The 57,671-nt window shown below is 54.6% G+C and carries 52 protein-coding genes and 2 tRNA genes (1 of these 54 running past the window's edge); 32 read left to right on the top strand and 22 right to left on the bottom strand.

The features are described from left to right. The 15 genes from F5984_RS00270 to F5984_RS00200 all read left to right on the top strand — a co-directional run. Window positions 1-791, top strand: partial view of a glycosyl hydrolase gene (locus F5984_RS00270; RefSeq protein ID WP_152121727.1) — the end only. The gene continues 3,241 nt to the left of window position 1, outside the view; the window shows 791 of its 4,032 coding nt (coding positions 3,242-4,032); its start codon lies beyond the left edge, outside the window; the stop codon is at window positions 789-791. Between the two features lie 9 nt (window positions 792-800). Next, complete coding sequence (locus F5984_RS00265) at window positions 801-1,679, top strand: alpha/beta hydrolase (protein WP_152121725.1); 879 nt, start codon at window positions 801-803, stop codon at window positions 1,677-1,679. A gap of 259 nt (window positions 1,680-1,938) precedes the next feature. Next, window positions 1,939-2,832 (top strand): alpha/beta hydrolase, encoded by an 894-nt coding sequence (locus F5984_RS00260; protein WP_152121724.1) that lies wholly within the window; start codon window positions 1,939-1,941, stop codon window positions 2,830-2,832. Window positions 2,833-2,840: 8 nt separating this feature from the next. Next, window positions 2,841-4,397 carry a carboxylesterase/lipase family protein gene (locus F5984_RS00255; RefSeq protein ID WP_152121722.1) on the top strand — a complete coding sequence of 519 codons (1,557 nt, stop codon included), beginning with the start codon at window positions 2,841-2,843 and terminating at the stop codon, window positions 4,395-4,397. Between the two features lie 34 nt (window positions 4,398-4,431). Next, window positions 4,432-6,057: a carboxylesterase/lipase family protein gene (locus F5984_RS00250; RefSeq protein WP_152121720.1), complete on the top strand. Its 1,626-nt coding sequence runs from the start codon at window positions 4,432-4,434 to the stop codon at window positions 6,055-6,057. Between the two features lie 354 nt (window positions 6,058-6,411). Continuing rightward, window positions 6,412-7,245 carry a 4,5-DOPA-extradiol-dioxygenase gene (gene ygiD / locus F5984_RS00245; protein ID WP_152123096.1) on the top strand — a complete coding sequence of 278 codons (834 nt, stop codon included), beginning with the start codon at window positions 6,412-6,414 and terminating at the stop codon, window positions 7,243-7,245. Window positions 7,246-7,256: 11 nt separating this feature from the next. Continuing rightward, window positions 7,257-8,180 (top strand): pirin family protein, encoded by a 924-nt coding sequence (locus F5984_RS00240; protein WP_152121718.1) that lies wholly within the window; start codon window positions 7,257-7,259, stop codon window positions 8,178-8,180. Window positions 8,181-8,359: 179 nt separating this feature from the next. Continuing rightward, window positions 8,360-8,557, top strand: coding sequence for a cysteine-rich CWC family protein (locus F5984_RS00235; RefSeq protein WP_152121716.1), 198 nt, complete (start codon window positions 8,360-8,362; stop codon window positions 8,555-8,557). Between the two features lie 276 nt (window positions 8,558-8,833). Further along, a complete protein-coding gene (locus F5984_RS00230; RefSeq protein ID WP_152121714.1) occupies window positions 8,834-9,364 on the top strand; it encodes a hypothetical protein in 531 nt (176 codons plus the stop codon). Between the two features lie 90 nt (window positions 9,365-9,454). Continuing rightward, on the top strand, window positions 9,455-10,708 hold the full coding sequence (locus F5984_RS00225) for an aminotransferase class V-fold PLP-dependent enzyme (protein WP_152123095.1): 1,254 nt from the start codon (window positions 9,455-9,457) through the stop codon (window positions 10,706-10,708). A gap of 230 nt (window positions 10,709-10,938) precedes the next feature. Beyond that, on the top strand, window positions 10,939-11,607 hold the full coding sequence (locus F5984_RS00220; RefSeq protein ID WP_152121712.1) for a CBS domain-containing protein: 669 nt from the start codon (window positions 10,939-10,941) through the stop codon (window positions 11,605-11,607). Window positions 11,608-11,677: 70 nt separating this feature from the next. Then, window positions 11,678-12,553: an NAD kinase gene (locus tag F5984_RS00215; protein WP_019988138.1), complete on the top strand. Its 876-nt coding sequence runs from the start codon at window positions 11,678-11,680 to the stop codon at window positions 12,551-12,553. Between the two features lie 152 nt (window positions 12,554-12,705). Continuing rightward, the gene (locus F5984_RS00210; RefSeq protein WP_185155374.1) at window positions 12,706-13,689 is read left to right on the top strand and encodes a DUF6089 family protein; all 984 of its coding nucleotides are present in this window, start codon (window positions 12,706-12,708) and stop codon (window positions 13,687-13,689) included. A 57-nt stretch (window positions 13,690-13,746) separates the two neighbouring features. Further along, on the top strand, window positions 13,747-14,430 hold the full coding sequence (gene porG / locus F5984_RS00205) for a type IX secretion system protein PorG (RefSeq protein WP_317163074.1): 684 nt from the start codon (window positions 13,747-13,749) through the stop codon (window positions 14,428-14,430). Between the two features lie 187 nt (window positions 14,431-14,617). Beyond that, a complete protein-coding gene (locus F5984_RS00200) occupies window positions 14,618-15,439 on the top strand; it encodes a M23 family metallopeptidase (RefSeq protein WP_185155417.1) in 822 nt (273 codons plus the stop codon). 101 nt (window positions 15,440-15,540) lie between these two features. Here F5984_RS00200 and F5984_RS00195 read toward each other — a convergent pair whose 3' ends face one another. The 6 genes from F5984_RS00195 to F5984_RS00170 all read right to left on the bottom strand — a co-directional run bounded on the left by F5984_RS00195 (window position 15,541) and on the right by F5984_RS00170 (window position 21,833). Further along, entirely contained in the window at window positions 15,541-15,744 is a 204-nt protein-coding gene (locus F5984_RS00195) for a hypothetical protein (protein WP_019988142.1), read from the bottom strand. A gap of 79 nt (window positions 15,745-15,823) precedes the next feature. Then, complete coding sequence (locus tag F5984_RS00190) at window positions 15,824-17,269, bottom strand: CCA tRNA nucleotidyltransferase (RefSeq protein WP_152121707.1); 1,446 nt, start codon at window positions 17,267-17,269, stop codon at window positions 15,824-15,826. Between the two features lie 20 nt (window positions 17,270-17,289). Further along, window positions 17,290-17,820 carry an L-threonylcarbamoyladenylate synthase gene (locus F5984_RS00185; protein ID WP_246168739.1) on the bottom strand — a complete coding sequence of 177 codons (531 nt, stop codon included), beginning with the start codon at window positions 17,818-17,820 and terminating at the stop codon, window positions 17,290-17,292. A 71-nt stretch (window positions 17,821-17,891) separates the two neighbouring features. Then, the gene (locus F5984_RS00180) at window positions 17,892-18,524 is read right to left on the bottom strand and encodes a leucine-rich repeat domain-containing protein (protein WP_152121703.1); all 633 of its coding nucleotides are present in this window, start codon (window positions 18,522-18,524) and stop codon (window positions 17,892-17,894) included. Window positions 18,525-18,689: 165 nt separating this feature from the next. Next, entirely contained in the window at window positions 18,690-20,231 is a 1,542-nt protein-coding gene (locus F5984_RS00175) for a YifB family Mg chelatase-like AAA ATPase (protein WP_152121701.1), read from the bottom strand. 78 nt (window positions 20,232-20,309) lie between these two features. After that, a complete protein-coding gene (locus F5984_RS00170; RefSeq protein ID WP_394367371.1) occupies window positions 20,310-21,833 on the bottom strand; it encodes a M20/M25/M40 family metallo-hydrolase in 1,524 nt (507 codons plus the stop codon). Between the two features lie 112 nt (window positions 21,834-21,945). Between F5984_RS00170 and F5984_RS00165 the strand changes: the two genes are divergently transcribed. Then, window positions 21,946-22,554, top strand: a complete 609-nt coding sequence (locus F5984_RS00165; RefSeq protein ID WP_152121697.1) for an inorganic pyrophosphatase — start codon at window positions 21,946-21,948, stop codon at window positions 22,552-22,554. A gap of 76 nt (window positions 22,555-22,630) precedes the next feature. Here the strand turns inward: F5984_RS00165 and F5984_RS00160 are convergent, their stop codons facing one another. From F5984_RS00160 to F5984_RS00150, 3 genes are all read right to left on the bottom strand, one after another. Continuing rightward, window positions 22,631-23,014 carry a LytR/AlgR family response regulator transcription factor gene (locus F5984_RS00160; RefSeq protein ID WP_152121694.1) on the bottom strand — a complete coding sequence of 128 codons (384 nt, stop codon included), beginning with the start codon at window positions 23,012-23,014 and terminating at the stop codon, window positions 22,631-22,633. A gap of 45 nt (window positions 23,015-23,059) precedes the next feature. Further along, complete coding sequence (locus F5984_RS00155; RefSeq protein WP_246168738.1) at window positions 23,060-24,730, bottom strand: capsule assembly Wzi family protein; 1,671 nt, start codon at window positions 24,728-24,730, stop codon at window positions 23,060-23,062. Window positions 24,731-24,910: 180 nt separating this feature from the next. After that, window positions 24,911-25,180 (bottom strand): hypothetical protein, encoded by a 270-nt coding sequence (locus tag F5984_RS00150; protein WP_152121692.1) that lies wholly within the window; start codon window positions 25,178-25,180, stop codon window positions 24,911-24,913. 350 nt (window positions 25,181-25,530) lie between these two features. On the opposite strand from F5984_RS00150, the gene F5984_RS00145 reads away from it, so the two are divergent. The 5 genes from F5984_RS00145 to F5984_RS00125 all read left to right on the top strand — a co-directional run bounded on the left by F5984_RS00145 (window position 25,531) and on the right by F5984_RS00125 (window position 31,575). Then, the gene (locus tag F5984_RS00145; protein ID WP_152121690.1) at window positions 25,531-26,103 is read left to right on the top strand and encodes a DUF3828 domain-containing protein; all 573 of its coding nucleotides are present in this window, start codon (window positions 25,531-25,533) and stop codon (window positions 26,101-26,103) included. Window positions 26,104-26,294: 191 nt separating this feature from the next. Beyond that, window positions 26,295-28,061: a signal peptide peptidase SppA gene (sppA, locus tag F5984_RS00140; RefSeq protein WP_152121688.1), complete on the top strand. Its 1,767-nt coding sequence runs from the start codon at window positions 26,295-26,297 to the stop codon at window positions 28,059-28,061. 95 nt (window positions 28,062-28,156) lie between these two features. Beyond that, a complete protein-coding gene (locus tag F5984_RS00135) occupies window positions 28,157-29,371 on the top strand; it encodes a helix-turn-helix domain-containing protein (protein WP_152121687.1) in 1,215 nt (404 codons plus the stop codon). Between the two features lie 65 nt (window positions 29,372-29,436). Next, entirely contained in the window at window positions 29,437-30,615 is a 1,179-nt protein-coding gene (locus F5984_RS00130; RefSeq protein WP_152121685.1) for an acyltransferase family protein, read from the top strand. 12 nt (window positions 30,616-30,627) lie between these two features. Continuing rightward, window positions 30,628-31,575 (top strand): D-2-hydroxyacid dehydrogenase, encoded by a 948-nt coding sequence (locus tag F5984_RS00125; RefSeq protein ID WP_152121683.1) that lies wholly within the window; start codon window positions 30,628-30,630, stop codon window positions 31,573-31,575. A gap of 57 nt (window positions 31,576-31,632) precedes the next feature. On the opposite strand, the gene F5984_RS00120 is transcribed toward F5984_RS00125, so the two are convergent. From F5984_RS00120 to F5984_RS00100, 5 genes are all read right to left on the bottom strand, one after another. Continuing rightward, window positions 31,633-32,511, bottom strand: a complete 879-nt coding sequence (locus F5984_RS00120) for a MerR family transcriptional regulator (protein ID WP_019988159.1) — start codon at window positions 32,509-32,511, stop codon at window positions 31,633-31,635. Between the two features lie 197 nt (window positions 32,512-32,708). Beyond that, the gene (locus tag F5984_RS00115; RefSeq protein ID WP_185155373.1) at window positions 32,709-33,311 is read right to left on the bottom strand and encodes a carotenoid biosynthesis protein; all 603 of its coding nucleotides are present in this window, start codon (window positions 33,309-33,311) and stop codon (window positions 32,709-32,711) included. Window positions 33,312-33,446: 135 nt separating this feature from the next. Continuing rightward, window positions 33,447-33,522: transfer RNA gene (locus tag F5984_RS00110), tRNA-His, on the bottom strand. 157 nt (window positions 33,523-33,679) lie between these two features. After that, entirely contained in the window at window positions 33,680-35,668 is a 1,989-nt protein-coding gene (locus F5984_RS00105) for a c-type cytochrome (protein WP_152121679.1), read from the bottom strand. Between the two features lie 6 nt (window positions 35,669-35,674). Beyond that, window positions 35,675-37,558, bottom strand: coding sequence for a 3-keto-disaccharide hydrolase (locus F5984_RS00100; RefSeq protein ID WP_152121678.1), 1,884 nt, complete (start codon window positions 37,556-37,558; stop codon window positions 35,675-35,677). Window positions 37,559-37,706: 148 nt separating this feature from the next. Between F5984_RS00100 and F5984_RS00095 the strand changes: the two genes are divergently transcribed. The 3 genes from F5984_RS00095 (at window position 37,707) to F5984_RS00085 (ending at window position 40,115) form a co-directional block, all read left to right on the top strand. After that, window positions 37,707-38,471, top strand: a complete 765-nt coding sequence (locus F5984_RS00095) for a 3-keto-disaccharide hydrolase (RefSeq protein ID WP_152121677.1) — start codon at window positions 37,707-37,709, stop codon at window positions 38,469-38,471. Between the two features lie 179 nt (window positions 38,472-38,650). After that, the gene (locus F5984_RS00090; protein WP_394367370.1) at window positions 38,651-39,577 is read left to right on the top strand and encodes a ChaN family lipoprotein; all 927 of its coding nucleotides are present in this window, start codon (window positions 38,651-38,653) and stop codon (window positions 39,575-39,577) included. Between the two features lie 136 nt (window positions 39,578-39,713). After that, window positions 39,714-40,115 carry a response regulator gene (locus F5984_RS00085; protein ID WP_152121675.1) on the top strand — a complete coding sequence of 134 codons (402 nt, stop codon included), beginning with the start codon at window positions 39,714-39,716 and terminating at the stop codon, window positions 40,113-40,115. 99 nt (window positions 40,116-40,214) lie between these two features. Here the strand turns inward: F5984_RS00085 and F5984_RS00080 are convergent, their stop codons facing one another. From F5984_RS00080 to F5984_RS00070, 3 genes are all read right to left on the bottom strand, one after another. Then, a complete protein-coding gene (locus F5984_RS00080; RefSeq protein ID WP_246168736.1) occupies window positions 40,215-41,762 on the bottom strand; it encodes a DUF4394 domain-containing protein in 1,548 nt (515 codons plus the stop codon). A gap of 181 nt (window positions 41,763-41,943) precedes the next feature. Next, a complete protein-coding gene (locus F5984_RS00075; protein ID WP_152121671.1) occupies window positions 41,944-42,939 on the bottom strand; it encodes a c-type cytochrome in 996 nt (331 codons plus the stop codon). A 388-nt stretch (window positions 42,940-43,327) separates the two neighbouring features. Next, window positions 43,328-44,407, bottom strand: coding sequence for a hypothetical protein (locus F5984_RS00070; RefSeq protein ID WP_394367381.1), 1,080 nt, complete (start codon window positions 44,405-44,407; stop codon window positions 43,328-43,330). Between the two features lie 243 nt (window positions 44,408-44,650). Between F5984_RS00070 and F5984_RS00065 the strand changes: the two genes are divergently transcribed. Next, the gene (locus tag F5984_RS00065) at window positions 44,651-45,379 is read left to right on the top strand and encodes an OmpA family protein (RefSeq protein WP_152121669.1); all 729 of its coding nucleotides are present in this window, start codon (window positions 44,651-44,653) and stop codon (window positions 45,377-45,379) included. A gap of 3 nt (window positions 45,380-45,382) precedes the next feature. Here the strand turns inward: F5984_RS00065 and F5984_RS00060 are convergent, their stop codons facing one another. From F5984_RS00060 to F5984_RS00050, 3 genes are all read right to left on the bottom strand, one after another. Beyond that, on the bottom strand, window positions 45,383-46,288 hold the full coding sequence (locus F5984_RS00060) for a DMT family transporter (protein WP_152121667.1): 906 nt from the start codon (window positions 46,286-46,288) through the stop codon (window positions 45,383-45,385). Window positions 46,289-46,293: 5 nt separating this feature from the next. Continuing rightward, the gene (nadE, locus tag F5984_RS00055) at window positions 46,294-48,423 is read right to left on the bottom strand and encodes an NAD(+) synthase (protein ID WP_152121665.1); all 2,130 of its coding nucleotides are present in this window, start codon (window positions 48,421-48,423) and stop codon (window positions 46,294-46,296) included. Between the two features lie 115 nt (window positions 48,424-48,538). Beyond that, complete coding sequence (locus F5984_RS00050) at window positions 48,539-49,240, bottom strand: HAD family hydrolase (RefSeq protein WP_152121664.1); 702 nt, start codon at window positions 49,238-49,240, stop codon at window positions 48,539-48,541. A gap of 199 nt (window positions 49,241-49,439) precedes the next feature. Between F5984_RS00050 and rpoN the strand changes: the two genes are divergently transcribed. From rpoN to F5984_RS00025, 5 genes are all read left to right on the top strand, one after another. Next, window positions 49,440-50,894: an RNA polymerase factor sigma-54 gene (rpoN, locus tag F5984_RS00045; protein WP_152121662.1), complete on the top strand. Its 1,455-nt coding sequence runs from the start codon at window positions 49,440-49,442 to the stop codon at window positions 50,892-50,894. A 133-nt stretch (window positions 50,895-51,027) separates the two neighbouring features. Continuing rightward, window positions 51,028-51,615: a hypothetical protein gene (locus tag F5984_RS00040; RefSeq protein ID WP_152121660.1), complete on the top strand. Its 588-nt coding sequence runs from the start codon at window positions 51,028-51,030 to the stop codon at window positions 51,613-51,615. A 93-nt stretch (window positions 51,616-51,708) separates the two neighbouring features. Beyond that, window positions 51,709-52,500 (top strand): enoyl-CoA hydratase/isomerase family protein, encoded by a 792-nt coding sequence (locus F5984_RS00035; protein WP_152121658.1) that lies wholly within the window; start codon window positions 51,709-51,711, stop codon window positions 52,498-52,500. Window positions 52,501-52,572: 72 nt separating this feature from the next. Further along, window positions 52,573-52,646, top strand: a tRNA-Arg gene (locus F5984_RS00030). Window positions 52,647-52,824: 178 nt separating this feature from the next. After that, a complete protein-coding gene (locus tag F5984_RS00025) occupies window positions 52,825-54,036 on the top strand; it encodes a PQQ-dependent sugar dehydrogenase (protein ID WP_152121656.1) in 1,212 nt (403 codons plus the stop codon). A gap of 71 nt (window positions 54,037-54,107) precedes the next feature. On the opposite strand, the gene F5984_RS00020 is transcribed toward F5984_RS00025, so the two are convergent. Beyond that, window positions 54,108-54,461 carry an MmcQ/YjbR family DNA-binding protein gene (locus F5984_RS00020; RefSeq protein ID WP_152121654.1) on the bottom strand — a complete coding sequence of 118 codons (354 nt, stop codon included), beginning with the start codon at window positions 54,459-54,461 and terminating at the stop codon, window positions 54,108-54,110. A 149-nt stretch (window positions 54,462-54,610) separates the two neighbouring features. Here F5984_RS00020 and F5984_RS00015 point away from each other — a divergent pair, with 149 nt between their 5' ends. Beyond that, complete coding sequence (locus F5984_RS00015; protein WP_152121652.1) at window positions 54,611-55,174, top strand: hypothetical protein; 564 nt, start codon at window positions 54,611-54,613, stop codon at window positions 55,172-55,174. 8 nt (window positions 55,175-55,182) lie between these two features. Here the strand turns inward: F5984_RS00015 and F5984_RS00010 are convergent, their stop codons facing one another. After that, a complete protein-coding gene (locus F5984_RS00010) occupies window positions 55,183-56,703 on the bottom strand; it encodes a GH3 family domain-containing protein (protein ID WP_152121650.1) in 1,521 nt (506 codons plus the stop codon). A gap of 124 nt (window positions 56,704-56,827) precedes the next feature. Between F5984_RS00010 and F5984_RS00005 the strand changes: the two genes are divergently transcribed. Further along, window positions 56,828-57,364: a hypothetical protein gene (locus F5984_RS00005; RefSeq protein WP_152121648.1), complete on the top strand. Its 537-nt coding sequence runs from the start codon at window positions 56,828-56,830 to the stop codon at window positions 57,362-57,364. Window positions 57,365-57,671: the final 307 nt, after the last annotated feature.

Below are 57,671 nucleotides of genomic sequence, written 5' to 3'. Positions count from 1 at the left end.
CCGCAGCCCTCGCGCCCGAACGCATCGCACAGGCTGCGGCTGGCGTACCGCCCCTCCCGTCAGAAAGGCGGCTCATCGACATAGCCACAACCGAAAAAGCCGGACTGCTAATCTGGCAAAATGGTCGGTATACCCTCCGTGACAGTGACGGTCGCGGCACAGCACTCAATGTATCAGGGCTACCCAAACCAATTGAGCTGACGGCCCCGTGGACGGTGGCTTTTCAGGCCAATCGGGGGGCACCGGCCCAGATTACCCTGCCCCAGCTGATGTCGTTGCACCGGCATTCGGAGCCGGGTGTGCGGTACTTTTCGGGGACGGCCACGTATAGCCAAACGTTCAATGTGCCGGGAGCAAGCCTGGCCGCTAACCGCCGGGTGATACTCGATTTAGGACGGGTCGAAGTGATCGCCGAAGTGCGCGTGAACGGCAAAGAGCTCGGTACGCTCTGGAAACGACCGTATCAACTCGACATTACGGAAGCCCTGAAAGCAGGGGCCAATACGCTCGATGTTAGGGTGACCAACGGCTGGCCCAATCGGCTCATTGGCGACGCTCAATTACCCGATGCCGACACCTTTACGGCCGGAGCCGGGGCGGGCGGGTTTGCCAGTCTCTCGAACGGGGCTATCCAGGCCTTACCCGACTGGTACAAGCAAGGCAAGCCCAAACCCACCGACGGCCGCGTGACCTTTACAACCTGGAAACATTACGATAAAAATGCCCCCCTGCTCGAAGCGGGCCTGATTGGGCCGGTGCGGCTACACGTAGGTGCATGGGTGGCTATCTAAGCAGAAACTATGAAAAAGTCTATTACCTTACTCGCGCTTCTGTGCCTGCCCCTGCTGGGCTGGTGCGCGCAGGCCGACACACTCGACGTTCCGAGTGCGGCTATGAAACGGCCCATGCGGGCGGCCGTAGTATTGCCCGAATCGTACAAATCGGCAGCCAGGAGCAAAACCGCTTTCCCGGTGCTGTACCTGTTGCACGGGGGTGGAGGCCAATTCAGCGACTGGCTTAAGCAAACACCCGACAAAATGGCCGTGCACCGGCTGGCCGATCAGTACAACCTCATCATTGTGATGCCCGAAGGCGACCGGCTGGGTGGTTATCTCGACAGTCAGGTCCAAAAAGACAACCTCTTTGAAACCTACGTCTCGAAAGAAGTGGTCGAGAAAATTGACAACACCTACCGCACCATCCGCGACCGCAAAGGCCGGGTCATTACGGGCCTGAGCATGGGCGGGCATGGTGCGTTGTACCTGGCTACCCGGCACCCAGAGTTGTACTGCGCGGCCGGTAGCATGAGCGGTGCCCTCGACCTGAACTACAAAAACTGGCGCATTAACCCAGAGTTTGAAAAGGCCGTGGAAAGCGGCTTCAGCCGGATTCTGGGGCCGCTGGGCGCTTCGCCCGACCTGTACGCGGCCAACTCGGTGGTGAATATGGTAGACCGGATGAAGGCAAACGGCCAGAAACTGATCATCGACTGTGGTGTCGACGATTTTCTGATTGAGCCCAACCGCGAGCTACACCGTCGGCTGGTGTACGCCAAAGTGGAGCACGACTACACCGAACGGCCCGGTGGTCATACCTGGGATTACTGGCAAAACTCATTGCCTTACCACGTCTTGTTTTTCAGCAACATCCTCCGCGCCAACGGTACGCTGCTGCCCTGAGCTCGTTTATCGTTTTTTGTTTTGGGTCTCTGTACTGGACATTAAATGTTGGATAGTAGACGTTAGACATCCCTACAGAATGGTAGTAAGTCTAACGTCCAGTGTCTGAAGTCCGAAGGTCCAGTACTGAAGTTTTGGGTTTATGGTGACCAGCGCTCCGATGGAGGGTTTTGGTAGAAGCCCCAACAAACCGAAAACATGACCTATTGATCTGCAAAAAACTCCTTCACAAAAACCAAAAACAATACACCAAGAACCCATGAAAAAACCAATTGCCAAACTATTACTCCTGACCTTGACCTTCCTACTGGCGGGGTCGGCATGGGCGGCCAAAGTAGATACCATTGATGTGCCAAGTGCCAGCATGAACCGCACATTGCGGGCGGCTGTGGTGCTGCCCGACCGGTACGTGAAAGCCAAAAAACGTGACGCCCGGCCCTTTCCGGTCCTATACCTGCTGCATGGTGGCTCGGGCAGTTTCCGTGACTGGCTCACCAAAACACCCGACAAAACCCTGCTCCACCGGCTCGCCGACCAATACAACCTCATCATTGTCACGCCCGACGGCGACCCCACGAGCTATTATTTCGACAGTCCACTCGTCAAGTCGAGTCAGTTTGAGACGTTCATCGCAAAAGAGCTGGTCGAGAAGATTGACAACAGCTACCGCACCGTGCGCGACAAAAAAGGCCGCGTGATTGCGGGCCTGAGCATGGGCGGGCACGGTGCCCTGTTCATATCGAGCCGCCACCCCGAGCTGTACGCGGCCGCCGGGAGCATGAGCGGAGTCATGAACATCAACACGGCCACCTGGAAAGTGCCGGCCGAGTTTGCCAAATCGCGGGCCGACAACCTGGCCCGGCTGCTGGGACCACCCCAACCGGGCGACTCCCCCTACCCCGGCTACACGATGGTTACGCTGGCCGACCGGCTCAAAGCCAACAAGCTACCCCTGATGCTTGATATTGGGGTCGATGATTTTCTGATTGAAGGTAACCGCGACCTGCACCGCCAACTGGTAGCCAACCAAACCCCGCACGACTACCTCGAACGGCCCGGCGCCCATACCTGGGAGTACTGGGACAACGCCCTGCCCTATCAGGTTCTGTTCTTCAGCAAAATCCTAAACGCCAACGGGGTGCTTATTCCCTAATCAGACCGATGAAAAAATCATTCATGCTCCTGCTCGGAAGCCTGCTTGTGGTAGCGGCTGCGCTGGCGTTCCGGCCTGCCCTCCGCGATACGGACCCCGTTGCCATAACCGGTGGCCGGATTTCGGGCACGCACAGCACTCAGGGCGATGTTCAGATTTTCCGGGGCATTCCGTTTGCGGCCCCGCCCGTGGGGAATCTGCGCTGGAAAGCCCCGCAGCCCGTACAACCCTGGACGGGTGTGCGCCGGTGCGACACCTTCGGGCCGAGTCCCGTGCAGGGCGTACCGGCCCCGTTTGGCCCGTGGAGTGCCGAGTACCTGATTCCGAAAGAACCCATAGGCGAGGATTGCCTCTACCTGAATGTCTGGACACAACGCCGGTCGGGCCCGAAACAGCCGGTGCTGGTGTGGGTGTATGGCGGGGGGTTCAACAGCGGGGGTAGTGGGGTACCGATTTACGACGGCGAAGCGATGGCCCGCAAAGGCATCGTCTTTGTGAGCTTCAACTACCGGGTAGGCTCGCTCGGCTTTTTTGCCCACCCCGAACTCACCCGCGAGTCGGGCCGGGGGGCATCGGGCAACTACGGCCTGATGGATCAGGTAGCGGCCCTGCGGTGGGTAAACCAAAACATTGCTCAGTTTGGGGGCGACCCCAACAATGTTACCATCGCGGGCCAATCGGCCGGGTCGATGAGTGTAAACTGTTTGGTAGCCACTCCGCTGGCGAAAGGGCTTTTCCAGAAAGCGATTGCCCAAAGTGGGGCCAACATGGCTGCGCCCGGCCCTTCTTTACAACAGGCCGAAGAAAGTGGAGTGAAACTGGCTCAGGCCCTCGGAGCCACCACCCTGGCCGACCTGCGGGCGTTGCCAGCGAGTCAGATTATCCAGAAGGCAGCAGGCACTCGCGGGCCCATTGTAGACGGGTACGTGCTTCCCCAACCGATTCCGGCCATTTTTGCCGCCCGCCAGCAAAACGATGTGGTCCTGCTGACCGGCTGGAATGAAGACGAAGGGATGCGGTTTGGGCCACCCCAGACAGCCGAAGCGTACCGGAAGCAGATTGAGCAACAGCAGGGCCCTAACGCGGCCGATTTTCTGCAGCACTACCCCGCCAACACCGACGCGGAAGCGGCTACCTCGCAGATGCGGGTATCGCGGGATATGATTTTCGGGGCGCAAAACTACGCCTGGGCTAACCTGCAAAGCAGACAGGGAAAGCCCGTGTTTGTGTACCGGTTCCGACGGAAAGTACCCGCTACGGGTGAGTACGCCCACTATGGCGCGTTTCATACCGGCGAGGTGGCCTACGCCTACGATAATCTGCGGTTTATCGACAAAAGCCTGCGCCCCCTGCAACCAGCCGACGACGAACTGGCCCGTCAAATGTCGGCGTACTGGGCCAACTTTATCCGTACCGGCAACCCCAACGGCACGGGCCTGCCCACGTGGCCCGCGTACTCGGTAGGGTCGAAACAGGTGCTGATGCTCGATACCCAAATTGGTGCCCATCCCCTGCCCGACAGTGCCGCGCTCGATTTCCTGTTTAAAACCATGAGTCGCCCCTAAAACAGTTCAGAATTCACGTACAAACCCAATTCCTATGCAGTTCTCCAAAACCCTTTTGTGGCTGGCCGCGCTGGCTACGCCCTTGCTCACTACGGCGCAAGCCCCTAAAACCACTACGCCCGTTGTAGCGGGTAAAGACGTAGCCGTGGTATCGACCGAGTCGGGCAAGGTGCGCGGTTATGTTCACAACGGCACCTACACGTTCAAGGGCATTCCGTACGCCAAAGCAGAGCGGTTTATGGCCCCTACCAAACCCGATACCTGGACAGGCGTGCGCTCGTCTACAACGTACGGGCCGGTTTGCCCCATCGACCCCACCACCACGGTCAATGATGAAATTGAGTTCTCGTTTCAGCACAACTGGGGCTACATGAACGAAAACTGCCTGAGCCTGAACGTTTGGTCGCCCCAACTGACGGCGGCCAAAGCGCCCCGGCCGGTACTGGTGTGGTTCCACGGCGGTGGGTTCTCGGCCGGATCGTCGGTAGAGTTGCCGTCGTACGATGGTGAAAATCTGGCCAAAAAAGGCGATGTGGTCGTCGTGACGGTCAATCACCGGCTCAACCTACTGGGTTTTCTGGACCTTTCGTCGTTTGGCGACAAATACAAAAACTCCGCCAACACCGGTATGCTCGACCTGCTGGCATCGTTGCAATGGGTGAAACAAAACATTGCTCAGTTTGGGGGCGACCCGAACAACGTCACCATCTTCGGGCAATCGGGCGGGGGTGGCAAAGTGACTACGCTCATGAACGCACCGTCGGCCAAAGGGCTGTTTCACAAAGCGATTGTGCAAAGCGGCAGCTACCTGAGCAGTTTCACGAGCCGGGCATTGGCCCAGAAAGTAGGAGCCGCCATGCTCGACGAGCTGAAGCTGCAACCTTCGCAGGTCGATTCGCTGCAAACGATGTCGTATGAGCGTCTGAGTGCAGCCAGCAAGCGCGCCCTGCGCAAGGTCAACGAAAGCCTCAAACCGGAGGAGCGTTCGGGCTTTGGGCTGGGCTGGGGGCCGGTACTGGATGGCTTGTTCCTCCCCTACCAACCAAGCGATGCAGCCGCCCGCGAACTGGCTAAAACCATTCCGCTGCTGGTGGGTTCGACCAAAACCGAGTTTGGCCCGTTTAACCCCGCTAACCGCGAAACTGACCTGAACAACGCCAAAGCAAGCCTGCAAAAGCGGATGGGCGACAAAACCGATGCCTATATGGCCGCCGTTCGGAAAGCGTACCCCGAAACCGCCAAAGCCTCGGATTACCTTGACGTGGACATCAATTTCCGGGCGGGTGCCATCCGGCAGGCCAACCAAAAAGCCGTGGCCGATGCCGCGCCCGTGTATATGTACCTGTTTAGCTGGGCTTCGCCCGTTAACGACGGCATGTACAAATCGATGCACTGCATGGAACTGCCGTTTGTATTCGACAACATCAGCCGGTGCGAAGAAATGACGGGCGGAGGCAAAGAGGCTCATCTGCTCGCCGACCGCATGAGTCGGGCTTGGGTGGCCTTTGCGCGTACCGGCAACCCCAACCACAAGGGTTTGCCCAACTGGCCCGCGTACAACCCGCAAACCGGAGCTACCATGCTGTTCGACAATACGTGTCAGGTGAAAAACAACCCCGACAAAGAGCTGCTCGAACTGGCCCTGGGCAAACCGTTGTAAGCGCGTTCGGCCAGGAATTGGCACGCGGATGACACCGATTGAGCTGATATACGCGGATTAATAAAGGGAATGCATACATCGACCCGATGCGCATTATCCGCGTTCTATCACGTCATAGTACATAAGTGAATGAACAATGTAAAATGAACAATTGTACTACCTACTGACAATCGGCCATTTCATCATACATTTTACATTATTCATTTTACTTTTAATTCTGCTCTACTTGGTTGCGTTTGAATTAGTCCTTAACAGCGTAGCCCCGAACCAGTTGGCGGGGCTACGCTGTTGTGTTTGTAGACCACCATGAAACGTACACACTTTCTGCAAACGCTCCTGACCGGAGCCCTTGGTATGAACACCTTATCGGCTTTCGAGCAATTTACCGATACACTGCCCGAAGGCGAAACCCTGATGCCCGTCTTGTTTGTGGGCCACGGGTCGCCCATGAACGGGATTGAAGACAACGATTTCAGCCGACGCTGGAAACAGATGGCAACCGAGATTCCGACTCCGAAGGCGGTGCTGGTGGTGTCGGCCCACTGGTTTACGCGGGGCACCAAAATCACGGCGATGGACAAACCCCAGACCATTCATGATTTTGGGGGTTTCCCGCAGGCCTTGTTCGATGTGCAGTACCCCGCCCCCGGCAACCCCGCACTGGCGAAGGAGACGGCCGCCCTCATCCGGTCGACACCCGTAGAGCTGAGTCACGACTGGGGCCTCGACCACGGCACCTGGACCATTGTGCGGCATATGTACCCACAAGCCACTATTCCGGTGCTTCAATTGAGCATTGATTTCACCAAAGGGCCGCAGTACCACTACGACCTGGCCCGCGAGCTGTACGCGCTCCGCCGAAAAGGCGTGCTTATTATGGGCAGCGGCAATATGGTGCATAACCTCCGTATGGTGGCCTGGGACAAACTGAACGAACCAAGCTACGGTTACGACTGGGCCATCAGCCTCAACGATACGTTTAAGCAACTCATCAGCCAAAACGACGTAAAGCCCCTGATCAATTACAGCAGCCTCGGCCGCGAAGGAGCCCTCGCTATTCCAACGCCTGAACATTACCTGCCCCTGTTGTACACGCTCGGCCTCCGGACGGGCAAAGACGCCGTATCGTTTTTCAATGACCGGGCCGTGGGTGGTTCACTCACCATGACATCGGTCCGAATTGGTTAACTACACACCCTATGCTCGATCAGATCATCGACGCCCGCGCGGCCTCACTTGGCAACGGATTTAGTGTCCGGCGGATTCTGCCCTACCGGCTCCGGCGGATGCTCGGGCCGTTTATTTTCATGGATCATGCCGGGCCGGTAAACATCATGCCCGACCGGGTGGCCGACATGGACGTGCTGCCACACCCGCACATCGGCCTCTCTACGGTCAGCTACCTGTTCGATGGGCAGGTGACCCACCGCGATAGCCTTGGGGTACAGCAGGTGATCCGGCCGGGCGAGGTGAACTGGATGACGGCCGGCAGCGGCATTGCCCATTCTGAGCGATTCGAAGACCCCGCCATGCTGGCCGGGGGCAAGCTGGAGATGATTCAGACGTGGGTAGCCTTGCCCGAAGCCGACGAAGAACGTGCGCCCACTTTTGAAAACTATCAACCTGATATTCTGCCCGTGTTTACGGACAAGGGTATCTGGATGCGCCTGATTGCGGGCGACGCCTTTGGGCTCACCAACACCGTAAAAACGCACTCGCCCCTGTTTTATGCCCATGTGGTGTTAGAGGCCGGTACGCGGTTCGGGTTGCCACGCGGTCATGCCGAACGGGGGGCGTATGTGGCCAAAGGGAGCGTGGAGGTCAATGGACATCGGTACGGCGTGGGTCAGTTGCTGGTGTTTACGCCCGGCATCGACCCGGTACTGGTGGCCCACGAAACCTGCACGCTTATGCTGCTTGGCGGAGAGCCGCTGGGTGAGCGATTTATCTGGTGGAACTTCGTATCGTCGCGCCGGGACCGGATTGAGCAAGCCAAAGCTGACTGGGAAGCGGGCCGCATTGCGTTGCCTCCCAACGACAACGCCGAATTTATTCCGCTCCCGCACGACAACTCCCGGCCGGCCGGGGCTCCGCACACCCCCCCACCGCCCCCGCTCTCGTAAGTAACCGGCCCGCGCCAGGCAAAAAGAAAGCCTGACTCCAGCAGAGTCAGGCTTTGCCAGTTGTGTATAGCCTTACTTATCCATGAATAGGCACGCTGGTGGGCCGCATTGTTTCGCTATCAGCCCCACCGAGTGAGGCTACGGTATATCTTTACCCCATCCAACAATCTTTCAGACCCATGCCCGCTGACGAACCAACCCGCTGCCCACGTTGCCACCGGCCGTTTGCATGCCGGGCCGCCACCATCCATAACTGCCAATGCGCGGCTGTGCCTCTCACCCCTGCCCAACGGACCTACATTGCCGCCCGTTACGAAGGGTGCCTCTGCGCCGATTGCCTGCGGGCGCTTGCCGAAACTGACCGAGAGGCAAGTTAGATTGCTGCCCCCCGAAAACTCCCGTCCATCCGCCAGGCTAAAACAGGTCGATGGTGGTCCGGCATTGAATCTTTATACACAGTACATTAACGTGAATTATTGAAAATGGCTGTCGAAGCCCTCCGCGTCAGCAACTATCTACAAACCAATTACTTGTAAAGCCTTTATCCATAACTCATATTACGTCACTATTCAACAAACTATTGAAAACGTATACATTGCATTTTTATTGGCGAAATGAATCTCACCCCTCACACCCCAAGACTTTACGTTATAATGAGAGTCAAAGCGCTACTGATCGTTTTGTTTGTGTACCCGATTCAGCATATCGTTTTGGCTCAGCAAACCATACCAACCCGCTTTTGGGTCAGTCCGGGCTTAGGTAAAGCAACCTATGCCAGTGGGATGCTAGCCGTTGGTTTTGAGCCCCAGAATTCACAGAGTGCTCTTGTGGGGCGCTACGTAGTCGATGCAGAGTTTATACCAGCCGTTGAACCGGGTATTAAAACGCAGGAGTTAGGGTTGCTGTACGGCCGACGGGTCCGCAAATTCTTATTCGCAGCAGGGCTATCGTACATCAAAGGGAACTTCCGGGGGCAGTATCTGTACACCGACCCTGACCCACTGATGGGCACTGGTCGAGTCCACGAATATGTAGGCTACAAAACGATAGGCATTCCGGCCGAAATACGCTACATGGCGTCGTTAAAGCAGATTGGCATTGGTCTGACTGCGTTTGGAAATCTAAACGACAAACGTTCGTTTGGCGGGCTAAACCTCTCCTTATACTTCGGTAAAATGAAGTAGTGCAACGCCCTGACACGGCCTTGCCCATTCTGCCTAAATTCCGTTATTTACAGCCGTTTCCGTAGCCCCATGCCTACGGAAACGGCACGTATGACCAAGCGCGACTTTCTCCGTTCCTTCACGGGCCTTGCGGCTCTGCCCTTTACCCCCCTCCATAGCCTACTCCAAACCATAGAGGGGCTCCCGGCCGACACTGTAGCCCGCGAAGAAGCCTTCTGGGAAAGCCTACGGTCACATTTTACCGTCACCAATGACTTTATCCACCTCGAAAACGGCTACTACATCCTGGCCGCCAACGAGGTGATGGATGCCTTGGTGAGCCACGCCCGCACGGTGAACCGGGTTTCGTCGTACTACATGCGCACCCGGCAGTTCGACGATAAACTGGCCGTGCGGAAACAGTTGGCCGAGGTGGTGGGCTGCTCGTCGGACGAACTGATTATCACCCGCAACACCACCGAGTCGCTCGATACCGTGATTTCGGGTATCGACTGGAAACGGGGCGACGAGGCCGTGATGGCCGTGCAGGACTACGGTGCCATGCTCGATATGTTTGCCCAGCAGGCCCGGCGGTACGGCATTGTGAACCGGGAAGTGGAGCTACCTAACCACCCGCAATCCGACGACAAGCTGGTGCGCCTGTACGAAAAGGCGATCACGCCCAAAACCCGGCTGCTGATGCTCTGTCACATTGTGAATATTACGGGTCAGATACTCCCCGTTCGGAAAATTGCCGATATGGCCCACCGGCACGGCGTAGAGGTCATGGTCGACGGGGCACATGCCGTTGGGCATTTCGATTTTCGGCTACCCGACCTCGGCTGCGACTACTACGGCAGCAGCCTGCACAAGTGGCTCGGTTGCCCGCTTGGGGCCGGTATGCTCTACGTTCGGCGCGACAAGGTGAAAGGGTTGTGGCCTATGTTTGGCGATGCGGGTTTTGCCGACGATGACATCCGAAAACTAAACCATACCGGCACCCACCCCGTACATACCGACCTCGCTCTGGCCGATGCCATTCGGTTTCATCAGATGATTGGGATTGCCCGCAAGGAAGCCCGACTGCGCTACCTGCAAGCGTACTGGACCTCGAAGGTGCGATCGGTACCCAACGTCATCGTCAACACCCCCGCCGACCCGGCCCGGATGTGCGGCATTGCCAACGTGGGTATTCGCGGCATGAAACCCACCGACCTCGCCAAAACCCTGTTCGACCGATACCGAATCTGGACGGTGGGCATTGAGCGAGCTAATGTGCAGGGGGTTCGCGTGACGCCACACCTGTACACCACAACCGCCGAGCTGGATACGCTCGTGAAAGCCCTGCGCGAATTGGCCGCCTGACATACGGTGGGCTACCCGTACGACGTTGAATAAACAAGACTGGTCGGGCCATTCAACGATGTAACTTCGGTATGCATTACACCGGATAGCATTCAATCAGGCCTTACCAAAATCCTACGTTTCGGCAACGACTGTGTGGGTCTGCTAACTTTTACAATAACCTTTTGGAAACTCTGACGACTTTTTCTTAGTTTTCCCTCATACAGTTTTTCCAGCTGTTTCTGCCCTTTATGCTTGCTGCTGAATTGATCGATACCATGCTGCCAGCGCTGAAGCCTGCCGACACCGTCGGGGAGGCTCTGAATTGGATGCAGGAACACCGCATCGGCCAGATGGTGCTGACCGATCAGACGGAGTACAAAGGTCTGCTGTCGGAAGATGTGCTGATGGACGTGGCCGACGAAGACCGCCCGCTCTCGGAAGTGATGCGGTTGTTTGAGCAAGTGTACGTCTACGAAACCCAGCACGCCCTTGAGCTGCTGAGCGTAGCCCTTGAGCACCGGCTCGAAGTATTGGCCGTGCTCAACGACGCCAAGGAGTTTATGGGTACGGTATCGGTCAACGAACTACTCAAGAACTTCGCCAACGAGCTGGGCATGACCGAGGCCGGGGCCATTCTGATTCTGAGCATCGACGAGCGCGACTATTCACTGGCTGAAATTAGCCGCCTGATTGAGTCGAACAACACGAAAGTAATCAGCAGCTATTTTAGCAGCGCGGCTTACGGCATGCCCGACAAGTCGCGACTTACATTGAAATTGAACCGGCGCGATATTGGCCCGGTTGTTTCGACCCTCGAACGCTTCGGCTACAACATCGAAGCGGCTTTTGCCAATGCCCCCATCGAAAGTATTGATCAGGAGCGGCTCGATTTGCTGCTGCGCTACCTTAATACGTAGTTTAGAGTTCTCGGTTTAGAGTTCCGGTTTCCCGTTGGGGTTCAAAACCGAGTACTGAAAACGTTTTTTCATGAAAATTGCCATTCACGGGCGTAATTTCAGCGTACAAACAAAGCCGTACGTGCAGGCCATGTTCGACGATCTGGTCGAGCGACAGGCAGAAGTACAAATTTCGCACGGCTACCACGAGTTTCTCAATTTTGCGGGCGTTGCCCACCCTTTCCAGTCCACCTACCGCACGCCCGAAGAGCTTTTTGATGCCGATTTTATGCTCAGCCTCGGGGGCGATGGTACGCTGCTGGAGGCTGTTGCCCACGTAGGTGCCCGCCAAACCCCGATTGTCGGGATCAACATTGGGCGGCTGGGGTTTCTGGCAACGGTGGCCCCTACGGCCATCAAGTATATGCTCCACGCCATTGTAAACGGGCAGTTCACGATTGATGAACGCTCGCTGGTGAGCCTGCAAACCGACAAGGATATTTTTGAGGGTATCCCCTTCGCCCTGAACGATTTCACGATTACCCGCACCGAAATGTCGTCGATGATTACGGTGCATACCTACCTCGACGGGCAGTTTCTAAACTCCTACTGGGCCGACGGGCTCATTATATCAACCCCCACGGGATCAACGGGTTACTCGCTCAGTTGCGGAGGACCGGTGCTGTTGCCGCACACAAATAACTTCATTATCACTCCCATCAGCCCGCACAACCTGAACGTGCGCCCCATGGTCGTGATGGACTCCTGCCAGCTTTCGTTTGAGGTTTCGAGCCGGAGTGGCAATTTCCTGGTCGCCCTCGACTCGCGCTCGCGCACGGTCGATGCTTCGACCCGCCTGAGTGTGCAGAAAGCCGACTTTTCGGCTCGGCTTGTCAAGCTCAATGACGACAATTTCCTCAACACTCTGCGCAGTAAACTCAACTGGGGCTTCGATATTCGGAATTGAAGGAGTGAGCAACTCCTCACTACTCACTCCTACCTCCTTATCCCTTTGGCATAATTTTCGTGCGAGATTTTCAATAAAATTCAGTTCATAGCCGTTTCGGAAATAGTCGACTTCGGTCGATAATCAGTTCGTAGTGGTTTTATCCTCAATATATGAAGCGTATACACGCATTGACCTCGGGTATTTTGTCGGCGTTGTTAGTGAGCGCGGGCATTCAGGAGAGTATGGCGCAACGCCGACCGAATACCCAATTTGCCCCGTACTCTGAAGTCGGCGTAGGCGTAGGTACGTCCAGCTATTACGGCGATTTGGCCGGCTACCGGGCTGCGCCCAAAGCTACGTTTATCATGCTTCGCTGGAATGCCGGCCTGCACTACACCCGGCACTTTACGCCCCGCATTGCCGCCCGGGCTGGCTTCACCTGGGCACGAATTGCCGGTGATGATTACACGTTTAATAAAGGCAATGGAGGTGGCCCGGTGCAGTACGTCCGGAACCTGCACTTCCGCAACGACCTGAAAGAGTTTGCTCTGACGGGGATTTATAAATTCCGCCCGGACGGCCGCAACTCAAACCAACGCGCCAAGGTATCGCCCTACGTATTTGCCGGGTTAGCCCTGATAGCCCACAGCCCTGAAGCCCGCACCCCCGTGGGTTACGACGACCCTAACACACCCGAGGCAGATGATAGCCGCGTTTGGGTCAAACTGCAACCGCTGGGCACCGAGGGACAGGGACAACCTAACTACCCTAAGCCATATTCCCTTGTGACGCTGGCTATACCCGTTGGGTTTGGGGTACGCTACAAGTACAACGACGATTTTACGATTGCGGCTGAAGTGGGTTACCGCTACGCCTTCTCCGACTATCTGGACGACGTAGGTGGCCCCTATGCCGCAACCGGCACCTTATCGGGCCTGTCGGCAGCCATGGCCGACCGCCGGGCCGAACAGTTTGCCGCCCGCAAAAACAAAGACCGCGACCCCAAACTGTCGGATCTGACCCTGAACGACCCCAATGCGTTTACAACCACAACCCGGGGAGCCAAAGGCATTTTGTCGGATGGGTACCTGCTCACGCAAATTCAGCTCATCTATACCATTCCGGGTAAAATCAAGTGCCCACCGATTCGGTAACGTCATTTATAGTTTTGCGTTCATTGTTTTTTGTGAAGAGGTCGACTCTCAATCTGCATGCCTGCTTGCCTGAATAGTAAACACACAGCCCGACTAACCACGGTCGGGCTTTTTATGGGGCTCCTGCTGATGGCCCTTGCTACCCATGCCCAACAGGTTGAACTGGGCGGGGGGCTGGGCGGGATGCTCTACAAAGGCGATCTGGCGCCGAGTCTGAATCCACGTTTTTACCGGCCCGCCGGCAACCTGTTTTTCCGGTACAATTTCACGCGGTCGTTTTCCATGCGGGCTGGTATTGCCATGGGCGGTATCAAGGCCGAAGACCGGGTCAGCAGCGATCCCTTTCAGCAAGCCCGCAACCGCTCGTTTCGGACCCGCATTGGAGAGACTACCGTAGATATGGAATACTTTTTCCGTGACTTCAAAATGCTGCGCCGGGTTAAAAACTGGTCGCCGTACGTGTTTGGTGGAATAGGCTATATGTCGTACAGCCCCCGCAACGAGGGCGGCCCCCGGGTAATGTACCCCTTGGGCGTTGGTCTGAAATACGAGATCAAACGGCCCTGGAGCATTGGGTTCGAGTTTGGCACCCGGTTCACCCGCAACGACGACCTCGACGGGCTGGGCAAAGCCGCCGGTGCACCCCGTCTGGCATCGGGGAACCCCGCCCTCAACGACAGCTACACCTACACGGCCATCACCCTCAGTTACACGTTTTACAAGATTACGTGCCCCGAGTAGAGCCGCAACATATTGCGGCTCACAGGCGTCAGCAAAACGGGCGGCTCACAAGCATCAGCAAAACGGGCCCGTAATCGCGAGCTTAACCTACCGCCCGTGAGCCGCAACATATTGCGGCTCTACTTTTTCCGTACTTTTGCCCTTCATTCAAGTAATCTGTTCGGTGAAAGTTCGTTTAGGTGATCTTATGCGGTTTTGGGGCGTTGTGACAGCAGTTGTTTTGGGAGGGGTGAACGTGGCATCGTCACAAGCGGTAACCAGTGCTCCGGCCGAAGCTACCCTATACAGCTATTGCACGCAATTTCAGGGTCTCTACGTCGAGATTCGGCAGCAAACGGTCACTCCATCCGAAGCACGACTTCGGTTCAGCCAGATTATGAACGGGTTGAAGGCCCGGTTTGCGGGCAATGGGGCCTCGGCCGGGGCTATTATGGGTGCCGATACCCTGACACCCGCCGACAGTGTGTCGCTCGACAGTCTGCAACGCTCGGGCAATTATTTTGTGTTTCCGTTGCGGGGTTATGGCCCCAGCGCCATTGGCGGAACGCACGGCGAAGGCTATCGGGGCAAAGGATTTGATCTGTTCGATTATAACGTGCGGGGTAGCCACCCGGCTCAGGATATTTTTATTCGCGATACGAATCAGGATTGCCTCGACGACCGCTCACGCCAACCCGTTGATATTCTGGCTATGACAAGCGGGCTGGTATTGGCCATTGAAACCGGCTGGCAACCCGGCAGCGAATACCGGGGTGGCAATTGGATCTGGGTGTACGACCCGGTAATGCACGGCCTATTTTATTACGCCCACAACAATGTGGTTGATGTTACGCCCGGCCAATGGGTACAGGCAGGGCAAAAGCTAGCCACCATGGGGCGATCGGGGTACAATGCTTACAAAACCCGCTCACCCACGCACCTCCACCTGATGTACCTGCACTTGTTGCCCGACGGTCTGCCCGTTCCCCGCAACACCTATAGCTGGCTTCTGACAGCCCGAAGACAATGACTTATTAGCGATGAGTGATAAAATGATGAGTGATGAGTTTGCGGACGCCAGAGTATGGTTTTGTGTCAGCAGGCTCATCACTCATCGTTTATTACTCTTTACTACGACTCCCGAACCAGACTCACCCCCGACAGGAAGAAAATCATTCCCACAATAAAGGGAGCGGCCGATTCACCTTTGCTGATGCTCATACCCAGCACGGGCTTCCCGTCAGACAAAAAGGCCACACAGGCAAACAAAACAACTACAGTGCCGATAATGGTCAGGGCCGCGCCGAAAAAACGACGAAATTGATTGTTATTCATTGGTATAGCTCCAGATAGATAGTAAATGTTTGAGTTGTTGGTGATTGAGATCCTCCAACTCTTAACTTTTTAATTTTTGTCAGCTCACTTTTTCCAGCCCTCGCTTACGGCCTTCTTCGAGTAAAAACGGCATGGCCCCTTCGAGTGTATTAGGTACCGTACCCTCGATGATGGCCTCCCGAACGGCCATTTTCAACTCGCCAATGGCCGGTGATGGCTTCAGCCCGAATGTTTCCATAATGAGCTCACCGGTAATTACAGGCTGAAAACTGCGTAGTTTATCCCGTTCTTCCAAATCGTGCAGTTTGCGCTCCACCTTATCGAAGTTACGCAGGTGTTTTTGCACCTTCTCGTAATTCTTGGAGGTGATGTCGGCCCGGCACAAGGCCATCAGCCCGTCAAGGTCTTCTCCCGCATCCACCAGCAACCGGCGCAGGGCCGAGTCGGTAATAGTTTCTTTGACCAGCGCAATGGGGCGTAGGTGCAGCCGAACGAGCTTCTGCACGTACTTCATTTTTTCGTTGAGTGGTAGCTTGAGCTTCCTGAAGATTCCCGGCACCATGCGCGCACCGAGGTCTTCGTGCCCGTGAAACGTCCAGCCCACCCGGTTATCAAACCGTTTGGTAGCCGGCTTGGCAATATCGTGAAGTACGGCCGCCCAACGGAGCCAAAGTTCGGTTTCGGGATCAGGGGCAGCCTTGGCCGGATTGGTCCGGTTGGCTACGTTATCCAGCACCTGAAGCGTATGGTAAAAGTTGTCTTTATGCCCTTTACCATCCACAAACTCGGCCCCCCGCAGCAAAACAAACTCCGGGAAAATAAGGTCGAGCAGGCCCGCGTGGTACAACAGCTTGAAGCCGTACGACGGCGTGGGAGCCATGATAATCTTGTTCAGTTCGTCGGCAATGCGTTCGGCCGAGACAATACCCATCCGGTCTTTCATGCGCGTGATGGCATCAAACGTGTCGGGCTCAATATCAAAGTTCAACTGAGCCGCAAACCGGATAGCTCGCATCATGCGCAGGGGGTCGTCGGAAAATGTAATGTCGGGGCCAAGGGGTGTCCGAATCACCTTACGTCGGAGGTCTTTCAAGCCCTCGAATGGGTCGATAAGCTCACCATAGTTGGCCCGGTTGAGACCAATACCCATCGCGTTGATCGTGAAGTCGCGCCGATTCTGATCATCCTCGAGCGAGCCGTCCTCCACAATCGGCTTGCGCGAATCGGCCCGGTACGATTCGCGCCGGGCACCCACAAATTCAACTTCCAGGCCATCGGCCGTTTTGAGCATGGCCGTGCCGAAACTCTGAAACACGTTGACCGGTACGCCCAATGCCGAGCCTACCGCACGGGCCAGCTCAACGCCACTACCAATGCACACCACGTCGATGTCTTTGGAAGGCCGTTTCAGCACAAGGTCACGCACGTAGCCGCCAATTACATAGGCCGGTACACCCAGGGAGTCGGCCTGTTGAACAATCAGTTCAAAAATAGGATTTGTATGGAGTGTCTCCGAGAAATTCATAAGCAATGACTGATCAGCGGTTAGCGCCGGATAAACTCGACCTCACCGTTGAATCCGAGCCGCATGATCTGCGGTTTCTGAATGGTCGACACCACCTGCCCCATGCCCCCCTCAATGGCAGCCTGCGCTTGCGCCGGTAGTGTGTTTGTTTCGAAAGGAAGTGTCAGAAGCCCTTTTCCGTAGCCCCCAAGAAACCGCTGAATATCGGCATTGAGCGAGCGCCGGATAGCAATCTCGGGCGATTTTTCGAGCAACACAGGAGCCACGTTTTTGCCCTGCTCATACAAGACGGTCAGAGGCTTTCGGGCAAACTCGACCAGATCGAACGCGATTTCGGGCATTCTGACCACGTACATTCCTACCTGCTCGGTGGTTTGTGTCAGAATTGTTGGCAGATACGGCGTACCCAGCTCAAACTGAAGCTGAAGCAATTGGGCGACGGCCGCGTCGTTTTGCGGGTCAGCGGCAACGGAAAAGCCCGTTTCGTCGGCCAGGCCAATGAGTTTACCCTGCCGGAGCAGATGCGTGAGTTCGCGGGGTGATTGTATCATACGGTTGTAAACCCGCAAAGATACGGTCAAGTTTCCAAATGGGTCGTGTAACTTTTCCGTCTCGCTATGCTTTACATATGCAGACCGAACTGTGTTTCCTGTTTATAAAACCACGATGCCAGCTCAAAATCGTTTTGTTTGATAGCCAGATTCTTCTGTAGCCGAAAATGGTTTTTCTGTTCTTCGTACACCACCAGTCGTGGTATTTCAGGCGTGGTTGTAATCGGGTTATGCCGAATATCCAGCAACTCTAGCTTGGGCAAATGGCTTAGCGAAGCCGGTACGCTACTTAGTAGATTGTTACGGGCAATCAGCTTCCGAAGGTTCACCAAATCACCGAGTGTATCGGGTAGATAGTCAAGTTGATTGTACCCCAGGTCGAGCACTTCGAGTGACTTTAATTGCCCAATTCGGGCGTCCAGACTGCGTAACTGCCGGGGAATTTTCAGCTCGTTTTGCAGATCCTCCTCCTGTTTTTTCAACTCCTCAGCCAATTCAGCCGAACCAGGTGCAGGTACCTTCTCAAGCAAGCTAATAATCCCCTGATGGCTTTGCAGGCCAAAACCACGTACCGACAACACCCGTAAATGGGGCAGATCAAAAACCGCGTCAGGCAGCTCCGTCAGATGTAGATTATCGAGTGTAAGGGTGTCTGTATGCCCGTTGGCTACAGCCTCAATGCGTAGTAAAATTCGGTAATCCATTGCGTATTTGTTGGGTTTGATTACCTATCAATTTACGCATTTTAGCCTACAAAACCGCCCAAAATCTCGCTTTTTGTCGGTGCTTTGGCCAATTAGTACCTACACTTAACTACCCGATTGAGCCATGCTCTGAGTACTATGCAATGTGCATTTTATGGCGGGCCATCATCCAGCCCAGTTTTCCCGATCCAGGCTACGGTACTGAATGGCTTCGGCCAGATGCTCAATTTTGATTTCTTCGGAGCCCGCCAGATCGGCAATCGTGCGCGATACTTTCAGAATCCGGTCGTAGGCCCGCGCCGAAAGGCCCAGCCGTTCCATCGCCGTTTTGAGCAGCATCCGACCTGCATCGTTGATCACACAAATACTTTTGACCAGTTGCGAGGGCATCATGGCGTTGCAGTACACGCCCTCATCGTCGGCAAACCGTTTGGTTTGGGTTTCGCGGGCGCGAATGACCCGCTCCCGAATAGCCTCGCTCGTTTCGGCCGGGCGGTTAGCCGTCATTTGGTCGAACGAAACGGGCGTTACCTCCACGTGCAGATCAATTCGGTCGAGCAGGGGGCCGCTTACTTTATTCAGATACCGTTGCACCACGCCGGGGCCACACACGCACTCTTTTTCGGGGTGATTGTAGTAGCCACAGGGGCAAGGGTTCATACTGGCGATGAGCATAAAGTTGGCCGGAAACTCAACCGCCCAGCGCGCCCGTGAGATGCTCACCCGACGCTCTTCGAGTGGTTGGCGCATCACCTCCAGGGCCGTCCGTTTGAACTCGGGCAGCTCATCGAGAAACAGGACGCCATTGTGCGCCAAGGATATTTCGCCGGGCTGCGGAAAACTCCCTCCACCTACCAGAGCCGCATCGGAAATAGTATGATGCGGAGCTCGGTACGGCCGGGTTGAGATCAATGAAGCCTTGTTGCCCAGCTTACCAGCCACCGAATGAATCTTTGTCGTCTCCAGAGCCTCCTGTAAAGTCAAAGGGGGCAAAATGGTTGGCAACCGCTTGGCTAACATAGTTTTACCAGCTCCCGGCGGGCCAATCATAATCACATTATGCCCACCGGCAGCGGCAATTTCCATAGCCCGTTTGATGTTTTCCTGCCCCTGCACGTGCGAGAAATCAACCTCGTAGCTGTTGAGCGTATTGTAAAACAGGTCGCGGGTATCGGTTACGAGGGGTTTGATGTCTTTTTTGCCTTCGAAAAACTCGACGGCCTCGAGCATCGTTTCCACCCCGATAATATCAATGTTATTGACAATAGCGGCCTCGTGCGCATTTTCCATGGGCAGCACAAATCCTTTATACCCTTGCTTGCGGGCCTCAATCGCAATGGGTAACACACCCTTGATGGGCCGCAGCCGCCCATCGAGCGAGAGCTCGCCCATAATTACGTAATCGGTCAGGTTTTTCTCCGTTGTGATTTGCTCGGATGCCTGCAACACGCAGAGGGCAATGGGCAGATCGTAGGCCGAGCCCTCTTTGCGCACATCGGCCGGGGCCAGGTTGACCACCACTTTTTGCCGGGGCATTTTGAACCCCGACGATTTGAGCGAGGCCTCAACCCGGTGCTCACTTTCCTTCACGGCACTGTCGGGCAGGCCCACGAGGTTAAAACCTAACCCCTGCGCCACCACGACTTCGATGGTAATCAGACTCGCATTGACGCCGTAAACAGCCGCGCCAAAGGTTTTGGAAAGCATAGTTTCGTATCAGTTACGGTTTGGCCGGAAACAAGACGAGTGGGGGCATGACCTTTTACCGACCATGCCCCCACCCGACTATTCTTTCCAGCGCCATTCATTAGCAATCTGCAAGGGCGTTCGTAAGCCCTGCGCAATAAGAAAATCGCGGGTTTTGGTATCGTCGAAACGACGGGTCGGAATGGCGTCGGCGTCGGCCAGGGCGTACAGCACCATAGCTGAATAACGAACGGTATTCTGCATCTGATCGCGGTTGACGAGGTTAATCCGGTCGCAGTTGGCGTGGTAACAATCGAGCACCTCTTTGGTCAGATGCCCGTTCATGCCCACAATGGGCACACCCTCAACCATAAACGGCTGATGGTCAGAGTGCAACCCGGCCTGATTGGTCATCTGGTTCTGAAAAGCGGGCTCCACCTGCTGAATAGTTTCGCCCACAGCCTTGAAAAACGACAGCATATCGTCGCGTCCGAAGGCATTGATACCGGTCGGGTCGTTGGTCATGTCGAGGTTCATCACGTACCGGACGTTATCGAGTTGGCCGCGCCGTTTGAGGTCTTCGGCCATAGCGCGCGAGCCAAGCAGGCCCTGCTCTTCGCCCATAAACATAACAAACTCAATGGTGCGCCGGGGTTTCAGTTTCAGCTTGCGAAACGTACGGGCAATATCGAGCACCGAAAACGACCCAATGCCGTTGTCGATGGCTCCGGTGGCCAGATCCCACGAATCCAGGTGGCCGCCAATCACGATTTTCTCGTTCGGGAAGTCGCTACCAGGCAACGTAGCCACCACGTTGCGGGCTTTGATTTTCCGGCTCACGTTGGTCATATCGATTACCGCATGAAGCCGGTCTTTGGCTTCTTCGGCCATCCACTGCCGGAGGGCCATTCCGCTTTCGTACGAGATACAAACCGCCGGAATCGGGATGAGTTTCCCCGTCACCGAGGCCGTTCCGGTGAGCAGCACATTGCCTGGCACCAGATTGACCATGATTACCCCGATGGCTCCGTACTGAATAGCGAGGGCGGTTTTTTCGGAGCGGTGCAGGTTCCGGGCCCCTTTGGCCCCACTCAGGCCGATGTTGATGAGGGCTACCTTGCCTTTGATTTTGTCTTTGAGGGCAACAAAATCACCTTCAAGGCCATTACCAACATCCACAATTTCGCCCCGGATGTGGGCTTCTACGGGCGAGTGCGCTAGCGAAACCACTTTCACATCCCGGAAATTATCGCTCTTGTTGGGTACAACGGCCAAGGTGACAGTGTCGCGCATCCACGACTCTACCTCGAAGGGTTCGTAGCGCACTTCCTTAAATCCGTACGACCGCAGCAGCTCGTAGGCGTACTGCTCGGCTCGGGCACCGTTGGGGCTGCCGGTCAGGCGGTGCCCGATTTGGTTGCTGGCATCGGCAAGGGTCTCGTAGGCCCGGCCGTTTTTCAGAATGTCGCTGTTGATCCGGCCAAACACTTTAGCCACCGATGGGCGAAGCGAAACCGAATTGCGAGCGGGTGTGGGGTCCATCGTGAAAGCCGCCGACAGGGTGACCGTTCCGGCAACAATCAGAAAAAAAACGAACGAATGGGGGTAAAATTTTCTGTGCATAGACGACACAACGGTCATTTTCTCCTAAAAATACAAAAACTACATTCTTTATGCAAAGACAATAACGGATTAGAAAACGTTTAAAGAGGAAGTGTAAATAGTTTATTTTTGTATGAAGCAAAGCTATAAGGCCCATCCCTGGCATGGTATTCCAGTGGGCGAGAAAGCCCCTGAGATCGTCACGGCCTTCATTGAAATTGTACCAACGGATACAGTTAAGTACGAAATCGATAAAGAAACCGGTTACCTCAAAATCGATCGTCCGCAACAATACTCCAACGTGATTCCGGCCCTGTACGGATTCATTCCACAGACCTATTGCGGAGAGCACATTGCCAAACTGGCCTCTGAAAAAGCCGGTCGCACCGTTGAGAAAGGCGATGGCGACCCCATCGACATCTGCGTGCTGACCGAGCGCGAAATTACCCACGGCGACATCATCCTGCAAGCCATCCCGATTGGTGGGTTCCGCCTGATCGATAAGGGCGAAGCCGACGACAAAATCATTGCCGTACTGAAGGGTGATGCCATGTATGGCCAGTACGACGACCTGACCGACCTGCCGCCCGCCGTTACCAAGCGGTTGCAGCACTACTTCCTGACCTACAAGAACCTGCCCGGCGAAAAAGCGCATACCGAAATTACCAACGTCTACGGCCGCGAAGAGGCTCAGCAGGTAATTGAGGCTTCGCTGAAAGATTATGCCGAGCTCGCCATCTAAACAGCAAAGGTGTTTGAATGCAAAAGCCGCCGACTGGTCCAGTCGGCGGCTTTTTTTGAGGGGTTAGATAATCCGGTCAGGCCATTTGAGGTTGCCGAAACAACGCCATCACCCCGTCGAGCCGACGCCGGGCCACCGATAGCTCAACCCCGCCCGTGAGCCGAACAGAGCCCGTATGGTGGCCGGGCAGGGTATGAATGTCCTGCACATGGCCGGGGTTGACCATCGAGGATTTATGAATGCGGGTTAGCTGCGGCAGTATTCCTTCCATTACTTTGAGGGTTTGGCTGATCATAATCTGGCGGCCATTGACCAGGTGAATCCGGCAGTAGTTACCGTCGCCCTGTACCCAGACGATCTGATCGACAGTGAGCCGGTTTTTGTAGCCCGGAATCCGTAAGTAAGCCGATTGGTCTTTGCCAGCCAGCATGGGTTTCTGAAGGGGTGATGAGCACAGCATGATTTCTCTGATTTTCGTTCGTTGAGTTAAATGAATCCTACCTGTTTAGCGCGATAAAGCTGACCACGTTTTGCGCCAGCCAACGTAAGCACCGACCTGATTGGGGTGTCGGAGCAGCTTCCCCTGATCGTAACCGACCGATACCAGCAGCGTAGAGCCCGCAGCCCCACGCAGTGTACGAGTCACCGAAACTAAGCCCGATACCTGATTTGTATTGGCCGGAAAGGCGGCCGGGAACGTACCGTAATTTCGGCTGAACGTTACCTTGGTCTGGTAGCCCCACCACCGGCTCAGGTTACCCGATAAGCCCGTGTGTAAGGCCCAAACCCGGTAGTTATTGATCCCGAACCGCCCACTGATGAGTTGGTTATCGAGCGTGTAACCCGAAAACGGAATCGAAGGCAAGTCAGGGTTCGTGTCGGATGTTTGGCTGATGAGGGGCGTGCCAATGGTCCGGCCCTGATACGACCAGCCCTCGGGGTACTGCCCATTAATAAAGTACTGCTCCGGCTCGCCCCCAAGGTAACGCCCGAACTGGTACACGCCCTGATTACCCGAGTTAAACAGCTCCAGAACAGCCTCATTCAGCAATGCGCGGGGGCGCTTACTCACATAACGCAACCCGTAGAGACCGTCTTCGATATTGCGGAAATTATACAGCTTACGACCCAGATCGTAAAAGTGCTGCTGATAATGAAACAGCGAACCATGCGGCAACTGAAGCTCCAGCCCCACCTCGGCCGAGCCCCGGTGATCGCCCACCCGGTTCTGGTCAAATGTGGTAAACTTAGCCCGGTTCTTGAGGGCATCAGTTTTGAGGGGTAGCACCACGTTCATGTACGCCACAAAGCTGTCGGCCAATTGTCCTTCAAACGAACTCGTAGGGTCGCGCTCCAGAAACCGCGCATACCCGCCCCATTGGGCCTGATGCGTGAAGGCGCCATACACCCGAAACAAGGACCGTGGCTTGCCCAGTCGTACGTAAATGGCTTTCTGGTGCAGGTACGAATCGCGAACGTACTCGCCCCGGCCAAACCACCCGTGCGAAAACGACCCTTTCACCGACACCCAGCCATTGGTAAAACCAAGTGGCCAATATTCAGGAATAGCCAGTTCGACGCGCGGAATGGGCAGGGTATTACCCGACCAGATAAACGACCCCGATGAGAGTCGACTATCGGCCAGCCCCACTACCTGTTTCCGCCGACCTGCCCAGAGCTCAAGCACACCCACCCGGACTTTACCGTACGCTTCGGCCACGAGCAACCGACTCTCGGCCGCGCCCTGCCCGACCACTTGCACACCATACCCCCAGTCGAGTTTCCGGCGCTGAGGACTTTGCGGGTACCGATAGTCCGACTGGGCCGTACCGATGAGCAAACCCGCCGGGCCTGTTTTCGGAATAATCCCAAACTGATTGGTCTGAAGCCAGTACGGAATCTGATCGGTTGAGGAAGCCAGTACACCCGCTTCGGCCTGCAACAGGTGTGCCCGCACCGGAATGGTGTCAGGTTTGGCCGGCAGGTCGTCGTCGGTTGTAGTTGTGGGACGTGGCAACCCGAGCCCACTATCCTGCAGTTGGCCTGTGTTGCCCGCCGACAATTGATTGATAGACTGCGCCTGTGCAGAAAAGCCCAACGTACCGCACAGCATGAGCGATTGCACGCCCGACCGTACTGCCCCCCTCAGCCGGAAGCTTAAATAAGGTGAATGCATACGAGTAGAGACCGAAGCCTCAGTCTTAATAGCGAATGGAAAAAGAAAGTGGCCTATAAACAGGGTATGCCTATAGATATGGATACTAAACGGGGTCAGACAGGCAGAGAGCGGGTCTAACGGCGTGCTTTATACGAACAGAGAGTAAGACGGCCCGGCGAAGAGCACGGGCAGGGAGCGTCAATGTCGACGGTCCTCATTCATCCGTCTAAAAATGGGGGAAGAGGTCGGACTCCCCGTATCGATCAGGGTCCGTTTTCGTTTTAATAGGAAATCTCCGGCTTTAGCCAGGTAAGCAGTGGCGGCAAAGGTGTAAATAACGTATTTCGCGGCCGACAACTCCTCACCTGGCAAAATCTCAAGATCGAGATAAATCAGGGCTTTTTGGAGGGCGGCAACCAGGAGGAGGGCAGCGCTCAGCACAGCAGCTCCAAGGAGGCCTTCTTTCATATGGATTAACTAACGTTGAGAGGTGTAAAGTTTGAGTACTTTTCTGTATCTAACAATATACACATGTCGGCTCGGTAAGGATAGTTAGCCAATGGGAAGCCCGTTCTCTATTCAACTTACGCTATACAATTGTCTTTGAACTGGCAAAAAATGCTTATTCAGACGTATAGAGGGGAATCTGCTGAGCAACAGAGCAACAAATGAAAGCAATAGCATTCATACAAGAAAACATAGACAAGTTAGGCAACGGTCCCGGCTAGAACAGGGCCATGCCGATGCCCCGCACCGTACCCCAGAACGGGCAATCCCTAAAAAAAGGCTATCTTTCAGCCAGTTAAACCCACTTCCTCATGGTAAACCCGTTTACCCACCTTGTTTTGGTTGGCTCAATGGCTTTGCTGGGCTGCACTACCCATCAGGCCCAGCAAGAAGCTTCTGCCCAAACCAGGCCAGCCCCGCAAACTGCGGTAGCCGTACACCAAACCGCTCTGACGGCTACAACCTCCGAAAACACCCCCGACGCCCTCATCCGGGCACTGTACCAGACTCACAAAGCGGGCAAGAGTCCTTTTTTTCAGAATAAAGATCGCGCCCTGATTGACCGCTTCTTTGTGAAAGAAATGGCCGACCTGATCTGGGACGATGCTGTGCTATCCGCCCAAACCGGCGACGTGGGCCTGCTCTCGGCCGATCCGCTGTACAATGCGCAGGATATGGATATTAAAAACTTTGTGATTCATCAGCCTGAAGTTGACGGCGACGGGGCCGAGGTGCTGGTTACGTTTACCAACTTCGGTGAAAAACAGGAGCTTACTTACCTACTCGAAAAAGAAAACGGCCAATGGCGCATTGGCGACCTTTTCTACGGCGATGGCAGCCAACTCTTTCAGATGCTCAGCGGCCGCGCCGAAGAAACACCCTGATAGTCATCTATTCCTCATAAGTAAGCGCCCGCACCTGAGCAGCAACGGGTGCGGGCGGGTTTCCACTCCCGGCCGCTTCTCGGCCATTAATCCCCAAATAGGCGCACTCAACATTTTTCGCCCGTTGGGGTGCAAATCGCTGCGTAAGTTTGTTTATTGTAAGTACTCTGATACGAATCGATTTTTCATTCATGCGCCAATTTTTGAAATACGTACTCGCCACTATCGTCGGCCTGTTGCTTTTTAGCTTAGTCGGATTTCTGCTGCTGATCGGCATGAGCGCGGCTTTGTCGTCGGGCAATAAAACCATTGTCAAGTCAAACTCGGTGCTACGGCTCAACCTCGATAGCCCCATTCGGGAGCAAAGCGTCGATAATCCGTTCGATGGCATCGGTGGTCCCTTCAATTCGGAAGGTGATGTGATCGGCCTGATCGACATTCGGGAGGCTCTGGAAAAAGCCAAAACCGACGACGACATCAAGGGCATTTACCTCGAATCGCAATATCCGCAGGCTGGCTGGGCCACCGTCGAAGAAATTCGGAACGCCCTGATCGACTTCAAAAAGTCGAAAAAGTTTGTGTATGCCTATAGCGAGGTGATGACCGAGAAAGGCTATTATCTGGCCTCGGTAGCCGACAAAATCTACATCAATCCAGCCGGAGCCATCGAATGGAACGGACTGGATGCCGAACTGACCTTCTTTAAAGGCACCCTCGACAAACTGGGCATCAAGCCCGAAGTGTTCAAAGTGGGCGACTTTAAAAGCGCCGTGGAGCCATTTACCCGCGAAAATATGAGCGACCCCAACCGCTTGCAGGTGAAGTCGTTCCTGTCGTCGATCAACAACCACATGGTAGCCAACATTGCCATGAGCCGGGGCCTCCGTGCCGACTCCCTGCAACGCTTTGCCGATAACCTGACCATTCAGACCCCCGGCGATGCTCTGAAACGCAAACTGATTACGAACGTGGGCTACCAGGACGAAGTAGAAGACCTGATTCGGAAGCAAATTGGCGTGGCCGACCGCAAGAAAATTGACTATATCTCGCTGGGGAAATACAACGATGCGGTGCCTTCTGAGGACGACGAAAACTCAAGTAAAAATCGGATTGCCGTCATTATTGCTTCGGGCGATATCAACTCGGGTAAAAGCGACGACAACGCCATTGGTTCGGAGACGGTAGCCGAAGAACTCCGCAAGGCACGGCTCGACGATAAAGTGAAGGCCATTGTGATCCGGGTAAACTCGGGCGGTGGTAGCGCCCTGGCTTCGGATGTAATGCAGCGCGAGGTGGAACTGGCCCGCAAAGTGAAGCCCGTGATCGGCTCCATGTCCGACTATGCGGCCTCGGGGGGTTATTACATGCTGATGGGGTGCACCAAAATTCTGGCTCAGCCCAACACCATTACGGGCTCTATCGGGGTGTTCTCGCTGCTATTCAATACCGAGAATTTCTTCAAGGACAAGCTGGGCGTAACCTACGACCGGGTGCTGACCAACACCAACGCTGACTTCCCTTCGCTCACGCACGAGATGTCGCCGTTCCAGAAACAGACGCTGCAACAAAGCACCGAACGAATTTACCGCACCTTCACGGGCAAAGTAGCCACTGGCCGCAAACTGCCAATTGATAGCGTTCGGGCTATTGCCAGCGGTCGGGTCTGGACGGGTACGCAGGCTAAAGCAAATGGGCTGGTCGACGAGCTGGGTGGCTTGGAAGACGCCATTAAGCTGGCCGCCAAAACCGCCAAGCTCGACAGCGACGACTATAAAATTAAGTACGTACCGCGTAAGAAAGACTTCGTAGAAAAGCTGCTCAGCTCAATGAACGACGAAGAACAGGCGCAGTTTAACGCGCAACTGGGCGAGTTGGCCCCATACGTGACGTACCTCCGCAAACTGAAAACGATGGAAGGGGTTCAGGCCCGTCTGCCGTTCGAGATGGAGATTCGATAAAGTAGGTTAAATTGATTTTCGCGAAAGGGTCGGCGGGTTCGTCGGCCCTTTTTTTCGAACTTTAGGGACAAATCGTTTAGTCTCTCAGGCAACCCATGCAAACCCTCCCCTTACATTTCGACCTGTATGCCCTCGTCATTTTGCTGGGTATAGCACAGGCCCTGTTTCTGGGAGTGTTTTTTCTGACGGGTCACCGGCGGCAGTCGGTATCCAATCTGTGTTTGGGGCTGCTCATGCTGGCCACGGCCGCCATGCAGACCGAGATGTGGCTCGAATACACCAATTACATGTTCCGAACGCTGCCCCTGATCGACTCGGCCGAGCCGTTCAACTTCATTATCGGGCCGCTTTTTTACTTCTTCGTGTTTGGGCGGCTCCACAGCCAACTACCCCAGCGCTGGGGCTGGCACCTGATTCCGTTCGCAGTATGGCTTGTCAATGCCGTGACCTGGCTCTACCAGCCCGAGACATTTTTTTACAATTCGTACATCAGCGCCTGGCATCCCGAACTCCCTTACGTACCGTCGGAACCTTACCAAACTGACGATTTCACGGGCCTGCGCAACTATATCAACGAGCTTACTCTGCTGAGTTGCCTCGTCTACTCAGCCCTGTCGATTCGGGTTGTTTACCGAGCGTATCAGACCCGGTACGGCTCTATCTGGAGCCCCGACGCCGACCCTTCGCTCCGTACACTTCGGAGCCTGGTGGTACTCAACAGCCTGTTTCCACTCCTGATTGTCATCACCAAAACCCGGTTCCCCGAAGACCTCGGCGACCATATTCTGGCCAGTTATCTTACCCTGATCATTTACGTGACCAGTTTTCTGGTCATGCGCGGCTCCGACTTCTTCCGCGACCATCAGGCACCGCTGGTCCCTATGCCCGAAACGTTGCCTACCGCGCCCGAGCCCCCGGTCGAAAGCCGAAAAAAATACGAAAAATCGGCCCTTACCAACGAGCAGAAGGAAGCCATTCTGGCCCGGCTCACGCACCTTACCCAAACACAAAAGCCGTATCTGGACAATGACCTGTCACTGTCGAAACTGGCCGAGCGGCTGGGCACATCGCCCCATTACGTTTCGCAGGTTCTTAACGATCAGCTGGGGCAAACCTTTTTCGACTGGCTGGCTACCCATCGGATTGCCGAGGCCCAGCGGCTCCTGAACCACCCCGACACGAGCCACCTGAAAATCGACGAGATTGCCGAGCGGGTGGGGTACAATGCGCCCTCCGCCTTTCATACGGCTTTTAAGCGGATTACGGGCCAAACGCCGGCTTCGTTCCGGTCGGCACGAACTTCGTCATGATCGGAACATAGTACATCTGGCCGGGTAAGAGGCCACTTTTGGGGCATCTAATCCGACAGACGTTTATGCAACCCGACGTACAAGCCCCGCCCCGCGAAACCTTCGCCCCCACCCGCCGGTATGACCTCGACTGGCTCCGTATCATCGCCATTGTTATTCTGTTGTTTTACCATACCGGCATGATTTACGTGTCGTGGGGCTGGCACATCAAAAGCAGCGCGCACAGCGCGCCCATAGAAGAGGTGATGCGTTGGCTGCACCGCTGGCGTATGCCCCTCCTGTTTTTCATCTCGGGGGCGGGCACCTTCTTCGCCCTGCAACGCCGGTCGTACGGAGCCTACGCCGGGGAGCGATTCCGTCGACTGTTTGTCCCGCTTGTGTTCGGCATGTTTGTGATTGTCCCCCCGCAGATTTACATCGAGTGGCTGTTTCGGCAGCGGTTCAGTGGTAGCTACACCGATTTTTATCCCGAAGTGTTCCGGTTTCAACCCTACGAAGACGGCGGCACTGGCGGAGCTTTCAGCTGGCATCATTTGTGGTTTATTGCGTACCTGTTTTTGTATTCGGTGGTGAGTATTCCGGTTTTTCGGTGGTTGAAAACCGAGCGCGGCCAACGCTTCACCAACTGGGTAGGTCGGCTCATTGCGCGGCCGGGCGGAGCCCTGTGGGGTGTTGTTCCGCTGCTACTAAACGACCTCGCGCTGGGGGGCTTCTTTCCTGATGAGACGCACGCCCTCATCGACGACTGGGCCTATTTCATGAAAAATCTGCTTTTGTTCTGGGGTGGCTTTCTCCTGATTAGTCGCCGGGCATTCTGGCAAACGATCGCCAACGACCGGCATATTTTTGGGGTGGCTACGCTCGTTTGTACAGTCATTCTCTATACAGTACGGGCGTATGTGGGCGAGCAAACCCTCGAAGAATCGGCCCTGTTGCGCACCTTGTTTAGCTTTAATTCACTTGGGCTCACCTGGTTTTCGGTACTGGCTACGGTAGCCTACGGATACCGGTACCTCAACACCAATCACCCCGTGTTGCCCCACCTCACCGAGGCTGTTTATCCGTTTTATATTCTGCACCAAACCATTATTGTTTTGATCGGATATTGGGCGTTGCAAACCACTCTGGGCGTTTACGATGGCTTTCTGGTGATTAGCTTTGCATCGCTGCTGATGTCGGTGGGGTTGTATTGGTTCCTTATCCGCCCCTTCCGAATCACGCGGCTTTTGTTTGGCCTGAAATAACTCCCCTCCCCGATGACCATAGTGTATCTGGATGCCTACACCCTCAACCCCGGCGACCTCGACTGGGCTCCGCTCCACGCATTAGGCAATGTGCAACTCTACGACCGCACCGCTCCCGAGCAGCTCCTCGAACGGGCTCACCATGCCGACGTGATCCTGGTCAATAAAATCCGGATGAACCGCGAGTTGCTGAGTCAGTTACCAAACCTGCGCTACATTGGCGTAACCGCCACTGGCTTCGACATTATTGATGTGGCGGCCGCCCGCGAGCTGGGTATCACCGTAACCAACGTGCGCGGCTACAGCACCTATTCGGTGGCGCAACTCACCTTCGCGCTGCTCCTCGAACTCACCCTGCACGTGGGTCGGCACAACGACAGCGTACACGCGGGCGACTGGGTACGCTGCCCCGATTTCTCGTACGCCAAAAGCCCTCTGATTGAGTTGGCGGGCAAAACGCTGGGCCTTGTGGGCTACGGTGATATTGGCCGGAAAGTAGCCGACATTGGCCGGGCGATGGGTATGAATATCCTCGTGAATAAGCGCCACCCCGACGCGGGCGATGGCGTGCAGTACGTTGACATTCCAACCTTGTTTGCTCAGAGCGATGTAGTGTCACTGCACTGCCCGGCTACACCGGAAAACAAGGGATTTGTAAACGCCGAGTTGCTGAAACAAATGAAGCCGTCGGCGTTTTTGCTCAACACGAGCCGGGGTGCCCTTGTCAACGAGGCCGACTTGGCCGAAGCCCTTAACACGGGCGTGTTGGCAGGAGCCGGTATCGATGTGCTGTCGGTAGAGCCACCCTCGGCCGATAATCCCCTACTCACGGCCCAGAACTGCATCATCACTCCGCATATTGCCTGGGCCAGTTTTGAAGCGCGCACCCGGTTGCTTCAGCTTACTATTGAGAATATAAAAGCCTTTGCCGCCGGCTCACCCACCAACGTGGTGAACTAGCAAAAACGAAAAACCCGCCTTCTGAGCGGGTTTTTCGTTTTTGTGGTTCGCGGGGGCTTACGTACTCGCCAACCGAATCAGATCTTCAATGTTATTGATAATCGTAGCCCGGTCGCCGGTTTCGATGTCCTGCCCTACTACCTGATAACCCGTCAGCAAAATATGGCTTTCGGGGAAGGTGTCGATGAGCCGGTTCACAAACGGCTGCACATCGCTGTTCGACGGTACCGAGGTAATCGCCGTGAACACATAATCAGGCTTGTGCACATTATAGGCAAACACCAGCTCATTAAAAGGCAGCGTCTGCCCCAGATAAATCACCTTGTTATAGCGCGCCCGAATAATGTAGTTGGCAAACAACAGACTGATCTCGTGTAGCTCGCCTTCGGGCAGGAACAGGAGATATTTTTTGCCGTCGGGACGCTGCTTACTCACCTGCCCGTCAATCGCCACAATGATTTTCTGGCGAATGAGGTTCGTGATAAAATGCTCCTGCGCAGGGCCGATAGAGCCCGTCACCCAAAGTGTACCAATCCGGCTCAGGAACGGATAGATGATGTGAATCATCGAGTTCTCGAAGCCGAACTGCAAAATATTGGTGCTAATGATTTTCTCAAACCGCTCTTCATCGAGGTCGATCATCGAGATCGTTAGCGCATGGATTTGGTCGGGGTAATTCAGTTGCCGATCCGAAATCTTGATCACTTCGCGGTACATTTCTTCCACCGACATCTTAGAAATGTCGGAGATTTTGTAACCGTGATCTTTCAACAGCGAAATATTCAGGACCAGCTTCAGGTCCTGGTCGTCGTACGTGCGGATATTGGTATCGGTCCGCTTGGGCGAAATGATATTATACCGCTGTTCCCAGATTCGAAGCGTGTGCGCTTTGATACCCGAGAGCTGTTCTAAATCTTTTATTGAGTAGTTGCTCATGGGCGAATCAATTACAACGTGAAGTCAGCTGAAAAATTCAAAGAAAAAGCAAGTGAACGTATAGCTACAAACGTGAAATGCAAAATGTTGCACAATTTAGCCGCTATGAATGGAGTGTCCAAAACGTATATACCTAAAAATTTTTACCCATGCTTGCTTTTATGAATAAAACCTATAGACAAGCCGATTTGTTGCTATCAAATCCAAAATAAGAGACTATGTCCCAGGAAGAACAGGAACTGAAACCCCAGTAGCCAGGGAGCCAGCCGATTCTCCTTTCGGAACGGCAACGCAAACCAAACCACAAATAGGCCAAAGGAAACCAACCACCAGGCTACGTAATTCTGGAGTGGAATATCCTGCCCAAACCAGCTCCAGAAATCGAGCTGAACCGCTACGGGTTCGATAAAGTAGTCGAGCCCCACCATCATGGAGGCCGCCAAAGCCGCTTTGAGCAGCCAGTGCATTCTGATCGGATTACAAACCGAACCGCAGCAGTACACCAGCATGAGCCAGTTGAGCCCGATTACGGGTGGCACCGCCCACAGGTGCGGCCCCAGGCCAGCCCCGTACGCATACTCACCGAACACCAGTCCGGTATGCACCCCCACCACCTCAATACCATAACCAACCCCAATGGCCAGCAAGGCAAAAAAGATAAACGACCGACGCCAGTCGGTATGATACAACAAGAGTAAAATGAGTGAAACAACCAGATTCAGCGGAGAAAGAGGCTGAAAATAGGGCACCAGAGCGGGCAATTGAAGCCCAATTACACCAGCTATGTAAGCCAGTGCCATAACAGTAACAATGCGTTGGTGCGTTTGATCGGTAACAGATACGGCGGTAAACATACCCACTAAACTGCCTGATGCAGGGGAAAGTTGGGATGAAATGCAACAAAAAAGCCCCGTCTTGCGAGGGGGCTTTCGGTAGGGTGAAAGACGGGGCTCGAACCCGCGACCTTCGGAACCACAATCCGACGCTCTAACCAACTGAGCTACAATCACCGTTTTGAGACTGCAAAGATAAGAATACCCGACGGCTTTGTCAAGAAAAAAGAAGCACAGATTTTATCAATTTGAGCGAACAGAAGCCCTTTCAAGTCGCATCTGCCTTTAAATCAGCCTCTGTTCGCTCAGATAATTTAATCGGTACTTCTGTTCAGTTATGGTTTTTCGGCCGCTTTGGTATTGGCAGCCGGTGCCAGCGAGTTAATCCAAGCCGCTATTTTCTGCGCGTCGGCCTTGGGCACCTGCGGCATAGGCGGCATCTCGGTAGCATAATCAGGCCAGTTTTGCGGCTTCGGATTGTAAATCAGGTCGACGATCTGATCGTTGGTATAACCCCGCTTGGCAACAGCCCGGTACGCCGGTCCTACCTGCCGCTTTTCGGTATTATGGCAAGCCAGACACGTGTGCCGCGCCAGCAAGCCCTTCACCTCGTCGTAGGTCGGTGCGGCTGCAACAGCCGCCGTAGCGCCTTTAATGGCCGGCTTGGCAGCCCCTGTTTTTACGCCGGTTTTGGTAGCCGGTGCTGCTGCAGGTTTCTTAGCCGGAGCCGTGGCCGAATTACGCGTGCTCGCTTCCGTCAGGGCCAGTTTACTACCTTCCGGGATGTTGTTGAGCGTGTAGTACGCAATGGGGTGTACAAGCGAGTGTGAACCCTCAACGGCGCGTACCCCATCGATGGTGAGCTGATGGATGTAGTTCTGACGCAGATTATCAACAATCAGACGCGCCTTGAGCCCATCGGCCGACACTTTGACACCTTTCAGCCCGTGCGTTTCCTTGTTGATGGTGGGGCTACCGTACACCGGCTGATACTTGTAAATAAAGCTCTCTACCTTGTACGACGCCAGGTCTTCGGCCGAGGCCCGGTCAACAGGCTTGGTAAACTCCACCTCGAACCCATCGGGCATGGCACGCACGGCACGCATCTCAAACGGTACGCGGTTATTCCAGACTAAGCGCTGTAAGCCTTCGTTAGCCGTACCGGCCGAGCCCCAACCCCGGTTGGTTTCGCCCACAAACAGGGAGCCATCGGGTGCCCAGGCCATACGCAGTACGCCCGACTGGAAACCGTTACGGAAATCGAAAGCCGCGCCCTGAAACTCACCGTTCACTTTTTCCATGAACACACGCGAGATTTTGCTCATGCCCTGATCGCCCACAAGCAGTTGCCCTTCAAACGGACCAAAGTTGCCTTTCGGGATTTCCAGAATCTCGGAGTTCGAGATACCCAGGATACCGTGGGGCAGCCATACGGCCGGCAGCTTTACCTGCGGCACGTTTTTCTTTACTTCATACAGCAACGTAGGGGTTTCGTTGACTACGTTTTCGGGCTTGATATACCGGCCAGCGGCATTTTTGTTCTGACGTGGGTCTACCCGGGCGTACAGTTGCTCGGTAGTCAACTGCAGCGGTGAACCGGGCATATTGGTCCATTTCAGACCAGCCGGGTGGCCGGCAAAGGCCCCTTTATTCACGTGAATAATACCGCCCGATCCGTGCCAGTCACCTTGGTTATCAGCGTAAAACAATTCGCCATCGATCATACCCAGACCGCACGGAGAGCGCATCCCGGTTGCCCAGGGCTCCAGCCTACCGTCTTCCGAAATTTTCATGGTCCAGCCACGCCAGGGGACACGGCTTTCGCCCCGCCACCACTCTTCGTCGCCAAAGGCCACGTTGCCCGTCACGAAGAAGCTACCGTCGGGCGCAATTTTAGGCCCGAAGCTATATTCGTGGTAATGACCCGACAGCGGCCAGGCATAGACCGTCTCGAACAAATCGGCCTTCCCGTCTTTGTTCGTGTCGACCATCTTGGTCAGTTCGCCCCGCTGCGCACAGTAGAGAGCGCCGTTTTTGTAGGCCAGACCCAGAATTTCGTGCAGACCGGTGGCAAACTTGCGGAAATAAGGCTTCCGGCTCGTCGGGTTTTCAACGATCCAGACATCGCCCCGACGCGTAGCTACGCCCAAATCTCCGTTGGGCAATACGGTAAGTCCACCCACTTCGAGCAAGGTACCCTCGGGGGCCGATACCTTCACAATTTTGAAAAAGTCCTCTTCTTTGGGCGATTCCTGCGCCAGTACCGGCACCGTTGCCGACGCCAGCAGACCAAGCCCCAAAAGATATGATTGAATGCGATTCATGGCTGCTTAAAAAAGAATAGAGTACGTGAGTTTTGATTTAACCGGCACAATGAGTTCCTGCTTACCGTTGCTGCTGCGCACTACCGGCACGGCTCCCTCGGCATTGTCGATACGGACATAAACCTGCCCATCGACCATGTACAGACCATTTTCGAGCGGACGAATGGCGGTCCCCGTTACCAACCGGGCATACAGCGGAGTAGCAGCATTTTGCACCGTCAGCTCCCGGCGCAGGCCGTGGCTATTGTCGAGCACACGCAACTGATCCTGCACGGTCGCGCCAAACGAGGTGTACCGGAACGTAGGCCGGTCCTGATCGTCGAGCATATACCCTTTGGGCCGGAACCGGCTACCCGTGGTATCGGTTGGCCAGGCAACCTGATCCGTAGCCAGTGGGGCCAGCATCAGGGCCGGGCGACCAAACCGCTGCACCATACCCGTTGGGCGCGACGAGCCATCGCCCCGGTCGTTCCACATCGGTGTGGTGTCGAGAAACGTACCGCGCCATACCTGTACCACCGAGCCGTTGTCGAGGTCGTAAGTGTAGTGTACCTGCTCCGGCGAACCTACCGAAACGGCGTGCGTAACGCGGTAAGCGCCCCGGTTGTTCTGGCCCATCAGGCCCGTAGCGGGTACGCCGGGCAGATCCATGAACGAGCGGAGCAGGGTGTTGGTCGGTGCTTCAACGATAATCGGGTCCGTCGATTCTTCGTCGGCAATCGGGCTCGTGAGCGAATACTCCCGAATACCGGGGCCCGATACGGCCAGGCCAATATTTGGTTTCGCCCAATCCACAAATTTGCTGTAAATCAGCTCAAATGGCATTTCACCGGCGGGTAGCTCCACCCGGCCGTTACCGCGCCAGTCGGCTTTGGCAATTACAGGCTTGTTGTTGATACGCAACACGCCACCGCCACCCGGCACCCCGAGGTTAAACCGGTATTCGCCCGCTTCCTGCACCTTGAGCGTACCGGTATAACGCACCAGAAACTCGTTGTTCAGCGTCGTCACAAACGGCGACAAGTCGCTCGTGGGCCCTTTGGCTTCGGGCGGCAGTTTGCCATAGGCAGGCTCCTGCTCAAACTTACCCTTGTACACCTCGTAGTTGAGGTTGGTCAGCTCAGGGCGGGGGCGGCCATAGGTTGTAATCTGGATGTTTCGGAAAGCCACCGGGCCGTGATCGCCCTGAATAAAGAGCGGGCCGGTTGGTTTTTCGTTGTTGGCAATGGGGCCGCGGGTAGGGCCGCTCAGGTTCACGTTTTCGTGGATGAGTACACCGTTCAGCTCCAGCCGAACGATTTTTGCGTTTTCGGTTTTCTTACCCGACGCGTCGAAGCGAGGAGCCTGAAACGAAATTTTCAGATGCTGCCACAAACCCGGCGCACGGCTGGCGTTTTGCCGGGCGGGGTGGCCTTCGTAGCCCTTGCTGCCCTCGGGGCGGCTCTCGTCCCAGCGTTCGTAGATCGAGCCATTGTCGCCGGCTTTCGGCATCCGAACGCCCCAGCTATCGAGCAACTGTACCTCGTAGCGGCCTTGCAGGTACACGCCCGAGTTTGAGCCCTTCGCCATCATGTAGTCGAGCTCCAGGTCAATATCGCCAAACTCCTGTACCGTCTGGATATTGTAGGGTTGGCCGTTTTCGAACTTAGCCGGCGGCACATTAGCCAATACACCCGTGCCGGGCTGCGTGCTGAGGGTGTTGGCCTGCGTCAGGCTGGCCGAAGCGTCGCCTACGATGCGCCAGTTGGCCGAGGTTTTCTGAAAGGCGCTTAGGTCGGTGAGTGGAACAGATACGGAGCGGGAGGCTGGCGGCTGGGCCATTACCGATCCGCTCAGGGCCAATAGCCCGGCGTTGAACAACAACCGGGGCAGAGAGAACAAAGGGTTCATGCCGTAAACAAAAAGGGAAATTGGGAGCTTAAAGATAGCTCATTTTGGCCATATAGGTCAGATTACACCCAGATGCACCCGATTGCATGGGTAAAAACCGCCTTTCTCCGTTATTTTTGAGTAGTTATATAAGTGAATTAATTGCTCCATGAAAAAGACAAGCTCGTTTTTGTTCCTAAATCTGGCCGTGGCCAGCATCGCCTTCGGGCAACTTCAACCGAATAAGCAAACGCCCGAATCGTCGGAGATCTGGGAACCCGTTCCCCCGATCGTAACGCCCGGTACCAGCTCGCCCAACGCGTCGGGCCTGACCGCCCCCTCGGATGCCATTGTGCTCTTCGACGGCAAAAACTTCGATAATTGGGTATCGACCAAAGACAAGTCGGCCCCCAAATGGACCCTGGCCGAAGGCGCCATGATTGTGGCCAAAGGCACGGGCGACGTACAGACCAAGCAGGAGTTTGGCGATTATCAGTTGCACATCGAGTTTCGGACGCCCGCCGTTGTTGAAGGCAAAGGACAGGGCCGGGGCAACAGCGGTATCTTTATGCAAGACCGCTACGAGTTGCAGGTACTCGACAACTACGAGAACCCAACCTACGTAAACGGTCAGGTAGGCTCTATCTACAAGCAGGCGATTCCGATGGCCAACCCCAGCCGTAAGCCCGGCGAGTGGCAAACCTACGACATCATTTATCAGGCCCCCCGGTTCAGCAAATCAGGGCTGATGTCGGAGCCCGGCTACATTACCGTACTGCTCAATGGCGTATTGGTGCAGAACCACACGGCCATTCGCGGAGGTACACCCTACATTGGTTTCCCCGATGTGAAAGCTCACGGCAAAGGCCCCATCCGTCTGCAAGACCACGGTAACCCAACCGCTTTCCGGAACATCTGGATTCGGGAGCTGTAACCTGGATTGGGGTGTAAGACAAGTTTCTTTTCCTGACAGGATTACAGGATAAACAGGATTTATTCAGTCCTAAGAATCCCCTGTTTATCCTGTAATCCTGTCAGGAAAACTTTTTGGGTAAATCTGCCGTAATGAACTTGTCCTACATCCCACAGATTGAACCGATACTGCCTTACCTCATGAAGAAGCCATTTTTTTACACGCTGTTCAGTATCGGTTGTGCCTTTCTGACGGCCATGACGGCCCCCGACCGGCCAGCCTATCAGTTATACAGCCAACAGGGTAAGGCTATTTCGTACAGCAAGCTGCTCAAACAGGCGGCCGAGGCCGATGTGGTTCTGTTTGGCGAGCTACACAACAACCCCATTTGCCACTGGCTCGAACTCCAGCTCACCAAAGATCTGTACGCACTCAAAAAAGAGCAGCTCGTGCTGGGTGGTGAAATGTTTGAAACTGACAACCAAACGGCCCTCGCCGACTATGCGCAGGGTCGCACCACCGACAAGGAGTTTGCCAAACAGGCCCGGTTGTGGCCCAACTACCCCACCGATTACCGCCCCCTTGTCGATTTTGCCCGCGCTAACAAAATCCCGTTTGTGGCTACCAATGCCCCCCGCCGGTACGCGAGTCTGGTAGCGCACCAGGGTCTTGCGGCACTCGACACCGTAACGGCCGCCAACAAGCAACTCCTGGCCCCCTTACCACTGACCGTCGATCTCACATTGCCGGGCTACAAGGCTATGCTCGACATGATGGGCGGTTCGGCTCACAGCACACAGGCTACCGGCAACAATCCGCACGGGTCTACAGCTCCGTCTGATGCAGCGGCTAACTTTGCCCGGGCACAGGCCATTAAAGATGCCACGATGGCCCATTTTATCAACCAAAGCTGGCAGCAAGGCAAAACCGTACTGCACTACAACGGCGACTATCACTCCAAGAATTTTGAGGGAATTAGCTGGTATTTACGTCAGCAACGGCCCAATCTGCGCATTTTCACGATTTCGTCGGTCGAGTTGAGCCCTATCGACAAGCTACCTGCCGACAAAGCGGGCCTGGCCAATGCCATTCTGGTTATTCCGGCCGATATGACCAAGACCTACTGAAATACGCCCAACCAGCCCCCTAAACTACCCCGCCCAAATGCATTACCGGGCTCTCTATTGCCTTACCAGCTAAATAGACTAAATATGGCTAGGTCATCCAAAAGCTGTATCTTTGGCAGCATCTTACCGTAACATTATGACGTTATTGAAAAATACGGTTGTTGTCGTGGATGACGACTCGGATGACCAATTTCTCATCCGCAACGTATTCCAGCAGACCAATTCAGCCATTAAAGTCGTCACTCTTTCGGATGGCGATGAGGTGCTGCCTTACCTGAATGCGCAGGATGGCTTGCCCGAACTGATGCTGCTTGACCTCAACATGGCCCGGCTCAACGGTCTCCAAACCCTGAGTCAATTGCGGCAGGAGAAGCGATTCGATGCGCTCCCGATTATTATTTATACCACGTCGTCCAACGCACAGGAGCGGGCTAAGGCCCTCGCGTCGGGCGCATCGGACTTCATTACAAAGCCCGGCGATTACACCGACCTCATCAAGCTGGCGCAACACCTCGAAACTACCTGGTTATCAGAGTAAGTAAACAGTCAGCTGCTCCAAAAAGGCTTTTCAACCCACAAAATACGAAGAGGGCACCCGTTTGGGCGCCCTCTTCGTATTTCACACAGACAGAAGGTGTTAGAAGCCTAAGCCAACCGCCATAGCCTGTACTGGCGAGGGGAACGTTGCCACCGGCGTAGCGGCACCTGTCATGAGGTTGATCCGGTACACGCCCGAAACCACACCTGCCCGCAACAGAGCATAGGCGGTGTTGCTCGTGCCACCGATGTCAAACCCGTTGGCACCTTCAATATTCCAGCCCAGCGGTCCTACATCGACCAGGCCACCCGCGTTGGGAGGATCTTGCCGAACGAGCTTGTCAGAACCAGCATCCAGGTTGTACAGAACCGTAGTTGTTGCGCCGGCAAAATTGTTCGTATAAGCCGATCCGGTAGCGTTGGGCATACCTGGGTTCAGGTTACCGTCGATAGCGGCAACCGTACCGTTGTCGGGGTTAAGCCGGAGGTTCTGTCCCGTGCTCGTCACCACCCGAATCCGATCGACGGTCGGGTTGAAGTCAAAGCCGACATCCACGCTCGTCAGCATCGGGCTGATGGGTGTGCCAACGGCGGTTACTGCTCCATTGGAGGTGTTGATGGTGTACAACTGGCTGCGGCTGCTGATGGCGTACAACTGACCATTAGCTGGCCGGAAGTCGATACCCACGAGCATTTCGCCTGATTGCAGACCGGTCAGCATTTTCACGATGGGCGTACCGGGGTTGAGCGGGTTAAAAATCATCAGTCGGTTCAGGCCATCCACGGCATACGCTACCGGTGCCGTTGGGATAGCCAACCCGATAATGCTCATGTTGGGCAGATTACCCACTTTGGTAGCCTGACCGGTGCTGAGGTTGATCTCGTACAATTCAGAACCAGCACCCGTACGACCGAGAGCCGCAATAGCCTCACCTGCCGGGCTAATATCGAAGCCACTCAACCCAATGATATCGACACCCAGTGGCCCGATTTCAACCTGCGTACCATTGTTTGGTGGATCTTGCCGGTACAGCTTATCATTGACCGGATCAATCGTAAACAGCGTAGTGGTAGTAGCCCCGGCAAAGTTGTTGGTGTAGGCAACACCTGAGATAGCGGCTCCGGGAGCGCCATTGATAACACCATCCACTGCCTGTACGGCACCCGTTTCGGGGTTGAGTCGCAGATCCTGCCCTTTGTTGGTTACCAGACGAATCCGATCAACAGTGGGGTTGAAATCAAGACCTACGCCATCGCCATCAATAGCGGGTGTCAACGGCGCAGTGCCAACAGCCCGTGCAGCACCCGTCATCGGGTTTATGGTGTACATGCGGCTCATACTCGACACGGCGTAGAGTTGGCCGGTAGCCGGACGGAAGTCGATAGATACCAGACGGTCGCCGGGCATCAGACCGGTTACGCTGATGGTTGCCATCGGGGTCGAGGGCGCACCGCTCGACAGTTGGAGCAGTTGGTTGCCGTCGGTCAGGGCGTAAAACATCAGATCGCCCGACAAGCGAGCCTGATCAAACCCGGTCGAACTGGGCTTCATTTGTTCCTGGGGCGCGTTGCAGGAGAACACTGTCAGCATACTGGCGGCCAGCAAGGGCAGTGCCCATACGCGCCGTTGTAATAGAGAAGCAGGCATATCGTATTCGTGGTTTGAGGTGATGATTAATTGCAGATTAAACACCATTAATACGCAGCCGCTGTCTGCTTAGATTTTTGAGCAGGTCTTTTTTTTGTTAAACCGATTGTAGACAAAAGAGGCCAACCCGATTCTCCGAACCGAATTGGCCTCCTCTCGCCTGTTTCTGAGCTTCTTTCTCTTACCGGCTTGCCATCAGTTTAGACCGGGGCGTAAACCGCTCCACTTTGTGTTTGATCGGCTTGAGCGAAGCCAGATACGTGTAAATAGCACCCAGATCCTGCTCCGACATACCGGCGTACATTGTCCAGGGCATGAGCGAGTTAAACTCGTCGTCGCCTACCCGGATGTTTTCCGCTCCGGCATGGTCGTGCGCCTTAAACCGGGCCACAAAGGCTTCTTTCGTCAGGGCTTTGATACCCGTCTCATCGGGGGTCAGGTTCATAGACCGCACCGTACCCGTAGGCATCGGAAACTCACGGCCACCCGCCATCTCCATACCCGGCAGGGGCTGCGCCTTATCGTCAACGGGCGTGTGGCAGTCGCCACAGCTTGCCATCGTGGTCAGGTACTTCCCATACGCCAGCTCATCGGTAGGTTGGGGACGTTGGCCCCCCTCCGCTTTGGCTGGAATGGTGTGCATAATGAAGCTCATAGGAAAGTCGGGGTCGGGAGCAGGCACCTGATTTTCGATCGGAGCAAGCGTGCGGACATAGGCAATGATGTCGCGAATATCCTGCGGGTCCATTTTGGCGTAGTTCTGGTAAGGCATCACCGGAAACAGAGCCCGGCCGTCGCGGCTCACACCCGTAGTTACTGCCCGGAAAATCTCTCCATCCGTCCACTCTTTCAGACGGGCCGGGGTAATGTTGGGCGCGTAAAAGTCGCCGGGGAAACCCATCGTGCGCAAAAAGCCCTCGCCCCCTTTACCGTTGGTACCGGCTACCATAGGCCCGGCGAGTTTAGTCCAGTCGCGGGTAGAGTGACAATCCATACAAAGAGCTACGTGATGCGCCAGATATTTGCCGTGGGCAATCTGCGCCGAGTCGGCCCGGATGGTAATTTCGGGCGGAGGGCCAACATTGGGGAGAGCCAGCTTCACATACGCCAAACCGGCTCCTACGACGAGTACCAGTATACCCAGTACGATCGCGATGATACGTCCTACTTTTTTCATGTTGTAACGTGGTTAAAGGAAAAGTTTAGCAACATTACACATTTCAAAGCACCCTGTTGGTATCGCGTTGGCCAGAGTTTAGTTTTCGGTCGACAAAAAAGCCAGCCTTGTAAAAAGCTGGCTTTCAAGCAACTATTTTCAATATTCAATAAAGACTTCAGTATTGCACATTTGTACAGTGAAGCGATGCTTCGCTGAGCCGTAAGGCTAAAATTGGCCTATCGGCCCAACCGAGCACCGCTCGATTGTACATTTTGTCCAGTACTGAGCATAAAGACTTCAGTACTGGACATTCAGACACTAGACGTTAGAATTACTACCATTCTGTAGAGAAGTCTAACATCTGGTGTCTAACATCCAATCCCCAGTACTGAGAATAAAGTCACGATTACGCAGCCGCTGTTAGTTCAGACCCACCGTTGACGCTAAACATGGGTTCGATGACTGCCTGTATCCGGTCGCGCAGAAAACCCTCCTGCAAGTAGGTTGGCAACTTGGCAACCAGTTGGCGGAACCCATCGAGTCCCAGCGCCTTGGCAACGTAAGCCTCATGAATGGCATTGACGTGCGACACTATGTTGACCAGGCTCTGATGAAACAGCCGCACATCGATCTCCGAATCAACAAACCGCTCAATCTCCCGATTATTCGACGAGATGCGCAGGCGGCTCAGCATATCGAAATACGTGGTGTAGCCAATCTGCCGGGCCAGGGTTTTGTATTGTTCCACCCCGAACTTCTGCAACACCTCACCCGTACGCGGGCTCCGCAAGGCGGTTTTGGGGTTATTCTGAATCGCATTGCGCAGGGCTTTGATGCGGCCGTCGCGCGTGGTTTTCAGAAACTGACCCAACTCAGCCTGTGCTGCCCCGGCCCGCGAGGGTAAACCCAAATCAGGCTTAAACTTGGCCATGGGCAGGCGACGGATGCTGTAATTATTGAGTGGCCCGAGCGCGTAGTACCCTACCGAAGCCGGGTAATAGCCACGCACCACCATGTTGCCAATCCGCTTCCGAATCAGCTCTTCGTTACTCACTTGAATGCCCTGCACGGCCAGAAACGCCCGGGCACTAAACAGAATACTGTAGTAGGCCTGCGGGAAAGTCCAGTGCAGCGAACTTTGCAGATACTCCTCCGCCCCGGCCGATCCAGCACTCACCACGGGCGTGATACGCAGGGCATACTCGGCACTCCAACTGTTGAGCAACAGCTTCTCGAGCGACTTGCGGCCTTCTTCCGATACGCCCCCTTTGAAATCGATAAAAATTGGGAAGCGGGTCAGGTCGTCCAGGTCGTTCTGATGCTGAATATGGTAATCCATGGCAAAGAAGTGATTCAGGAACACCTGCGCCGGAATGGATTGGGTAGCAATTCGCTTACGCCAGTTTTCGTCGAGCGGCAAACCCTCCTGACGGCCCGCTGCCGAAGCGTCGGAGATGGGCAAAGCCCCCCCTGTCGGCGTGGTCAAAAACACTGTTTGCTTGTTCATTGTATCTGTTGTCGCGTTGTTATTCTGCATTATACTCTACTAACAATATAGCCTTCTTCGTCGTTCCATTTCAACGCCCCAGAACGCCCTTTTAACCATCTGAATAACAGATATTTACAAAGTATTTTTAGGCCCAGAAATGTCATTAGCTATACGTCTTTAAATTAGGCATTTTAGGCGACTTTTCAAACTATTTACCCGAGAGATTCCGTTGTCATTTTGATGGCGACACAACTTACTTTACGCGTGTTTACGGGGTGTCTCTGGCTACTTTGGACGAGCGTTGTTAACGGGCAAAATCAGCCCCGCCCCCTGGCTACGTTCGACGGAACGGTGGTGAGCGCCAACACGCGCCAACCCATTGCGGACGCCCGTATTGAGGCTATTGTACTGCCCGAACGCACTGTATTTTCGAACGGTCGCACCCGGCCCGACGGAACCTTTAGGCTCACGCTCGACCCGGCGCGTACGTACTCGATTGTGACCCGCGCTGATGGGTATAAGGACCTAGAAGAGAAACTGGCGTTTTCGGATCAGCGCGCTGACCGTATCTATGGGAAAGAAATCCGGCTCGAACCGGGTTCGGCCTCGCGACCGACCGCGTCGATGCCCGTGGTGTTGCCAACCCTGACGTTTGCCCCCCGCCGGGCCGACCTGCTGCCCGAGGCTGTCCGGGCGCTTCGGTTGCTGGCTACGCAGCTAACAGCCAATCCGGGCGTGCGGATCGAAGTAGCCGGCCATACCGATACCGTCGGCGATATTACCCTTAACCGCATCCTCGCCCTCGACCGGGCCGAGGCTGTTCGGGCGTTTCTGGTCCAGTCGGGCATCGATCCTAACCGAGTGGCGATGAAAGCATACGGCGGTACGCGCCCGCTACCGGGGCCACTCTCGCCCCAGAACCGCGCCCGAAACAAGCGGGTAGAAATCACGGTTCTTCCCAATCCGTAACGTTTACTTTTTTTTCCGGGCCAGCCAAAGCCCCGCCAGTACTAAGGCCGTACCCGCCAGTGTAAACAAGGTGATGGGCTCACCCGTGAGTACCGCCGAGTACGCAAAGCCGAAAATAGGACACAGAAACAGCCATAGCGAGGCACGCACGGCATCTTGCCGCACCAGATAAAACCAAAGTTGCAGGGCCACCACCGACACCGGCAACACCAGCCAGAATACCGATACCCAGAAGGTCTGGTCGAAACGGTCGGGTTGGAAATCGGCCACCAGCAGCGTTACGGGCAATAACAGTAACCCGCCAATGAGCACCTGCCAACCGTTGATCACAATTGGGGGCAATCGCCAGTCGAACCGAGCGTAGTACACCGTAGCAGCTGATACCGAGACCATACCCGTCATCAGAATAAGCAACCCGCGCACGGTGGCGTGAGCATCTTCGAGCAGCGGATACGTAGCCACCGTTACGCCAATCAGGCCCAGCGCAATACCGGCTCCCTCGTACCAGCGTAGCGGTCGACGCAACCACACCGCCGACATAAGCGTGATAAACAGCGGGTTGGTAGCCACGCCCAGACTACCAATACCGGCCGACACTTCGCGCATGGCCAGCACGTACAGCCCCAAATAAACGGTGGTATTCAGAAAGGCGAAGATCGTCAGACGTTGCCACTCCACCCGGTTGGGGAGCGGATTCCGGCGGCCAATTCCGTACGCAAACAGAAGCATACCGCTCCCGGCAATCATAAACCGAATGGTAGCCAGCCAGAACGGGTGCGCCGACTGCACCCCGAACTTTGTAGCTACCGACGCCGACGCCCAAAATGCGGCAAACAATAAGCCGGGGATAGCCCCACTACCAACCGCCCCACCCGATGCAGAAGATTCTGTCTGTTGTGAATCGCTCATACCCATCAGAACCCGATGCGGCCCCGGCCGCCGTGGGCTTTCCGGCTCACCGACGCGCCCCCTTCCGACGCGGCCCACTCCTTCATCTCGGCCAGTTCTTTCTCAAACCCACCCGACAGAATCGGGAACCGCATCCAGGTGCGCGGGTCCAGACTGTAATCGTCAAGATGGAACGAAGGCGCGTATCGCTCCCGCTTCCATTGATTACGGCTCCAGAGTTTAAAGAACCGCTCCGTCCAGAGCAGCAGTTTGTCGGCCCCGTAAGCCTCGGCATAAATCGGCTGGAGAGCCTTCAGAATGTCGAGCGGAGTCTGCTTGTCCCGAATCGCCAGCTGCTCAATGGTGTTAAGCACCTCGTACGGCATCAGGTCGTCTTCGTCGGTCTGTTTTTTGTCGAGCGGACGTAGCTCGGCAGTCGGTTGCAGGTTATTCACACGGTGCAGACCCGACAATCGGATAGCCGAGGGGCTGTTATCACTCGCAGACGATGGCGTAGAGGCAATGTTCAACCCCTCAGTTTCCAGCCAGCGCAGCCAACTCCGCAAAAAGTGCTTATCGATGCCCGTAATAGGCGAAATACTCCCCGCCGTATCGCCGTCCATCGTCGCGTAGCCCACGGCCGCTTCGGAGCGGTTGGAGGTGCTCAGCAACAAGGCATTGTTGATATTGGCCAGCATCCAGATTGACGGGGCCCGTACCCGTGCCTGAATATTTTGCAGGGCCAGATCGTCGGTTTCCCACGAAAGCTGACGACCCAATTGGGCTTCGATCAGCCCCCGGTACGTTTCAACCAGACCGTTGATGTTGATAGTTAAAAACTTGGCTCCAATACTCTCGGCCAGCTCTTTGGCCGAGTTGAACGTATCGTCCGACGAGTTTTCGGTGCCCTGATACATCACCGTCAGCAGCTTCCCAACCATCTCTTCGGCCGTTTGGCAATCCTGAAGTGCTTTGATGTATCCCAACTTTTGCTTCACCCCGTCGAGGCCAAGGTTTTCGACCGCCATCCGAATCATCAGATACACGGTAGCCGCAATGGCCGATGAGTCGGCCCCGCCCGACAGGCTGAGCACATACCCCTGCGACCGGCTTTTGCGCAGGTAATCGAACAGCCCCAACGCCACGGCGCGGGCAAACTCCTCTTCACGGATATAACCGCCCCGCTCCCACGATTCCAGCTCGGCTACTTGTGGTTTCACGGGCGTTACATTGGGCCAGTCGAACCGCTCGGCCACTCGAAGGTTAGGATAAGCCAACGCCAGATTACCCCGGTTCTGCACCTGATTCAGGCGGGTCAGATCAATGTCGATAACGGCGGGCACAATCAAGTAATCCTCGTAGCTCAGTCGTGGCCCCGATACCAGCAACGACCCGTTCGAGGCCACCATAGCGTCGCCATCGTAAATAGCCCGGCCAGCTTCGTTGCCCAGGAGGTTGGTGTAGATATAACTCACCCCAAACGACCGCGAAGCATCAACCACGAGTCGCTCACGGGTAACTGATTTGTTGAACGAAAAATGACTGGCCGATGGGTTCAGGATCACATCGACACCCCGCTCGTACAACGACCTGCCCGGCCGGTTGGCAATCCAGGCATCTTCGCAGATTTCAAACCCAATCCGCACCGGCCCAACCGGACCACCCGACAGCTCGAACACCAGGTCACCAAATGGGTAGCTAAACTCCCCGTGCGACGGACCGCCGTGCGACGGGCCGCCAATCTTGATCTCGTCACGTACGAAAGCCGACCACGGCTGAAACCAGCGTGGCTCGTAGTGAATCCCGTTTTGGGGTAGGTATTGCTTCACGGCAAAGCCCAGAATCCGCTTGTTGGCAATAAGGCAGGCCGTGTTGTACGTGCGGTTGTTGTGCCGCAACGGCAACCCCACCGACACCACGATGTCGGCCGTGTGCTCTACAATCTCCAGCAGCGACGCAATCGACTGATCGATGGTGTTCTGAGCAAAAAACATATCGTCGCAGTTATACCCCGAAATACAAAGTTCGGGCAGTACCAGCAGGCTTACCTCCTGCTGCCGGGCCGCTTCGATGGCCGATATAATGTGTTGACGGTTAGAATCCCAGGCAAGGGGCGTCTGATTCAGTACGCCAGCGGCAACTTTCAGGAGTTTCATTGATTCGGGAGCAAGTGAGCAATGGGCCGGGCTGATTGGTTACCCAGCCTGTTGGCTGTCTTTATCTGAGTAACAAAGATGAGGCAAAAATAGGTTTTGCGAAACGACCGGGCGGCTACCTCACCAATTCAACCACGCTCCGTACACAACGGCCGGGCCCCGGCTCCTGTTTGGCCCCGGTTACCCAAACGGTGTCCATACCCAGTGCCCGGGCCGCAGCCACATCACGGTCGGCATCATCGCCCACAAACAGAATCCGCCGGGGCTCCACAGCCAGTTGGTCGAGGGCCACCCGAAACAAGCGGGGCGAGGGTTTGATGCAGGCATGGTCGGACGAAAAAACGAGCACTTCGAACAGGTGATGAATGCCTACCTCCCGAAATACCCGCCGGAACAAATCGGCCCCGGCCCACAGATTGCTCACCAGCCCCAGCCGGTGTGTCTGACTGAGAGCCTCCAGCGTAGCCACGTGCCCATCGGGTATATGTCCCAGCTCGTGTAGGGCAAACACCTGCGCTAGCCGGTCGGCGTCGGCGGTTGAGGCCTGTCGTTCTGTCAGAAGCTGCTGAATGTACACCGAAGCCGCCGGAAAGTTGGTGTAACAGCCAGGATGGTTGTAGTCGGCATGCATACGCTCATACACCGCATGAATAAGCGACTGCACAAATACACTTGAGTATAAATGCCCGCCCAGTTGCGCGTAGGTGTACGCGTAATCTTCGTCGGTCGAAAACCGGTTCCCGCCAAACATCAGCGTGTCCATCAGATCGAACAGAATAACCTCGTACTCTCCCAACAAGCCGTTAATCGTCATCATATCGAATTTAAAGAGCACATTTTAGATAATTGAGTAAGCAAAATTGATCCGTTTGGTAGAGTAACAGATTAAATAACCGATGTTTCTATTTTTTTTATTGCCAACAAACAAAAAACCACTAAAATTGGTCTGATAATTGTGAGGGGCTTGGCTCAGCCTCTTCTGCTCAACGTACCCTAAACATTTACCTGATTGTATCATGCAGAAGTTAAGCTTAAATCAATCGCTTCAGCAGAAACTGTCTCCACAACAGATTCAGTTTATCAAGCTGTTGCAGATTCCTACAGCTGAGCTCGACACGCGCATTGAAGAAGAGCTGGAAATCAATCCGGCCCTGGAAGAGGGCATGGACGATTATGAGGAGCCAAATAATGATGACGATCCGTATGGCGATGAATACGGCGACGACGCACGTACGCACGACGATGATCTCGACATTGACGGGTATCTGAGCAGCGACGACTACAATGGCTACAAGATGCAGGGCGACGGTAATTATGCCGAAGAGGAGCGCGAATCGCCATTGGCCAGTACGTCGAGCCTGATGGATTCACTCATGCAGCAATTTGGCTATCTGCGCCTTTCCAACGAGCAACGCACGATTGGGCTTCAGTTACTGGGCAGTATCGAGAGCGACGGCTATATCCGGCGTTCTATGCAGGCTATTGTCAATGATCTGGCCTTTACGCAGGGCGTGTTTACGGATGTCGACGAACTCGAAGAGGTGCTTGCGATGATTCAGACCTTCGACCCGCCTGGTATTGCCGCCCGCACACTCCAGGAATGCCTGATTCTGCAACTGCAACGGAAAGACCAATCAGACCCTTGTGTTGGGCTGGCCATTCGGATCATCGACGAGTTTTTCGAAGAGTTCTCCAAGAAGCACTACGAAAAAATTCAGCGCCGACTCAACGTCTCCGACGAATCGCTCAAGAAAGTCATTACTATTATTACCAAGCTGAACCCCAAACCGGGTTCGGTCGAGGGCGGAGACGGAACAGCTCAGTATCTGATTCCCGATTTTATTCTGACCAACAACGGCGGTAAACTCGAACTCACCTTAAATTCAAAGAATGCCCCAGAACTACGAATAAGCCGGTCTTTTGCCGAGATGCTCGACACCTACGATAAGAGCACCAAAACCAACAAGGCCCTGAAAGAAACGGTTACGTTTGTGAAGCAACGGCTCGATGCCGCCAAATGGTTTATCGATGCCATTAAGCAGCGACAGCAAACCCTGCTGAAGACCATGAACGCCATCGTGAAGTTTCAGTACGATTTTTTTCTGACCGGCGACGAGTCGAAGCTGCGGCCCATGATTCTGAAAGACATTGCAACGATGATCGACATGGACGTGTCGACGGTGTCGCGGGTGGCCAACAGTAAGTCGGTACAAACCGAGTTTGGAATTTACCCGCTTAAATACTTCTTCTCCGAAGGTATCTCGACCGATTCGGGCGAGGATGTCAGCAGCCGCGAAGTAAAAAATATTCTGAAAGAGCTAATCGACAACGAGCCAAAGCTTAACCCGCTCTCCGACGACAAGCTCGAGAAAATGCTCAACGACCGGGGCTACAACATTGCCCGCCGAACGGTAGCCAAATACCGTGAGCAGCTCAATATTCCGGTGGCTCGCTTGCGCAAGCAATTATGACAAGGGGGTGCAACAAACCCCTTTCGGGCGTAACTTTGCCCCTGAAATACAACCTGACCGCCAACGTGGTCTTTTTACTTCTGTGAACGACAAACTGGCCCGAACGCTTTCGGCACTGTTTCACCCATTGCTAATGCCGACGATCCTGTTCGGCATTCTCTTTTTTCAGACACCCGGCGTACTGGGTCTCGACGCCTTTTCGACAACCCTGCGCGGAAGCCTGCTGATGCTTATTGCGGTGGGTACGTTCGGCGTACCGACCATCGTCATCCTGTTTTTACTCCGGGGTGGGTACATCCCCAATCTGCACCTCGACAACCGGCTCGACCGGCGGCTACCCTACCTGCTAACCGCCCTAGTGTATGCGGGCGTCACGTTCATGTTTGCGTTTCAGATGCAGCTCATTTCCGATACCGCGCCGGAAATCGCCGTCATTCTGAGTAGCATCACGCTGTCTATGTTGCTGGTTGGCATTATTTCGCTGTACTGGAAAATTAGCGCCCACGGGGTAGGTATTGGCGGGGTACTGGGTACACTCATGGCCGTTACGGTCAAATTCGGCGAAACCGACCTCATTCTATTTCTGGCCCTGCTCACAGGCCTCGCCGGACTTATTTTGAGCGCCCGGCTTCACCTCAACGCGCACACCCCGGCCCAGGTTGGTGCGGGCCTTATGCTGGGTCTTTTAGTCAGCGCCCTGACGGTACTGATCCTTTTCTGAGATACCCTCTCAGAACCTAAGCGGGCTCAAGTCCGCTTTTTTTATTGCGCCAAAAATCGTATGCTTGCATACTATTCTTTCAGCCTTACAGCCATGTACGAATCTATTCTATACGAAGTCTCCGATGGAATCTGCCGCATTACGCTCAACCGGCCTCAGGTGTATAATGCCCTCAGCAGCGGCCTTATCCGGGAAATAACCGAAGCCATTGGGCAGGTAGCCACCGACCCGGCTATTCGGGTAGTGGTGCTGACGGGTGCGGGCGACAAGGCCTTTTGCTCCGGTGCCGACCTGAAAGACGGCATGGCTGGAGCCTCGGAGGGCGGGCTCTCGTTGGGCAAATCGCTACGAGAAGGGTACAACCCCATGATTCTGGCGATTCGAAATCTTCCGAAACCCGTAATTGCCCGCGTTAACGGCGTAGCGGCCGGGGCGGGTTGCTCGCTGGCGCTGGCCTGCGACGCCATTATCACGGCCAACGAAGCGTATTTCAGCCAGATTTTTATCAACATCGGTCTCATGCCCGATGCAGGCGCTACTTTTTTCTTACCCCGTCTGGTGGGCTCGCTCAAAGCATTTGAACTTTGCAGCACAGGCCGACGCGTGTACGGCCCCGAGGCCCTGACACTGGGGCTGGTCAATCAGTCGGTTCCAGCCGAGCAGTTAGATGCCGCCGTTACCGAACTGGCAGGTGCCTATGCCGCAGCACCCACCAAAGCCATTGGGTTGATGAAAAAAGTGCTCAATCAATCGCTCTATAGCACTCTGGAGGCTATGCTCGAACAAGAGGCTGACAATCAGGAAATACTGGGCAACTCAGCCGACGCCATGGAAGGCATTGGCTCCTTTGTGACCAAACAGAAGCCGAATTTCAGAGGAAAATGAGATTTTTTTTGAGCCTTACGATTGGGATTTTTAAAACTTCTTTCTACTTTTGCAGTCCCAACACGGGGCAATGCATTCGTAGCTCAATTGGATAGAGCACCTGACTACGGATCAGGAGGTTTGGGGTTCGAATCCCTACGAGTGCACGAAAGCCGCTTCAATCGAAGCGGCTTTTTTGTTTTTGTTCTGATTCGGTTTTCGGTTAGGATTGTCCCCTATTTGGCTTACTCCTGTATAAACACTCACGCAATTGGGCGCGACAAACGGTTGGATTAAACCAATCCGTTCGCTCTTGCGTTCTGTTACCCGAAACCATTATCAACAATGATAAACCGAATCATAGGCCTTACAGCAGCCGCTACGCTTGTACTGGCCTCTCACTCCCTGTTTGCACAACAGGCAGGTTTGGGCGCTCCTGTCGAGACCAAAGAGCCTAATTCAAACTACAAATCAGCGTTTGCCGGACAAACGCGCGTGGGTAGCGTTAAAACCAAAGCAGGCTATGAAGGCAAAGTGCTGACAGAAGCCCTCAAATCGCCCTGGGGCATTACAAGTCTGCCCGACGGTCGGTTGCTCATCACTGAGAAAGCAGGAACCATGCGCATTGCCACGCCAGAAGGAAAACTGAGCGAGACTATTACGGGCTTGCCAGCCGTTAATTCAGCCGGTCAGGGTGGTTTGCTTGGCGTGCGGGTCGATCCGGCTTTCGAAAAAACCCGGATGGTGTACTGGGTCTTTGCTGAACCATCTGACAATGGTAACCTGACGGCTGTAGCTAAAGGTAAGCTGTCGGCCGATGAAAAGAAGATCGAAAACCCAACAGTTATTTACCGCGCTACCCCTGCGTACAAGGGCACGCTGCACTACGGAGGCCGTATTTTGTTCGACAAACAAGGCAACCTGATTATCAGCACCGGCGAACGCTCCGACAAAGTGACCCGGCCACAGGCGCAATCGCTCAACTCAGGTCTGGGTAAGGTAATCCGAATCACCACTGATGGCAAGCCTGTTTCAGGGAATCCATTTATTGGCAAAGACGGTGCGCGCCCCGAATTGTACTCATACGGTCACCGCAACGTACAGGGTCTTGCCCTGCACCCAGTTACGGGCGATTTGTGGGAGAACGAGTTTGGCCCCCGTGGTGGCGACGAGCTTAACCGCGTGGAGCCCGGGAAAAACTACGGCTGGCCAACCATCACGTACGGTATTGAATACAGTGGTCAAAAAGTAGGCGAAGCAATTCAGCAGCAGGCTGGCCTCGAACAACCCGTTTATTACTGGGACCCCTCGGTATCACCCAGCGGTATGACCTTTTATACCGGTGATCAAATGCCTGAATGGAAAAATAACCTGTTCATTGGTACGCTTAGCGGTATGCACATTGCCCGGCTGATTATCGAAAACAACCGGGTAGTGGCCGAAGAGCGTCTGCTCACCGAAGATTACCAACGCTTCCGCGACATTACGCAGGGCAAAGACGGGGCTCTTTACACCGTGACCGACCAGGGACGGCTTTACCGGATTGCCAAGAAATAAGCAGTTTGTCTGCAAGGCACAAACTAATCAGGAGCCGCTTCACCCGAAGCGGCTTTTTTGTTGGCCAAGTCTCATTCTGAATCCGTACTTGGCTGTATCAGGGCTGACAGACGCTTGGGCGCTACATGGTAGTAAGCCGCAATCAAGGCATCGTGCAGGGTTTCGGCCTCCACTTTCTGAAGACTGACCAACGTCCAGCCATGCTTCCCCCATTTGTTGGGTACGGGATAGATAACTGTTCGGTCGAAAACGGAGAACAAGTCCTGATCTCGTTCCGAGAGTTTCAGGCAAACCCGGTTTTCGGCGCTGTTGAGCGTCACTACGATTTTACTCCCGACCTTGAAAGCCCGGTTACCTGCATGCGGATGTTCTGTCATTTCGGGCAAGGCCAGCGCCATCTGCCGAAACGCGTCTATTGTTACCATAGCGTTGTTGTTACCCGATTCTTGCTTACCTACCGGGCACTCATGAACCTCACTACTCTGATAAAACCAATCAGCGCCCCAACCGTTAACACTATACGTGCACGAATCTGACCGTAAGCCGACCCGACCCATACTACGCCATTGAACTTATGAATTGGGGCCACCACAAAGTTATCCCTTCGAGTATTGAGCAGGACGTTCTGACGGCCCTTTCGTTTTACCCTGAGCTGAACCAAACACCTATTCGGTTTGTATTGAAGCCCAGAATACGCTCGTCGGTTATGCAGGCGCAACCCGTTTTTGGGTCGCTACTGGGCAACCGCCAACACCGGGCCTACCAAATCAACATCAGCGCGCTGTTTACCCTCACCCATACAGCCATCCCCATCCATCAGCTACCCAGCGAAATCATGATTGGCTGGATCGGCCATGAGCTAGGGCATATTATGGACTATGAGCGCCGTAGCAACTGGGATTTGGTACGTTTTGGCTTTTCCTATGTTTTCTCGACGGAGTACGTGCGCAAGGTAGAGCGCATTGCCGACACGTTTGCCGTAGAACGCGATTTGGGGCCGTATCTGGTAGCCACAAAGCGGTTCATTTTGAACCATGCCGAGTTACCACAGGCCTACAAAGATAAGATTGCCCGGCTGTATGTTTCGCCCGAGGAGATTGTTGAGCAGGTTAGAAAACTGGAGCAGGCCGAGCGTTAACGTCCGGGCTACCGCAATTTCTGCACGTACTGCTCAAAATCCCGGAAATCATCTTCTTTCATAACCCGCGGAATTTTCGTCTGCCCCCCCAGCTTTTTGTAGTCTTCACTCCAACGGTAGAAATGATCGACCGGTATCACCTCGGCCTCTACCCCGTGCAACGACTTACTACGCGCTACCTTATAGTTTTTATTCGTTTCGCACAGCTCATTGTCGAGCGAAAGGGCAAATTGGATATTATCAACATCGCGATTTGAGCCAACCATCCATTTGTTGATATACTCTCCATCTTTCCGAACAGCCGCGACCACAAACTCCTTAATCTCTACGTTGAACTGACTCTGCATCTTCTGCATAGCCTGATTCATTTGAAAAACGGATAGCTGCTCGCCAACCACGTTCAGAAAATGCTTTGTCCGACCCGTAATCCGAATTTCTGAACGGACTTTGTCCGTAATCATAACTGTATCACCAATCATGTACCGCCACGCGCCCGAAACTGTCGAGATCAGCAAAACATAATCGACATTTTCTTCGGCCTCCTCCAGACTCAGAATCTGAGCATCCTGCTTCACGCGGCCATCATCATCCATATTCGCGTCGGTGAAAGGGACAAACTCAAAAAAGATCCCATTGTCCAGAATTAAAGCCATTGAGGTTGTGTCAGGGCGCTTCTGCGTTGCCAGATACCCTTCCGAAGTCAAATAGGTATCGATATACGTCAGCGGACGAGCCAGCAGCGACTCAAAGCTCTTTCGGTACGGTTCAAAAGCAACTCCACCCGAAGTGTACACCTGTAAATTGGGCCACAGATCGTGAATGGTGCTTACTCGGTTATGCGAGATTACCTCTTTCAACATCATTTCAATCCAGGAGGGAATACCGCTCAAGCTACCGATATCCCACATAGGTGCCTCTTGAGCAATCCGATGAACACGCTCATCCCAATCTGTGATCGACGCAATTTCCACGCCCGGCTTGTAGTATCCCCGAAACCAGCCCGGTATGTTAGCCGCGCTAATTCCACTGATTTCGCCCTCTTCGTGGTCATCTTTTTGAATTAGGCTCACACTACTCCCCAACATCATTATCTGCTTCTCAAAAAAATCAGCAGGCAACTGAAAGTTCTTCAAACTCGCCACCTGCTGCAATCCCGACCGCCGAATTGAGTCGAGCATATCATCGGTTACCGGAATCGATTTACTTGTACTGGTCGTGCCACTACTCAGCGCAAAATAACGTTGTCCACCCGGCCACGTTACATTCTGATGGCCTTCCTGCAGATAGTGCCACCATTCGTCGTACATCTTATCGTAATCGTGTACCGGTACACTTTCTTGAAACGCACGTACCACATCGGCACTGTTCAATATACCGCTGAAGCTGTACTTTTTCCCAAAAGCAGTCAAACGCGCTTTTTCCAGAAGAGATTGCAATACAGCCCGCTGAGCCTTTGCTGGCTCTGGGTCAGATGTGATAAAACCATATACATCGATCGCTTTTCGTACCAATTCACCAATAACTGCCATAGATAATCTTTTGCTTGTGCAACTACCCGATTAACCAGAATCTATGTACATTGTTGATAAGGCTATTGTAAGGCCTAAATAGGGTAAACTGCACCCTTTCTTATCTCAGCTACTCTAATTTGCTATGCGTATCCTTCTGATTCCTTTCTTCACGTTTATTTCCTTCAATCCGCTTACCTGTTCCTCTTTTGCGGATAGCCGCTTACTAGAAGCCTTTCCTCTTTCACAAATTCGCTCATCTGCTGCAGGATGGAAATATAGTCAGTCGCAAAGCACAGCCGGAGATATTACGTACAGAGCGACCTTAATCTCAACTAACATGATTGAGTTTTCCTACCCGTACGCGGGCGGAACCAACGTATCGCTGACGATACGTAAAACTAAAGGAGACAGATATGTCTATTTAGAAGTTGAGAAAGGCCTATTTACTAGAAGCTTCCAGAATGGTAGCGCTCAAGTTCAGTTCGATGGACAAAAGCCCATAATCTACAGCTTATCGGCAGCTGCCAATGGGCGTGCCAACATTGTCTTTTTCGAGAAAGAGGCTAAACTGATTGAGCAGATGAAGCGGGCTAAAAATATGGTGGTCAACCTCTCATTCGCTGGCCAAAAACCACGTGAGATCAAATTTCAGATCGCTGGGTTGCGCTGGAACCACTAAATAACGTGAGTTACGGATAAATCCTTTAGTAAGCCAATGACTTATTAGCGATGGCTTGCGCGTACCCATTATCCATAACTCACGTTAAACAGCAAAGTAGACAGAATAATTAGCTGCTTGATAGAGCTGTAAACAGCAACAACCAGCATAGATGGCTCTGGTAAATACATAGGGCATTTGAACGCGGAAAGGGGGTGCTACCTCGTCTGAGATAACACCCCCTTCGCTTCTATAACTAGAGGTGGCAGCTTCCTACTCTCCCGGATCTGACTCCAGTACCATCGGCAGCACGGGGCTTAACGGCTCT

Source organism: Rudanella paleaurantiibacter (assembly GCF_009184635.1).
GTDB lineage: Bacteria > Bacteroidota > Bacteroidia > Cytophagales > Spirosomataceae > Rudanella > Rudanella paleaurantiibacter.
This window is presented reverse-complemented; position numbering and strand designations above follow the sequence as displayed.

What these genes read in the sequence shown, in the direction of transcription:
- F5984_RS00210 (WP_185155374.1), top strand. Translation starts at nt 12,706, where the DNA reads ATGAAGCGTATACACGCATTGACCTCGGGTATTTTGTCGGCGTTGTTA.
- F5984_RS00160 (WP_152121694.1), bottom strand. Translation starts at nt 23,014, where the DNA reads ATGCTGTGCTCATCACCCCTTCAGAAACCCATGCTGGCTGGCAAAGAC.
- F5984_RS00180 (WP_152121703.1), bottom strand. Translation starts at nt 18,524, where the DNA reads ATGGATTACCGAATTTTACTACGCATTGAGGCTGTAGCCAACGGGCAT.
- F5984_RS00200 (WP_185155417.1), top strand. Translation starts at nt 14,618, where the DNA reads ATGCGGTTTTGGGGCGTTGTGACAGCAGTTGTTTTGGGAGGGGTGAAC.
- F5984_RS00025 (WP_152121656.1), top strand. Translation starts at nt 52,825, where the DNA reads ATGATAAACCGAATCATAGGCCTTACAGCAGCCGCTACGCTTGTACTG.
- F5984_RS00220 (WP_152121712.1), top strand. Translation starts at nt 10,939, where the DNA reads ATGCTTGCTGCTGAATTGATCGATACCATGCTGCCAGCGCTGAAGCCT.
- porG (WP_317163074.1), top strand. Translation starts at nt 13,747, where the DNA reads ATGCCTGCTTGCCTGAATAGTAAACACACAGCCCGACTAACCACGGTC.
- F5984_RS00215 (WP_019988138.1), top strand. Translation starts at nt 11,678, where the DNA reads ATGAAAATTGCCATTCACGGGCGTAATTTCAGCGTACAAACAAAGCCG.
- F5984_RS00065 (WP_152121669.1), top strand. Translation starts at nt 44,651, where the DNA reads ATGGCGACACAACTTACTTTACGCGTGTTTACGGGGTGTCTCTGGCTA.
- ygiD (WP_152123096.1), top strand. Translation starts at nt 6,412, where the DNA reads ATGAACACCTTATCGGCTTTCGAGCAATTTACCGATACACTGCCCGAA.
- F5984_RS00155 (WP_246168738.1), bottom strand. Translation starts at nt 24,730, where the DNA reads ATGCATTCACCTTATTTAAGCTTCCGGCTGAGGGGGGCAGTACGGTCG.
- sppA (WP_152121688.1), top strand. Translation starts at nt 26,295, where the DNA reads ATGCGCCAATTTTTGAAATACGTACTCGCCACTATCGTCGGCCTGTTG.
- F5984_RS00225 (WP_152123095.1), top strand. Translation starts at nt 9,455, where the DNA reads ATGACCAAGCGCGACTTTCTCCGTTCCTTCACGGGCCTTGCGGCTCTG.
- F5984_RS00135 (WP_152121687.1), top strand. Translation starts at nt 28,157, where the DNA reads ATGCAAACCCTCCCCTTACATTTCGACCTGTATGCCCTCGTCATTTTG.
- F5984_RS00115 (WP_185155373.1), bottom strand. Translation starts at nt 33,311, where the DNA reads ATGGCACTGGCTTACATAGCTGGTGTAATTGGGCTTCAATTGCCCGCT.
- F5984_RS00255 (WP_152121722.1), top strand. Translation starts at nt 2,841, where the DNA reads ATGAAAAAATCATTCATGCTCCTGCTCGGAAGCCTGCTTGTGGTAGCG.
- F5984_RS00240 (WP_152121718.1), top strand. Translation starts at nt 7,257, where the DNA reads ATGCTCGATCAGATCATCGACGCCCGCGCGGCCTCACTTGGCAACGGA.
- F5984_RS00130 (WP_152121685.1), top strand. Translation starts at nt 29,437, where the DNA reads ATGCAACCCGACGTACAAGCCCCGCCCCGCGAAACCTTCGCCCCCACC.
- F5984_RS00190 (WP_152121707.1), bottom strand. Translation starts at nt 17,269, where the DNA reads ATGAATTTCTCGGAGACACTCCATACAAATCCTATTTTTGAACTGATT.
- F5984_RS00165 (WP_152121697.1), top strand. Translation starts at nt 21,946, where the DNA reads ATGAAGCAAAGCTATAAGGCCCATCCCTGGCATGGTATTCCAGTGGGC.
- F5984_RS00120 (WP_019988159.1), bottom strand. Translation starts at nt 32,511, where the DNA reads ATGAGCAACTACTCAATAAAAGATTTAGAACAGCTCTCGGGTATCAAA.
- F5984_RS00035 (WP_152121658.1), top strand. Translation starts at nt 51,709, where the DNA reads ATGTACGAATCTATTCTATACGAAGTCTCCGATGGAATCTGCCGCATT.
- F5984_RS00125 (WP_152121683.1), top strand. Translation starts at nt 30,628, where the DNA reads ATGACCATAGTGTATCTGGATGCCTACACCCTCAACCCCGGCGACCTC.
- F5984_RS00020 (WP_152121654.1), bottom strand. Translation starts at nt 54,461, where the DNA reads ATGGTAACAATAGACGCGTTTCGGCAGATGGCGCTGGCCTTGCCCGAA.
- F5984_RS00250 (WP_152121720.1), top strand. Translation starts at nt 4,432, where the DNA reads ATGCAGTTCTCCAAAACCCTTTTGTGGCTGGCCGCGCTGGCTACGCCC.
- F5984_RS00090 (WP_394367370.1), top strand. Translation starts at nt 38,651, where the DNA reads ATGAAGAAGCCATTTTTTTACACGCTGTTCAGTATCGGTTGTGCCTTT.
- rpoN (WP_152121662.1), top strand. Translation starts at nt 49,440, where the DNA reads ATGCAGAAGTTAAGCTTAAATCAATCGCTTCAGCAGAAACTGTCTCCA.
- F5984_RS00105 (WP_152121679.1), bottom strand. Translation starts at nt 35,668, where the DNA reads ATGAATCGCATTCAATCATATCTTTTGGGGCTTGGTCTGCTGGCGTCG.
- F5984_RS00050 (WP_152121664.1), bottom strand. Translation starts at nt 49,240, where the DNA reads ATGATGACGATTAACGGCTTGTTGGGAGAGTACGAGGTTATTCTGTTC.
- F5984_RS00080 (WP_246168736.1), bottom strand. Translation starts at nt 41,762, where the DNA reads ATGCCTGCTTCTCTATTACAACGGCGCGTATGGGCACTGCCCTTGCTG.
- F5984_RS00095 (WP_152121677.1), top strand. Translation starts at nt 37,707, where the DNA reads ATGAAAAAGACAAGCTCGTTTTTGTTCCTAAATCTGGCCGTGGCCAGC.
- F5984_RS00100 (WP_152121678.1), bottom strand. Translation starts at nt 37,558, where the DNA reads ATGAACCCTTTGTTCTCTCTGCCCCGGTTGTTGTTCAACGCCGGGCTA.
- F5984_RS00145 (WP_152121690.1), top strand. Translation starts at nt 25,531, where the DNA reads ATGGTAAACCCGTTTACCCACCTTGTTTTGGTTGGCTCAATGGCTTTG.
- F5984_RS00195 (WP_019988142.1), bottom strand. Translation starts at nt 15,744, where the DNA reads ATGAATAACAATCAATTTCGTCGTTTTTTCGGCGCGGCCCTGACCATT.
- F5984_RS00040 (WP_152121660.1), top strand. Translation starts at nt 51,028, where the DNA reads ATGCCGACGATCCTGTTCGGCATTCTCTTTTTTCAGACACCCGGCGTA.
- F5984_RS00060 (WP_152121667.1), bottom strand. Translation starts at nt 46,288, where the DNA reads ATGAGCGATTCACAACAGACAGAATCTTCTGCATCGGGTGGGGCGGTT.
- F5984_RS00170 (WP_394367371.1), bottom strand. Translation starts at nt 21,833, where the DNA reads ATGCACAGAAAATTTTACCCCCATTCGTTCGTTTTTTTTCTGATTGTT.
- F5984_RS00265 (WP_152121725.1), top strand. Translation starts at nt 801, where the DNA reads ATGAAAAAGTCTATTACCTTACTCGCGCTTCTGTGCCTGCCCCTGCTG.
- F5984_RS00085 (WP_152121675.1), top strand. Translation starts at nt 39,714, where the DNA reads ATGACGTTATTGAAAAATACGGTTGTTGTCGTGGATGACGACTCGGAT.
- F5984_RS00175 (WP_152121701.1), bottom strand. Translation starts at nt 20,231, where the DNA reads ATGCTTTCCAAAACCTTTGGCGCGGCTGTTTACGGCGTCAATGCGAGT.
- F5984_RS00010 (WP_152121650.1), bottom strand. Translation starts at nt 56,703, where the DNA reads ATGGCAGTTATTGGTGAATTGGTACGAAAAGCGATCGATGTATATGGT.
- F5984_RS00260 (WP_152121724.1), top strand. Translation starts at nt 1,939, where the DNA reads ATGAAAAAACCAATTGCCAAACTATTACTCCTGACCTTGACCTTCCTA.
- F5984_RS00185 (WP_246168739.1), bottom strand. Translation starts at nt 17,820, where the DNA reads ATGATACAATCACCCCGCGAACTCACGCATCTGCTCCGGCAGGGTAAA.
- F5984_RS00005 (WP_152121648.1), top strand. Translation starts at nt 56,828, where the DNA reads ATGCGTATCCTTCTGATTCCTTTCTTCACGTTTATTTCCTTCAATCCG.
- F5984_RS00015 (WP_152121652.1), top strand. Translation starts at nt 54,611, where the DNA reads ATGAATTGGGGCCACCACAAAGTTATCCCTTCGAGTATTGAGCAGGAC.
- F5984_RS00235 (WP_152121716.1), top strand. Translation starts at nt 8,360, where the DNA reads ATGCCCGCTGACGAACCAACCCGCTGCCCACGTTGCCACCGGCCGTTT.
- nadE (WP_152121665.1), bottom strand. Translation starts at nt 48,423, where the DNA reads ATGAAACTCCTGAAAGTTGCCGCTGGCGTACTGAATCAGACGCCCCTT.
- F5984_RS00230 (WP_152121714.1), top strand. Translation starts at nt 8,834, where the DNA reads ATGAGAGTCAAAGCGCTACTGATCGTTTTGTTTGTGTACCCGATTCAG.
- F5984_RS00150 (WP_152121692.1), bottom strand. Translation starts at nt 25,180, where the DNA reads ATGAAAGAAGGCCTCCTTGGAGCTGCTGTGCTGAGCGCTGCCCTCCTC.
- F5984_RS00075 (WP_152121671.1), bottom strand. Translation starts at nt 42,939, where the DNA reads ATGAAAAAAGTAGGACGTATCATCGCGATCGTACTGGGTATACTGGTA.